The organism is Burkholderia sp. SJZ089 (genome assembly GCF_007828315.1).
GTDB lineage: Bacteria > Pseudomonadota > Gammaproteobacteria > Burkholderiales > Burkholderiaceae > Burkholderia > Burkholderia gladioli.
The window spans coordinates 285,510-341,462 of record NZ_VIUM01000007.1 but is presented as its reverse complement, the minus strand read 5'-3'; the positions used below and the strand labels follow the sequence as shown (position 1 = coordinate 341,462).

The 55,953-nt window shown below is 69.2% G+C and carries 52 protein-coding genes and 1 pseudogene (2 of these 53 running past the window's edge); 34 read left to right on the top strand and 19 right to left on the bottom strand.

All coding sequences use genetic code 11. The features are described 5' to 3' along the window. From FB600_RS15910 to FB600_RS15880, 7 genes are all read left to right on the top strand, one after another. Positions 1–248, top strand: the 3' end of a protein-coding gene (locus FB600_RS15910; RefSeq protein WP_145756973.1) for an ABC transporter substrate-binding protein. The gene continues 961 nt to the left of window position 1, outside the view; 248 of the gene's 1,209 nt are visible here — the last part of the coding sequence; its start codon lies off the left edge, out of view; the stop codon is at positions 246–248. A gap of 79 nt (positions 249–327) precedes the next feature. Next, positions 328–1,188 (top strand): branched-chain amino acid ABC transporter permease, encoded by an 861-nt coding sequence (locus FB600_RS15905; RefSeq protein ID WP_013691685.1) that lies wholly within the window; start codon positions 328–330, stop codon positions 1,186–1,188. Continuing rightward, on the top strand, positions 1,185–2,246 hold the full coding sequence (locus tag FB600_RS15900) for a branched-chain amino acid ABC transporter permease (protein WP_145756974.1): 1,062 nt from the start codon (positions 1,185–1,187) through the stop codon (positions 2,244–2,246). Before FB600_RS15905 ends, FB600_RS15900 begins: the two co-directional genes overlap by 4 nt. After that, positions 2,243–3,010: an ABC transporter ATP-binding protein gene (locus tag FB600_RS15895; RefSeq protein ID WP_036055210.1), complete on the top strand. Its 768-nt coding sequence runs from the start codon at positions 2,243–2,245 to the stop codon at positions 3,008–3,010. Before FB600_RS15900 ends, FB600_RS15895 begins: the two co-directional genes overlap by 4 nt. Next, the gene (locus tag FB600_RS15890) at positions 3,007–3,708 is read left to right on the top strand and encodes an ABC transporter ATP-binding protein (RefSeq protein WP_096752115.1); all 702 of its coding nucleotides are present in this window, start codon (positions 3,007–3,009) and stop codon (positions 3,706–3,708) included. Before FB600_RS15895 ends, FB600_RS15890 begins: the two co-directional genes overlap by 4 nt. A 32-nt stretch (positions 3,709–3,740) precedes the next feature. Beyond that, the gene (locus FB600_RS15885; RefSeq protein WP_145756975.1) at positions 3,741–5,048 is read left to right on the top strand and encodes a Zn-dependent hydrolase; all 1,308 of its coding nucleotides are present in this window, start codon (positions 3,741–3,743) and stop codon (positions 5,046–5,048) included. Further along, complete coding sequence (locus FB600_RS15880) at positions 5,048–6,535, top strand: M81 family metallopeptidase (protein ID WP_145756976.1); 1,488 nt, start codon at positions 5,048–5,050, stop codon at positions 6,533–6,535. Before FB600_RS15885 ends, FB600_RS15880 begins: the two co-directional genes overlap by 1 nt. 52 nt (positions 6,536–6,587) lie before the next feature. Here FB600_RS15880 and FB600_RS15875 read toward each other — a convergent pair whose 3' ends face one another. Continuing rightward, positions 6,588–7,499 carry a DMT family transporter gene (locus tag FB600_RS15875; protein WP_096752112.1) on the bottom strand — a complete coding sequence of 304 codons (912 nt, stop codon included), beginning with the start codon at positions 7,497–7,499 and terminating at the stop codon, positions 6,588–6,590. A 331-nt stretch (positions 7,500–7,830) separates the two neighbouring features. Here FB600_RS15875 and FB600_RS15870 point away from each other — a divergent pair, with 331 nt between their 5' ends. After that, entirely contained in the window at positions 7,831–8,535 is a 705-nt protein-coding gene (locus tag FB600_RS15870) for an SDR family NAD(P)-dependent oxidoreductase (RefSeq protein WP_244116161.1), read from the top strand. A gap of 125 nt (positions 8,536–8,660) precedes the next feature. Here FB600_RS15870 and FB600_RS15865 read toward each other — a convergent pair whose 3' ends face one another. Next, a complete protein-coding gene (locus FB600_RS15865) occupies positions 8,661–9,245 on the bottom strand; it encodes a CGNR zinc finger domain-containing protein (protein WP_017919494.1) in 585 nt (194 codons plus the stop codon). A gap of 164 nt (positions 9,246–9,409) precedes the next feature. Between FB600_RS15865 and FB600_RS15860 the strand changes: the two genes are divergently transcribed. Both FB600_RS15860 and gcvA read left to right on the top strand, forming a co-directional pair. Beyond that, positions 9,410–10,399, top strand: a complete 990-nt coding sequence (locus FB600_RS15860; protein WP_145756977.1) for an alpha/beta fold hydrolase — start codon at positions 9,410–9,412, stop codon at positions 10,397–10,399. A 150-nt stretch (positions 10,400–10,549) separates the two neighbouring features. Next, positions 10,550–11,463 (top strand): annotated as a pseudogene (gene gcvA / locus FB600_RS15855) (transcriptional regulator GcvA). A gap of 90 nt (positions 11,464–11,553) precedes the next feature. Here the strand turns inward: gcvA and FB600_RS15850 are convergent. Beyond that, complete coding sequence (locus tag FB600_RS15850) at positions 11,554–12,252, bottom strand: type 1 glutamine amidotransferase domain-containing protein (protein ID WP_261383397.1); 699 nt, start codon at positions 12,250–12,252, stop codon at positions 11,554–11,556. A 175-nt stretch (positions 12,253–12,427) separates the two neighbouring features. On the opposite strand from FB600_RS15850, the gene FB600_RS15845 reads away from it, so the two are divergent. Beyond that, a complete protein-coding gene (locus tag FB600_RS15845; RefSeq protein ID WP_145756978.1) occupies positions 12,428–12,913 on the top strand; it encodes a LysR family transcriptional regulator in 486 nt (161 codons plus the stop codon). A 54-nt stretch (positions 12,914–12,967) separates the two neighbouring features. On the opposite strand, the gene FB600_RS15840 is transcribed toward FB600_RS15845, so the two are convergent. Then, entirely contained in the window at positions 12,968–13,243 is a 276-nt protein-coding gene (locus tag FB600_RS15840) for a DUF2164 domain-containing protein (protein ID WP_013691672.1), read from the bottom strand. Between the two features lie 70 nt (positions 13,244–13,313). Beyond that, positions 13,314–14,258, bottom strand: a complete 945-nt coding sequence (locus tag FB600_RS15835) for a LysR family transcriptional regulator (RefSeq protein ID WP_096752107.1) — start codon at positions 14,256–14,258, stop codon at positions 13,314–13,316. Between the two features lie 304 nt (positions 14,259–14,562). Between FB600_RS15835 and FB600_RS15830 the strand changes: the two genes are divergently transcribed. The 8 genes from FB600_RS15830 to FB600_RS15795 all read left to right on the top strand — a co-directional run bounded on the left by FB600_RS15830 (position 14,563) and on the right by FB600_RS15795 (position 22,646). Continuing rightward, on the top strand, positions 14,563–16,002 hold the full coding sequence (locus FB600_RS15830; RefSeq protein ID WP_096752944.1) for an NAD-dependent succinate-semialdehyde dehydrogenase: 1,440 nt from the start codon (positions 14,563–14,565) through the stop codon (positions 16,000–16,002). 44 nt (positions 16,003–16,046) lie between these two features. Continuing rightward, positions 16,047–17,057, top strand: a complete 1,011-nt coding sequence (locus FB600_RS15825) for an NAD(P)H-quinone oxidoreductase (protein ID WP_145756979.1) — start codon at positions 16,047–16,049, stop codon at positions 17,055–17,057. Between the two features lie 326 nt (positions 17,058–17,383). Beyond that, complete coding sequence (gene pqqA / locus FB600_RS38080; protein WP_013691668.1) at positions 17,384–17,461, top strand: pyrroloquinoline quinone precursor peptide PqqA; 78 nt, start codon at positions 17,384–17,386, stop codon at positions 17,459–17,461. A gap of 107 nt (positions 17,462–17,568) precedes the next feature. Beyond that, positions 17,569–18,480, top strand: a complete 912-nt coding sequence (pqqB, locus tag FB600_RS15815; RefSeq protein WP_145756980.1) for a pyrroloquinoline quinone biosynthesis protein PqqB — start codon at positions 17,569–17,571, stop codon at positions 18,478–18,480. Positions 18,481–18,588: 108 nt separating this feature from the next. Further along, positions 18,589–19,341, top strand: a complete 753-nt coding sequence (gene pqqC / locus FB600_RS15810; protein WP_145756981.1) for a pyrroloquinoline-quinone synthase PqqC — start codon at positions 18,589–18,591, stop codon at positions 19,339–19,341. Further along, positions 19,338–19,613, top strand: a complete 276-nt coding sequence (pqqD, locus tag FB600_RS15805) for a pyrroloquinoline quinone biosynthesis peptide chaperone PqqD (protein ID WP_013691665.1) — start codon at positions 19,338–19,340, stop codon at positions 19,611–19,613. Before pqqC ends, pqqD begins: the two co-directional genes overlap by 4 nt. Beyond that, positions 19,613–20,809 carry a pyrroloquinoline quinone biosynthesis protein PqqE gene (gene pqqE, locus FB600_RS15800; RefSeq protein ID WP_098151425.1) on the top strand — a complete coding sequence of 399 codons (1,197 nt, stop codon included), beginning with the start codon at positions 19,613–19,615 and terminating at the stop codon, positions 20,807–20,809. The genes pqqD and pqqE overlap by 1 nt, the downstream gene beginning before the upstream one ends. Beyond that, the gene (locus FB600_RS15795) at positions 20,778–22,646 is read left to right on the top strand and encodes a prolyl oligopeptidase family serine peptidase (protein WP_145756982.1); all 1,869 of its coding nucleotides are present in this window, start codon (positions 20,778–20,780) and stop codon (positions 22,644–22,646) included. Before pqqE ends, FB600_RS15795 begins: the two co-directional genes overlap by 32 nt. Before the next feature lie 97 nt (positions 22,647–22,743). Here FB600_RS15795 and FB600_RS15790 read toward each other — a convergent pair whose 3' ends face one another. Further along, positions 22,744–23,907 carry a porin gene (locus FB600_RS15790; RefSeq protein ID WP_096752104.1) on the bottom strand — a complete coding sequence of 388 codons (1,164 nt, stop codon included), beginning with the start codon at positions 23,905–23,907 and terminating at the stop codon, positions 22,744–22,746. Positions 23,908–24,645: 738 nt separating this feature from the next. On the opposite strand from FB600_RS15790, the gene FB600_RS15785 reads away from it, so the two are divergent. From FB600_RS15785 to FB600_RS15765, 5 genes are all read left to right on the top strand, one after another. After that, positions 24,646–25,284, top strand: coding sequence for a LysE family translocator (locus tag FB600_RS15785; protein WP_096752103.1), 639 nt, complete (start codon positions 24,646–24,648; stop codon positions 25,282–25,284). Between the two features lie 165 nt (positions 25,285–25,449). After that, complete coding sequence (locus FB600_RS15780) at positions 25,450–26,460, top strand: ABC transporter substrate-binding protein (RefSeq protein ID WP_096752102.1); 1,011 nt, start codon at positions 25,450–25,452, stop codon at positions 26,458–26,460. 263 nt (positions 26,461–26,723) lie between these two features. Further along, positions 26,724–28,802 carry a carbon starvation CstA family protein gene (locus FB600_RS15775; RefSeq protein ID WP_105819177.1) on the top strand — a complete coding sequence of 693 codons (2,079 nt, stop codon included), beginning with the start codon at positions 26,724–26,726 and terminating at the stop codon, positions 28,800–28,802. A 22-nt stretch (positions 28,803–28,824) separates the two neighbouring features. After that, entirely contained in the window at positions 28,825–29,031 is a 207-nt protein-coding gene (locus FB600_RS15770; RefSeq protein WP_036028571.1) for a YbdD/YjiX family protein, read from the top strand. A 553-nt stretch (positions 29,032–29,584) separates the two neighbouring features. Beyond that, a complete protein-coding gene (locus FB600_RS15765) occupies positions 29,585–30,118 on the top strand; it encodes a PilZ domain-containing protein (RefSeq protein WP_127837726.1) in 534 nt (177 codons plus the stop codon). A gap of 122 nt (positions 30,119–30,240) precedes the next feature. On the opposite strand, the gene FB600_RS15760 is transcribed toward FB600_RS15765, so the two are convergent. The 4 genes from FB600_RS15760 to FB600_RS15745 form a co-directional block, all read right to left on the bottom strand. Beyond that, positions 30,241–30,525 (bottom strand): hypothetical protein, encoded by a 285-nt coding sequence (locus FB600_RS15760; RefSeq protein ID WP_098151421.1) that lies wholly within the window; start codon positions 30,523–30,525, stop codon positions 30,241–30,243. 418 nt (positions 30,526–30,943) lie between these two features. Then, the gene (locus FB600_RS15755) at positions 30,944–31,480 is read right to left on the bottom strand and encodes a chromate transporter (RefSeq protein WP_098151420.1); all 537 of its coding nucleotides are present in this window, start codon (positions 31,478–31,480) and stop codon (positions 30,944–30,946) included. A 10-nt stretch (positions 31,481–31,490) separates the two neighbouring features. Continuing rightward, a complete protein-coding gene (locus tag FB600_RS15750) occupies positions 31,491–32,060 on the bottom strand; it encodes a chromate transporter (protein WP_098151419.1) in 570 nt (189 codons plus the stop codon). Positions 32,061–32,220: 160 nt separating this feature from the next. Continuing rightward, entirely contained in the window at positions 32,221–33,261 is a 1,041-nt protein-coding gene (locus FB600_RS15745; protein WP_098153129.1) for a LysR substrate-binding domain-containing protein, read from the bottom strand. A gap of 112 nt (positions 33,262–33,373) precedes the next feature. Here FB600_RS15745 and FB600_RS15740 point away from each other — a divergent pair, with 112 nt between their 5' ends. From FB600_RS15740 to FB600_RS15725, 4 genes are all read left to right on the top strand, one after another. Next, complete coding sequence (locus tag FB600_RS15740) at positions 33,374–34,459, top strand: tartrate dehydrogenase (protein WP_096752098.1); 1,086 nt, start codon at positions 33,374–33,376, stop codon at positions 34,457–34,459. 148 nt (positions 34,460–34,607) lie between these two features. Then, a complete protein-coding gene (locus tag FB600_RS15735; RefSeq protein ID WP_098182306.1) occupies positions 34,608–35,936 on the top strand; it encodes an MFS transporter in 1,329 nt (442 codons plus the stop codon). A 542-nt stretch (positions 35,937–36,478) separates the two neighbouring features. Beyond that, positions 36,479–38,128 carry a tyrosinase family protein gene (locus tag FB600_RS15730; RefSeq protein ID WP_096752096.1) on the top strand — a complete coding sequence of 550 codons (1,650 nt, stop codon included), beginning with the start codon at positions 36,479–36,481 and terminating at the stop codon, positions 38,126–38,128. A 1-nt stretch (position 38,129) separates the two neighbouring features. Further along, on the top strand, positions 38,130–38,549 hold the full coding sequence (locus tag FB600_RS15725) for a hypothetical protein (protein ID WP_200055649.1): 420 nt from the start codon (positions 38,130–38,132) through the stop codon (positions 38,547–38,549). Positions 38,550–38,692: 143 nt separating this feature from the next. Here the strand turns inward: FB600_RS15725 and hpnH are convergent, their stop codons facing one another. Together hpnH and ispH are read right to left on the bottom strand one after the other, a co-directional pair. After that, on the bottom strand, positions 38,693–39,853 hold the full coding sequence (gene hpnH / locus FB600_RS15720) for an adenosyl-hopene transferase HpnH (RefSeq protein ID WP_013691648.1): 1,161 nt from the start codon (positions 39,851–39,853) through the stop codon (positions 38,693–38,695). 10 nt (positions 39,854–39,863) lie between these two features. Then, positions 39,864–40,805: a 4-hydroxy-3-methylbut-2-enyl diphosphate reductase gene (ispH, locus tag FB600_RS15715; RefSeq protein WP_047839999.1), complete on the bottom strand. Its 942-nt coding sequence runs from the start codon at positions 40,803–40,805 to the stop codon at positions 39,864–39,866. 368 nt (positions 40,806–41,173) lie between these two features. On the opposite strand from ispH, the gene FB600_RS15710 reads away from it, so the two are divergent. Continuing rightward, positions 41,174–42,352: a glycosyltransferase gene (locus tag FB600_RS15710; protein ID WP_096752095.1), complete on the top strand. Its 1,179-nt coding sequence runs from the start codon at positions 41,174–41,176 to the stop codon at positions 42,350–42,352. Positions 42,353–42,448: 96 nt separating this feature from the next. On the opposite strand, the gene FB600_RS15705 is transcribed toward FB600_RS15710, so the two are convergent. Continuing rightward, positions 42,449–44,284 (bottom strand): hypothetical protein, encoded by a 1,836-nt coding sequence (locus tag FB600_RS15705; protein WP_145756983.1) that lies wholly within the window; start codon positions 44,282–44,284, stop codon positions 42,449–42,451. Between the two features lie 113 nt (positions 44,285–44,397). Further along, positions 44,398–45,408, bottom strand: a complete 1,011-nt coding sequence (gene hpnA / locus FB600_RS15700) for a hopanoid-associated sugar epimerase (RefSeq protein ID WP_096752939.1) — start codon at positions 45,406–45,408, stop codon at positions 44,398–44,400. 154 nt (positions 45,409–45,562) lie between these two features. Here hpnA and FB600_RS15695 point away from each other — a divergent pair, with 154 nt between their 5' ends. From FB600_RS15695 to FB600_RS15685, 3 genes are all read left to right on the top strand, one after another. Next, entirely contained in the window at positions 45,563–45,859 is a 297-nt protein-coding gene (locus FB600_RS15695; RefSeq protein ID WP_013691643.1) for an acylphosphatase, read from the top strand. Positions 45,860–45,887: 28 nt separating this feature from the next. Next, entirely contained in the window at positions 45,888–46,787 is a 900-nt protein-coding gene (gene rarD / locus FB600_RS15690) for an EamA family transporter RarD (protein ID WP_145756984.1), read from the top strand. A 385-nt stretch (positions 46,788–47,172) separates the two neighbouring features. Then, on the top strand, positions 47,173–48,294 hold the full coding sequence (locus FB600_RS15685; protein WP_145756985.1) for an OpgC domain-containing protein: 1,122 nt from the start codon (positions 47,173–47,175) through the stop codon (positions 48,292–48,294). A 106-nt stretch (positions 48,295–48,400) separates the two neighbouring features. Here the strand turns inward: FB600_RS15685 and FB600_RS15680 are convergent, their stop codons facing one another. Continuing rightward, positions 48,401–48,601, bottom strand: a complete 201-nt coding sequence (locus tag FB600_RS15680) for a hypothetical protein (RefSeq protein WP_013691640.1) — start codon at positions 48,599–48,601, stop codon at positions 48,401–48,403. Positions 48,602–48,703: 102 nt separating this feature from the next. Continuing rightward, positions 48,704–50,230 carry a peptide MFS transporter gene (locus FB600_RS15675; protein ID WP_036055231.1) on the bottom strand — a complete coding sequence of 509 codons (1,527 nt, stop codon included), beginning with the start codon at positions 50,228–50,230 and terminating at the stop codon, positions 48,704–48,706. 651 nt (positions 50,231–50,881) lie between these two features. Between FB600_RS15675 and FB600_RS15670 the strand changes: the two genes are divergently transcribed. Together FB600_RS15670 and FB600_RS15665 are read left to right on the top strand one after the other, a co-directional pair. Beyond that, positions 50,882–51,463: a helix-turn-helix domain-containing protein gene (locus FB600_RS15670; RefSeq protein WP_013691637.1), complete on the top strand. Its 582-nt coding sequence runs from the start codon at positions 50,882–50,884 to the stop codon at positions 51,461–51,463. A 320-nt stretch (positions 51,464–51,783) separates the two neighbouring features. Next, the gene (locus tag FB600_RS15665) at positions 51,784–53,250 is read left to right on the top strand and encodes an OprD family outer membrane porin (protein ID WP_098182301.1); all 1,467 of its coding nucleotides are present in this window, start codon (positions 51,784–51,786) and stop codon (positions 53,248–53,250) included. A gap of 40 nt (positions 53,251–53,290) precedes the next feature. Here the strand turns inward: FB600_RS15665 and FB600_RS15660 are convergent, their stop codons facing one another. The 3 genes from FB600_RS15660 to FB600_RS15650 form a co-directional block, all read right to left on the bottom strand. Beyond that, on the bottom strand, positions 53,291–54,280 hold the full coding sequence (locus tag FB600_RS15660) for a DedA family protein/thiosulfate sulfurtransferase GlpE (RefSeq protein ID WP_096752090.1): 990 nt from the start codon (positions 54,278–54,280) through the stop codon (positions 53,291–53,293). 179 nt (positions 54,281–54,459) lie between these two features. After that, on the bottom strand, positions 54,460–54,729 hold the full coding sequence (locus tag FB600_RS15655; RefSeq protein WP_013691634.1) for a hypothetical protein: 270 nt from the start codon (positions 54,727–54,729) through the stop codon (positions 54,460–54,462). Between the two features lie 329 nt (positions 54,730–55,058). Further along, positions 55,059–55,953 carry the 3' portion of a GntP family permease gene (locus FB600_RS15650; RefSeq protein ID WP_025098460.1) on the bottom strand. It continues 509 nt past the right edge of the window, so 895 of the gene's 1,404 nt are visible here — the last part of the coding sequence; the start codon falls outside the window, past its right edge; its stop codon occupies positions 55,059–55,061.

The following is a 55,953-nucleotide window of genomic DNA, read 5'->3' as shown; positions in this document are numbered from 1 at the left end:
TCGACGGCATGCTCAAGGCCGGCAGCACCGATCCGAAGAAGGTGATCGCCACGCTGGAGGGCATGAAGTACGACGGCCTCACCGGCCCCGAGGAAGTGCGCCGCGCCGATCACCAGGTGCTGAAGAACTACTACCTGCTCAAGGGCAAGGCGAAGAACCGCATGAAGAACGCCGACGACTACGCCGACATCGTCAGCTCCGGCCAGTCCTTCCTGGCCGCCGACAAGACCGGCTGCAAGCTCGGCTGACGCCGCCCGCGAGACGATACGACGACACGACGAAGGCGGCGCCCGGTGCCGCCTTCCCTTCCTGCGGATCCTCCCTGCCATGAATGTCTATCTGCTGCAGATCGTCAACGGCATCGGCGTCGGGATGCTGTACTTCCTGCTCGCCGTCGGCCTGTCGATCGTGTTCGGCCTGCTGCGCTTCGTGAATTTCGCGCACGGCGCCTTCTACCTGCTGGGCGCCTACTTCTGCTACCAGGCGCTGCAATGGGAAGCGAACTTCTGGGTCGCGCTGCTGCTGGTGCCGCTCGCGGTGGGCGCCTTCGCCTGGCTGGTCGAGAAGCTGGTGCTGCGCCACGTCTACGCGCAGGCCCATGAATTCCACATCCTCGTCACGGTCGGCCTCGCGCTGGTGCTGCAGGAATGCGCGATCCTCGTCTGGGGCCCGCTCGGCGACAACGTGGCGGTGCCGGCCTCGCTCGACGGCGTGGTGATCTGGGGCAGCTTCGTCTATCCGAAGTACCGGCTGTTCGTGATCGGCTTCACCGCGGTGCTGGCCGCGCTGCTCTGGTGGCTGCTGGAAGGCACGCGGCTGGGCAGCACGGTGCGCGCCGGCAGCGAGGCGGCCGAGATGGTGTCCCTGCTCGGCATCAACGTGTCGCGCGTGTTCAGCCTGGTGTTCGCGCTGGGCGCCGCCACCGCCGCGCTGGCCGGGGTGCTGGCCGCGCCGATCCGCGGCGTCGATCCCTTCATGGGCATCGAGGCGCTCGGCGTCGCCTTCGTGGTGGTGGTGGTCGGCGGCATGGGCAACTTCCTCGGCGCGCTGGTGGGCGGCCTGCTGGTCGGCATCGTGCAGAGCGTGATGAGCACGCTGTGGCCCGAGGGCGCGCGGCTGATGATCTACGTGGCGATGGCGGCCGTGCTGCTGCTGCGTCCCAACGGCTTGCTCGGGAGGGCCGCATGATCGACGGTTCGAAACCGCTGGTGGCCGCGCCGCGCCAGGACGAGGCGGCAGAGATGCCCGACATGGCCGTCGACGGCGCCGCTCCGCGCGGCATCTGGCGCCGCCATGACGAGACCTGGCTGGCGATCGCGGTGGCCTGCGCGCTGCCGCTGGCGCTCAATTCCGGCTCGCTGGCCACCGAGGTGCTGGTCTATGCGCTGGCCGCCCTCGGCTGCAACCTGCTGCTCGGCTACACGGGCCTGCTCTCGTTCGGCCAGGGCATCTTCTTCGGCCTGGGCAGCTACACCGCCGGCATCGTGCTGACGCGCTTCGCGCTGCCCCTGCCGCTCGCGCTGGCGGCCGCCGTCGCGATCGGGGCGCTGGCCGCCGCCGTGGTGGGCTGGTTCTCGATCCGCCAGCGCGGCACCTACTTCGTGATGCTGACGCTGGCCTTCGGGCAGTTGTTCTACTTCCTCGCCTACACCACGCCGGAGCTCACCGGCGGCGACAACGGCCTGCTCGACATCCCGCGCCCGGCGCTGTCGATCGCCGGCCACACGCTGCTGCCGCTGGCCACGCCCTGGCAGTTCTACGGCTTCGTGGCGGTGCTGTTCGTGGCGGCGTTCTGGCTGCTGCGGCGCGTGACGCTGTCGGTGTTCGGCCGCACCTTGCTGGCGATTCGCGACAACGAGGCACGCGCCGCCGCGGTCGGCTACGACGTGCCGCGCTTCAAGCTGCTGGCCTTCGTGCTGTCGGGTGCGGTGACGGGCCTGGCCGGCGCGCTGCATGCGCTGATGACGGGCATCGCGCCGCTGTCCAACATCGACTACCACACCAGCGAGATGATCCTGGTGACCACCGTGATCGGCGGCACCGGCAAGCTGTTCGCCTCGGTGCTGGGCGCGGTGTTCTACGTGCTGTTCTCGGACTGGCTCTCGACGCTGTGGCCGCGCTGGCTGCTGCTGCTCGGCCTGGTGCTGATCGCCGTGAGCCTGTTCATGCAGCGCGGCCTGTGGGGGCTGGGCGAGCGCATCGTGGCCGCGCTGCGCGGCCGCAAGGATCAAGGGAGGCAGGCATGAGCGAGGCGATTCTCGAGGCGAGCGGCATCGTCAAGCGCTACGGCAAGTTCACCGCGCTGGGCGGCGTGGACCTGCGCATCGCGCCGCGCACCGTGCATTCGGTGATCGGCCCGAACGGCGCCGGCAAGACCACCCTGTTCCATGTGCTGACCGGCACCGTGCCGATCAGCGCGGGCCGCATCCTGTTCGACGGCGCCGACGTCACGCGCGAGCCCGATCACCGCCGCGTGCGGCGTGGCATCGCGCGCTCGTTCCAGGTCACCAGCCTGTTTCCGAACCTGTCGGTGCGCGAGAACCTGCGCATCGCCGCGCAGGGCGTCGAGGCGCGCCGCGCCTTCAACCCCTGGACGCCGCCGCGCGGCGCGCTCGCGCAACGCGAGACGATCGACGCGGTGATCGAGCGGCTGGCGCTGCAGCGCTTCGCCGGCAGCGCCGCCAGCGCGCTCTCGCACGGCCAGCAGCGGCGGCTGGAGGTCGGCATGGCGCTGGCCGCGAAGCCGCGCGCGATCTTCCTCGACGAGCCCACCTCGGGGATGGGCATCGACGACCTGGACGACATGAAGACGCTGATCCGCGGCCTGCGCGACGACTACACGGTGGTGCTGATCGAGCACAACATGGGGATCGTGATGGACATCTCGGACACCATCACGGTGATGCAGCAGGGCCGCGTGCTGGTGGAGGGCAAGCCCGACGCGATCCGCGCCGACGAGCGGGTGCGCCGCGCCTATCTCGGCAACATGATCACGGGAGGCCGCGCATGATGCTCGAACTCGACGCGGTGCACGGCTACTACGGCAAGAGCCACGTGCTGCAGGGCGTGTCGATGACGATCGGCGAGGGCGAGACGGTCACCCTGCTGGGCCGCAACGGCGCCGGCAAGTCCACCACGCTGAAGGCGATCGCCGGGGTGGTGGCGCCGCGCCAGGGCCGGGTGAGCTTCGATGGCGCCGCGCTGGCGGGCCTCGCGCCGCATCGGATCGCCGCGCGCGGCGTGTGCTTCGTGCCCGAGCATCGCGGCATCTTCCGGCTGCTGACGGTGGAGGAGAACCTGCGGCTCGGCGCGCGGCGCGATTCGCCGTGGCAACTGGAGGACATCTACCGGATCTTCCCGCGCCTGAAGGAACGGCGCCGCAACGGCGGCGCGCAGCTCTCGGGCGGCGAGCAGCAGATGCTGGCGATCGGCCGCGCGCTGATGAACCGGCCGCGCCTGTTGATGCTCGACGAGCCGGTCGAGGGCCTGGCGCCGGTGATCGTCGAGGAGATCGTGGCCCAGCTCAAGCTGATCAAGGCGGCCGGCGTGGCGATCCTGCTGGTCGAGCAGAACCTGGAGGTCTGCACCCAGCTCGCCGATCGCCATTACGTGATCGAGCAGGGCGCGATCGTCTACCAGGGCGGCAACGCGGCCTTTCTCGCGGACCAGTCGGTGCGCGACCGTTACCTGGGCGTCGGCGTCGCCTGAGCGACGCCGCCCCGCCAACCGAGGACACATCGATGCAAGTTCTGGATACCCCCCGCGGCGCGCGCGAGGACGCCGCGCCGGCCCTGCGCGTGAACGGCGCGCGGCTGTGGGACAGCCTGATGCAGCTCGCGCGGATCGGCGCGACCGACAAGGGCGGCGTGTGCCGCCTCGCGCTGACCGAGCTCGACCGGCTCGCGCGCGACCGCTTCTCGGCCTGGGCGCGAGAGATCGGCTGCACGGTGCGCGTGGATGCGATCGGCAATGTGTTCGCGCGCCGCGCCGGCCTGCGCGAGGACCTGCCGCCCGTGATGACGGGCAGCCATATCGACACCCAGCCCACCGGCGGCAAGTTCGACGGCAACTACGGCGTGCTGGCCGGGCTGGAGGTGCTGCGCACCCTGGCCGACGCGGGCCTGCGCACGCTCGCGCCGCTCGAGGTGGCGGTCTGGACCAACGAGGAGGGCTCGCGTTTCGTGCCGGTGATGATGGGCTCGGGCGTGTTCGCCGGCGCCTTCACGCTCGATCACGCGCTCGACCAGCGCGACCGCGAGGGCGTGTCGGTGCGCGAGGCGCTGGCCGCGATCGGTTATGCCGGCGAGGCCGCCGGCCCGCATCCGGTGGGCGCCTATTTCGAGGCGCATATCGAGCAGGGGCCGGTGCTGGAGGCCAACCAGACCACCATCGGCGTGGTGCGGGCCGCGCTCGGCCAGCGCTGGTACGACGTGACGATCCACGGCATGGAGGCGCATGCCGGCCCGACGCCGATGGAGCTGCGCCGCGACGCGCTGCTGCCGGCCGCCGCGTTGATCGCCGCGGTCAACCGCATCGCGCGTTCGCACGCGCCGCATGCGCGCGGCACGGTGGGCTGGGTCGACGTTCATCCGAATTCGCGCAACGTGATCCCGGGCCGCGTGACGCTCACCGTCGACCTGCGCGCGCCCGACGACGCCACCCTGGGCGCGATGGACGCCGCGCTGCGCGAAGCCTGCGCGCAGGCCGGCACCGAGGCGGCGATGACGATCGATGTCGAGCAGGTGGTGTATTTCCCGCCGCAGCCCTTCGACGCCAAGCTGGTGGGCGCGGTGCGCGAGGGCGCGGCGCGGCTGGGGTTGTCGGCGATGGACATCGTCAGCGGCGCCGGCCACGACGCGGTGTACCTGGCGCGCGTGGCGCCGGCCGCGATGATCTTCGTGCCCTGCAAGGACGGCATCAGCCACAACGAGATCGAGGACGCGAGCCCCGAGCACCTGGAAGCCGGCTGCAACGTGCTGCTGCACGCGATGCTCGAGGCCGCGGGCCTGGCCCCGGCCGGGGCGGCCGCCGGCGTGGAGGGCGCGTGATGCGGATCCTGATCGCGCGGATGAACCACGAGACCAATACCTTTTCGCCGGTGCCCACGCCGCTGGCCGCGTTCGGCGCGAACGGGCCGAGCTACGGCGCCGAGGCCTATCGCGACAACAAGGGCATGCGCACCGCGATGGCGGCCTTCATCGACGCGGCCGAGGCGGCCGGCGCCGAGGTGGTCACGCCGATCTCGGCCGGCGCGAACCCGAGCGGGCCGGTGGCGGCCGAGGCCTATGCCGCGATCTGCGAGGCGATCGTGGCCGCCGCGCCGGGCTGCGACGCGGTGATGCTCGACCTGCACGGCGCGATGGTGGCCGAGAGCACGCCCGACGGCGAGGGCGAACTGCTGGCGCGCGTGCGCGCCGCGTTGCCGGGCGTGCCGATCGCCGTCGCGCTGGACCTGCACGGCAACGTCACGCAGGCGATGATCGACCACGCCGACATCATCGTCAGCTTCAAGACCTATCCGCACGTCGACATGTACGAGACCGGCGAGCACGCGGCGCGGCTGCTGTTCCACACGCTCAACGGCCGAGCCCGGCCGGTGCTGGCCTGGCGGCGGCCGCCGCTGCTCAGCTCGACGCTGCGCAGCGCCACCGCCGAGGGCGCGATGCAGCGCGCGGTGGCGGCGGCGCGCGCGGCCGAGGCCGAGGGCATGCTGGCGGTGTCGATCCTGGCCGGCTTCTCGCTGGCCGATATCGCGGCGCCCTGCATCAGCGTGGTGGTGGTCGGCGACGGCGACGCGGCGCAGGCCGAGGCGGTGGCCGCGCGGATCGCCGCCGCGATCTGGGACGAGCGCGACGCCTTCGTCTACCGCAGCCCGCCGCTGGCCGAGTCGGTGGCCGAGGCGCTGGCGCTCGCGCGGGGCGCCGAGAAGCCGGTGCTGCTGCTCGACCACGGCGACAACTGCATGTCGGGCGGCACCTGCGACACCATGGACCTGCTCGAGGCCGCGCTGGCGCAGGGGCTCGACGGCCTCGTCAGCGGGCCGCTCTGTGATCCCGAGGCGGTGGCGGTGCTCAACGAGGCCGGCGTCGGCGCGAGCGTCACGCTGCCGGTCGGCAACAAGCGGCCGGCGCGCGACGGCTCGCAACGCGCGCCCTTAATGGCGCGCGGCACGGTGCTGGCGCTCACCGACGGCGAATACACCATCACCGGGCCGACCTATACCGGCCAGCGCGCGCACATGGGCCGCGCGGCCGTGCTCGACATCGGCGCGGCGGTGCTGGTGATCACCGAGCGCACCCACGAACCCTGGGATCTGGGCGTGTTCGAGAGCGTCGGCGTCGATCCGCGCCGCGCGCGTTTCCTGTTGCTGAAGTCGCGCATGTACTGCCGGCCGGTGTTCGTGCCGATCTCGGCGGGCCTGGTCGAATGCGACAGCCGCGGCGTGACTGGTTCGGATTACGGATTGTTCGACTACCGGCATCTGGTGCGGCCCGTTTATCCGCTCGACGCGGACACCAGCTGGGCGGCGCGCTGAGCGTCGCCTGCCGGGCCGGTGCCGTTTCGCGGCCGGCCCGGCAAGCCCTCCCTCACGACGACGTCGCGCCGCCGCGCGCGACATTCTCCTTGCCCTTCAGCGTCTGCGCGGCCAGCACGCCCGCCAGCGCGATGCCCCCGCCCACCAGGTGATAGGCCTGCAGCGATTCGCCGAGCCAGCCGATCGCGAGCAGCGCCGTGGCCACCGGCAGCAGGTTCATGAACATCGCGCAGCGGCTCGGCCCGAGCCGGCGCACGCCTTCCAGCCAGAGCGCCGGCAGCACCACCGAGGCCAGCCCGCCCGCGTAGAGGATCAGCGGCAGGCTGGCGCGCGTCGGCACGGCCGCGCCGTGCGGCAGCCGCAGCATCATCGGCACCATGCAGACTGCCGCGGCGCAGGCCTGCACCAGGGTCGACTGCCAGACCGGCAGGGCGATCCGCCAGCGCTTGAGCAGCACGCCGTAAAGCGCGTAGGCCGCCGCCGCGCCGATCATCAGCAGGTCGCCCGGCTGCACGCCGCGCGCCAGCAGGCTTTGCGGCGCGCCGCGCGTGATCAGCCAGACCACCCCCGCCAGCGAGACCAGCCCGCCCGCCACCATGCCCGGCGCCGGCGTCTCGCCGAGCAGGGCCGAGCCGAGCGCCATCGTCATCAGCGGCACCAGGGCGGTGATGATCGCCATGTTGGTGGCGCTGGTGGTCTTGGCGGCCTCGTAGGACAGGCTCTGGAACAGCGCCATCGCCAGGAAGCCGAGCAGGGCCAGCTTCGGCCATTGCGCGACGATCGCCGCGCGATTGCGCCAGGCCGGGCGCAGCGTGAAGCTGCACATCAGCGCGATCGCGAGCAGCAGGCGATAGAAGGTGATCGCGGACGGATCGATGGCGCTGGCCGAGAGCTTGGAGACGGCGACATTGCCGGCCCACAGCAGGATCGCGCCGAGCGGGAAGAGGAAGGCGGGTGGTTTCATCGAGGCACTCCGGCATGACGGAAAACGGATCGTCATCGTGCGTCGTGCCCGGCGCGGCTGTCTGACGCCACCTGGGCAGATGTTGTCGCGAAACGGCCAGGCGATGCTCGAAGGCGCGCTTCGCGGTGGCGCGGGCCTGTTTGAAAACCCATGCCCGGCAAGGCTTCTCGCCGCCCCGAATAGTTTTTCTTGCCGGCCTCGCCAGATCTTCTCGTTCGACGCGCCCGGGCCCCGGCGATGATAGTTGAGCCAACGGGAAGCGCCCGAGCCCCGCCGAAACAAGCCCTCTCGACCGACTCAAAGGAGCATCATCACGAAGCTGGCGAACAAGGTGGCAGTGATCACGGGCGGCACTTCGGGCATCGGACTGGAAGGCGCGAAGGTCGTGGTGTTCTGCACCAACGAGGCGCGCCTGAAGGACGCTGAGCGCGAACTGGGCGCCCAGGCCACCGCGCTGCGCGTCGACCTGCGCGACCCGGCGCAGATCGACCGTGCGATCGCCGAAGTGGTCGAGACGCATGGCCGGATCGACGTGGTCTATGCCAACGCCGGCGCGGGCAAGGCCGCGCCGCTCGAAGCGGTCACGCCGGAGCAGATCGAGGCGCAGTTCTCGCTGAACGTGACGGGCCTGTTCTTCACGATCCGTAAGGCGGCGCCGCATCTGGTGGACGGCGCCAGCGTGGTGGTCACCACCTCGTTCCTCAACGAGGTCGGCACGCCGGGCCTGTCGATCCTGTCGGCGACCAAGGCCGCGGTGCGCTCGCTGGTGCGTGCGCTCGGCGCCGAACTCGCGCCGCGCGGCATCCGCGTCAATGCGGTGAGCCCCGGCCCGATCGACACGCCCTTCGCCACCAAGATGGGCATCCCCGAAGCCGACCTGAAGAAGTCGGGCGAGGCGCTGGCTGCCGCCGTGCCGCTCAAGCGGATCGGCTCGGCTGCGGAAGTCGCGAAGGCGGCGCTGTTCCTCGCCAGCGACGACGCGTCCTACGTGACGGGCGCCGAACTGGTGGTCGACGGCGGGCTGTCGCAGATCTGAGGTCGGTGGCGATCCGGCGAGCGCAAGGCGCGCGCCGATCGGCCCGCGCCTCGAACGAGAAAAGCCGGTCCACCTGGACCGGCTTTTCCACATCCGATGTATCGCCGGGCAACGGCTTCGACGCCTCAGGCCTTCTGCCGCGCCCGATACGCGGCCACCTTCATGCGGTTGCCGCACAAGGCCATGCTGCACCAGCGGCGCCGATGCGACTTGGTGCGGTCATGGAACATCAGCGTGCAGTCCTCGCACTCGCACTTGCGCACCAGCCCGAAGTCGGCCTCGGCCAGCAGCTTCGCCAGCGCCTCGGCCACCGGCAGCAGCGCGGCCGTCGCGTTCAGGTCGGTGCGGCGCGACACCAGCTCGGGTTCGCCGCCCTTTTTCCATTGCAGCTCCAGGTGATGGCTACCCGAGGCGAGCACGCGGTTCAGCGCGGCCGGGTCGCCCCATTTGCCTTCCTGGCGCTTCTCCACCAACTGCCGCGCCGCGTCGCGCAGCGCCAGCGCCGCCTCGCGCAGGCCGGCCGGGGCCGGGCCTGCATGGCCGGCCGGTAGCGCGCCGGCTTGCCTGAGCCAGTCGATCACGCTGGCGTCGCTGGCCAGCACGTCGGTGCGCGCCTCGCCGATGCCGTAGCGCGTGTTGATGAAATCGAGGGCGAGATCGTCGCCTATGAACAGGGCCGTCGAGCCGCCGGCCGGGCTTGCGGTGCTCATCCTGAACTCCCGGAAAGTCGATGGACGGATTGTAACTCATAAAAAATCTGTTGACAGGTTACTCATGCGCTACGTAACCTTTAAAAACGATGTTGACGGTTACAGAGGGTGCGAGGGCACCCGCTGGCCGGCACGCGGATCTTTCGACCAACGGAGGTTTTGCCATGAAGATCAAGCAGGTATTGATGGGGGCGCTGATGACGTTCGGCGTGGTGGAAGGGCTGGCGGGCGGCGCGACGGCCCAGGCCGCGACGGCGGCGACGGCGGCGGCGGGCGCGGCGGCCGCGCCGGTGGTGAGCCACCACTACGTTCAGGTCGACGACGTGAGGGTGTTCTACCGCGAGGCCGGCAACCCGTCGGCGCCCACTATCCTGCTGCTGCACGGCTTCCCGACCTCGTCCTTCATGTATCGCGAGCTGATTCCGCGCCTGGCCGACCGCTATCACGTGATCGCGCCGGACCTGCCGGGCTTCGGCTTCACGCAGAGCCCCGATCGCGCGCATTACGCCTACACCTTCGATCATCTCGCGCAGACCATCGACCACTTCACCGAAACCCTGCATCTCGACAAGTACGTGCTGCAGGTGTTCGACTACGGCGCGCCGGTGGGCTGGCGCCTGGCGGTGGCGCATCCGGAGCGCGTGACGGCGATCGTCACGCAGAACGGCAATGCCTATGTCGAGGGCCTGAGCGACGGCTGGAACCCGATCCAGAAGTACTGGAAGGATCCCACCCAGGAAAACCGCGATGCGCTGCGCGAGTTCCTCAAGCCCGAGGCGATCAAGTGGCAATACACGCATGGCGTGAAGGACCCGGACCAGGTCGCGCCCGAGGCTTATACGCTGGACGCCGCCTTCGTCGCGCGCCCCGGCAACGACGAGATCCAGCTCGACCTGTTCGGCGACTACGCGAGCAACGTGGCGCGCTACCCGGAATTCCAGGCCTATTTCCGCAAGTACCAGCCGCCGGTGCTGGCCGTGTGGGGCAAGAACGATCCGTTCTTCCTGCCGCCGGGCGCGGAAGCCTTCAAGCGCGACTTGCCGAAGGCCGAGGTGCATTTCTACGATACCGGCCACTTCGCGCTGGAAACCAACATTGCCGACATCGCGCCGGTGATCCACCACTTCCTCGACCGCAACGTGCCGCGCCGTTGAACGCGTGAGGCGATGACGAAGCAATGAAGCGGGACGCGGCAGGTCGAGCGATCGGCGTGCCGCGTCTTGTCGTACCTGCGCGCCGATTGACCGGCCCGGAAGCCGCTGCGAGAATCCATCGCACCATCGGTACCCGGTCACGAGCGGATCATGCGAGCCCCGAACAACCTGAATACCCTGCGCGCCTTCGAAGCGGTGGCTCGGCACCTGAGCTACCCGGCCGCGGCGGCCGAGCTGAATGTGACGCCGGCCGCGGTCGGGCAGTTGATTCGCGGGCTGGAGAGCTATCTCGACGTGGAGCTGTTCCATCGCGCCTCGTCAGGCCCGTCGCGGCTGACGCTGACCGATGCCGCGCGCGCGCGGCGCTGCCGGAACTGCAGGGCGGCTTCGACCTGCTGTCCACGGCGGTCGAGCGGCTGCGCGCGAGCAAGTCGCGGATCGTGTTCACCGTGACGGTGCCGCCGGCCTTCGCCGACCGCTGGCTGCTTTGGCGCGTCGAGTCGCTCCAGGTCCAGCATCCCTATTACGACCTGCGTATCGACATGAGCCGGCACCTGGTCGACCTGACGGCCGAACGCGTCGACGTGGCGATCCGCTACGGCGCCGGCAACTGGCCCGACCTGGTGTCCACCTACCTGCTGCGCGACGATTTCTTCCCGGTCTGCAGCCCCGCGCTGCTCGAGGGCGAGCATGCGCTGACCAGCCCCGCCGAGCTGCGCCATCACCGGCTGATCCACGACACCTCGATGAGCGACTTCGGCGTGTTCCCGACCTGGCGCTCATGGCTGCGCAAGGCCGGCTACGCGAACCAGGTCGACTGCGATCGCGGCCTGCAGCTCAACGATTCCTCGTCGGCCTACCAGGCCGCGATCTCGGGCAACGGCGTGGCGCTCGGCCGGACCTCGCTGGTCGAGCGAGACCTGGCCGAGGGGCGGCTGGTGAAGCCGTTCGAGACCGAGCAGACCTGCGAGCTGGCCTACTACCTCGTGCATCGCAAGGGGCGCGAGAACGAGGCGCCGGTGGTGGCGTTCCGCGAGTGGCTGCTCGCCGAGGTGGGCGCCTAGCGAGCGGCGGCCGTCTCTCGTGCCGGCTCCCACGCCGCCTGCGGCGAGGCGCTTTACGTCATCCGGCGCGGCTGTCAGCCCGCGTTGCGCTCATCCAGCCAGGCCAGTACCGCACGCGCCGTGGCGCCCGCCGAGGCCGGGTTCTGCCCGGTGACGAGATTGCCGTCCACCACCACGAATTCGCTCCATGGCGCGCCGGCCTCGAACGCGGCGCTGGCCGCGCGCAGCCGGTCCTCCAGCAGCCAGGGCGTTCGCGGCGAGTCCCGTCTGGGTTTCCTCGACGTTCGAGAAGCCGGTCAGCCGGCGGCCGCGGAACGCCCAGGCGGTGGCGTCGCCGGCCGCGAGCAGGGCGGCCTGGCCATGGCAGACGGCAGCCACCAGCTTGCCGGGATCGGCGATCGCGGCGGCCAGCAGGCGGCCCGTGTCGGCGTCGACGGCCAGGTCCTGCATCGGCCCGTGGCCGCCCGGCACGAACACCGCGTCGAAGCCGCCCAGCTCGATCTTCGCCAGCGGGCGCGGCGCGCGCAGCGTGTCGGCCTGCGTGTCGAGGTAGGCCGTGAGTTCGGCGACCTTGGCCGCATCGCCGTGATTGACCTCGATCGACAGGCTCAGCGCATCGACCACGGCCGGCTTGCCGCCCGGCGTGGCGACCGTGATCGCGCAGCCGGCCGCCGTCAGCGCCTGGTGCGGCGCGACGAATTCCTCGGCCCAGAAGCCGGTCGGGCGCTGGCTGCCGTCCTTTTGTGTCCAGGCCTTGGCGGCCGATAGAATCATCAGAATGTTGCGCATGGTGTGTCCTGTGCTGGCGCCTCGCGAGGTGGCGAGGCGCCGTTGATGGGCGGACGGCCCGTGGCCGGGCCGTCGTCGATCGAGACGCGCATTCGATGGCCCGCACTTTGCGCGCCGGCCGGCCGGTGCGTAAATGAAGCGAACACGATTTCTCAATTCCGGTCGACGGAATGGCATGCTGCCGTCGCCGCGATCCTTCCAGGGAGCAGGCAATGAATCGGCTCGAAGCGCTGCGCGTGTCTCGCCGCAGGTGATCACGCGCGTGATCGGGCAGCTCGAGGCCGAGCTGGGCGAGCCGCTGTTCCATCGCAGCACGCGCGGCGTGCGCCTGAGCGCGTTCGGCGCGAGCCTCGCCGAGCAAGCGGCGGAGGCGATCGCCGGTATCGACCGGATCTTCGAGACGCGCGAGGCCGGCGAGCCCGAGGCGATCGAGGGCGTGGTGCGGATCGCGGCGCCCGGCGTGCTGGGCCGGCGCTGGGTGGTGCGCGCGCTGGCGCCGCTGCTCGCGGCGCATGCGGGGCTGGCGATCGACGTGCGGCTTTCGGAGGTGGTCGCCGACGTGGTCGACGAGCAGATCGACGTGGGCGTGCGGATCGTGTACGACGCGCTCTGCGAGGCGCTCGACGCCTGCGAGGGGCCGGTGCCGCTTCCGGTGGGCTAGCGCGGCGCGCGGCGGCGAGGGTTTGGGGGCTTTAGGGGCGTCGCGCCGCGCGGCCTACTTGCGCGGTTTGCCCTTCGAGGCCTGCTTCGACCAATAAGGGAACTCGTCCTCGTGCACCTCGAAGTCGAGCTCGGAGACGCGCCGCTGCATGTGCTCCTGCGCGTCGGCCACGGCGCGGTTGTAGATCGCCGGGCCGACCTCGTCCAGGAAGAAGGCCAGCAGCGCGCCGGCCGTGACGTTGCCGATCGGCTCCTCCATGTTCTGCTCGAAATAGCGCTGGAGGGAGGCGATCGCCTGGGCGCGGTCTTCCTTGGTCAGTTCGATGCTCATGCGGGCTCGCGACGGTGAGAGGCGGGAGCGGACGATCTTAGCGCATGCCGCGCGCGGGCCGGTTCGTCGCTCAGGCCGCCGCCGCCGACGCGATGCCGAGCTCTTGCGCGCAGGCTTCCAGCGGCTCGCCCACATGCTGCCGCACGAACTCGACGAAGCGCTTGATGCGCGCGTCGACGAACTGCCGCGACGAATACATCACGAATACATTGCGCCGCCAGGTGTGATAACCGGGCAGCACGCGCTGCAGGCGGCCCGCGCGCAGCGCGTCGAGCGCCGCGTAGCCGGCCAGCAGGCCGATCCCCGCGCCGGCCTCCAGCGCGGTGCCCATCGCCTCCATGTCGTTGACGCTGAAGTGCGGGCCGGTTGGGCGGAACACCGTCTCGCCGCCCGCGCCCTCCAGCTGCCAGACGTCGGGCGCGTAGTCGACCGTGCCGAGCAGCACGCAGCGATGGTCGACCAGGTCCTCGGGCCGCTCGGGCGCCGGATGCGCGGCGAGATAGGCGGGCGAGGCGGCCAGCACGCAGTGGCTGGTGCCGACCTGCTGGCTCACGTAGGCCGAATCGGGTAACGCGCGCGCGATCACGATCGAGATGTCGAGCTGGTCCTCGAGCAGGTTCGGCATGCGTTGCGACAGCCGCAGGTCGACGGTGACCTGCGGGAAGGCCTCGCGATAGGCCAGCACCGCGCGCGTCACCAGATCGCGCCCCAGCCCCGGCACGCAATGCACGCGCAGCAGGCCGCGCGGCTCCAGCAGCGCGTCCCGCGCCTCGGCCTCGGCATGTTCGAGATCGGCGAGGATCGCCGCGCTGCGTTCGTAGAATCGCCGGCCGGCATCGGTGATGGTCAGGCGCCGCGTCGAGCGATGCAGCAGGCGCGTGTTCAGCGCCTCCTCCAGCGTCGAGACGGCGCGCGAGATGTTGCCGACCGTGGTGTCGAGGTGGTTCGCCACGGCGGTGAAGCTGCCCATCTCGACCACCTTGGCGAATACCGACATGTTGTGGAACTTGTCCATCGACGCTCCCGCTTGCGGTTGTGGAACACGCGGGCCCGGCCGCCGGGCACGGGGCCGGCCCGCGAGCCAGCATGATGGATTCGGCTCGGAGTTCCGGCAAGCCGTTTGCCCGACTTTATTCTGCTGTGCCAGACAAGACTGTTTCCCTTTCGAACGGCTAACCCACGGCGGCCGGCCTCCCTAGACTTGGCTCCATGGTTCGGCGCTGCCGCGTGACGGCGGCACCGGACCGACGATGTTTTCGCGAACCGCGCGCCGATCGATCGCCAGACGAATCGATCCGGACAACTGAATGGAGCCTGTGATGACGCATCCCGCCTACGAACCGCTGTACCTGTTCATCGACGGCCAATGGCTGCCGGCCGAGGGCCGCGATACCGCGACCGTGATCAATCCCGCCGACGGCGGCGAGATCGGCCGCGTGCCGCTGGCCACCGCGGCCGATCTCGATCGCGCCCTCGCCGCGGCCGAGACGGCCTTCACGGTCTGGCGCCGCGCGGTGCCGGCCGAGCGGGCGCGTGTGCTCAAGCGCGCGGCCGAATTGATCCGCGAGCGCGCCGAACGGATCTCGACCCTGCTCACGCTGGAGGAAGGCAAGCCGCTGGCCGAGGCGCGCGACGAGGTGCTGCGCGCGGCCGAGTATTTCGAATGGTTCGCCGAGGAGGCGCGCCGCATCGACGGCCGCGTGGTGCCGTCCAACCGTCCCGGCGTGCAGCAGCTCGTCAAGCGCCAGCCGATCGGGCCGGTGGCGGCCTTCACGCCCTGGAACTTCCCGGCGATTACCCCCTCGCGCAAGCTGTCGGCGGCGCTGGCCGCGGGCTGCAGCGTGATCCTCAAGCCCGGCGAGGAAAGCCCCGCCACCGCGCTGGCCCTGGCGCGCGCGCTGGACGACGCGGGCCTGCCCAAGGGCGTGCTGCAGGTGGTGTTCGGCGTGCCCGACGAGGTGTCGCGCCGGCTGATCGCCTCGCCCGTGATCCGCAAGGTGACCTTCACCGGCTCGGGGCCGATCGGGCGCCTGCTGTCGGCGCGCGCGGCCGAGGGCGTCAAGCCGATCACGCTGGAGCTGGGCGGCCACGGCCCGGTGCTGGTGTTCGACGACGCCGATGTCGAGCGCGCGGCCGTGGAGGGTGCCGCGAACCGCTTTCGCGGCACCGGCCAGGTCTGCATCTCGTCGACACGCTTCCTGGTCCAGCGCGGCGCGTATGCCGCGTTCGCCGAGCGCTTCGCGCAGGCGGCGCGCGCGCTGAAGGTGGGCGACGGCCTCGCGCCCGGCACCCAGGTCGGGCCGCTCGCCAATGCGCGGCAGCTCGCCAAGATCGAGGCGCTGGTGGCCGACGCGCTGGAACGCGGCGCCACGCTGCTGGCGGGCGGCCGCCGCATCGAGGGCGAGGGTTTCTTCTTCGAGCCGACCGTGCTGGCCGACGTGCCGCCCGAGGCGCGCGTGATGCACGAGGAGCCGTTCGGCCCGATCGCGGTGCTGATGCCCTTCGACACGCTGGAAGACGGCCTGGCCGAGGCCAACCGCCTGCCTTACGGCTTGTCCGCCTATGCATTCACCGCCAGCGCGCGCACCGCGCTCGACGTCGGCGACGGGCTGGAGGCGGGGATGATCGGCATCAACCAGTACCGGATCGTCGCGACCGAGCTGCCGTTCGGCGGGCTCAAGGAAAGCGGGCACGGCTCGGAAGGCGGCGCCGAGGGCATCGAGCCCTACCTGACCCGCAAGTTCATCAGCCAGGCCTGAGCGGCCCGCGAAACCCTTCAACCATCGAACCGGGAAACCCGATCATGAAAGCGATTGTCTTCAAGGAATTCGGCGACGCCGAGGTGCTGCGACTCGACGAGGTGCCGGCGCCCGAACTGCGCGCGACCGACCTGCTGGTGCGCGTGCGCGCGGCCGGCGTCAACCGCGCCGATCTCACCCATCGGCGCGGCGGCTACGGCCGGCCCGACTTCGGCGATTCGACGCTGATGGGGCTGGAGATCGCCGGCGAGGTGATCGCCATCGGCGATCAAACGAGCGGCTATCGCGTCGGCGATCGCGTGATGGGCGTGGTGGGCGGCGGCGCCTACGCCGAGATCGCGCGCATCGACTACCGGATGGCGATGCCGGTGCCGGCCGCGCTCGACGACGTGCACGCGGCCGCGATCCCCGAGGTGTTCGTCACCGCGCACGAGGCGCTGATCCACCTGGGCCGGCTGCAACGCGGCGATTCGGTGCTGATCCACGCGGCGGCGGGCGGCGTGGGCTCGGCGGCCGTGCAACTGGCCTACGCGAGCGGCGCGAGGATTTTCGCGACGGCCGACGCGCCGAAGCTCGAACGCGTCGTGCAGCTCGGTGCCGATCACGCGATCGACTACCGCGCCGAGGATTTCGGCGAGGTGATCGCGCGGACCACCGAGGGGCGCGGCGTCGACGTGGTGATCGACTTCATCGGCGCGCCGTATTTCGAGCGCAACCTCGGCGCGCTCGGCCATGGCGGCCGGCTGGTGCAGGTCGGCATCCTCGGCGGCGGCGGCAAGGTCGGCGTCGAGCTGGAGCGGATCCTGTACCGCCATCTGCAGATCCTCGGCACGGTGATGAAATCGCGGCCGCAGGTCGAGAAGCATGCGATGGTGCGGCGCTTTCGCGAGCACTGGCTCGAACGTTTCTCGGGCGGCGCGAGCCTGGAGCCGGTGGTCGACAGCACCTTCCCGCTGGCGCGCGCGGCCGACGCGCATCGCCGGATGGAAAGCGCGGCCAACGTCGGCAAGATCATCCTGACGATGGGCGACGGGGATCTCGTGCCGGCGGCTTAATCACAGGCATGGTTTCGATATCGATGTGCAACTAACGGTCTATCCGGCCGGCGCCCGCCTCGTTGCCGGCGTCGTCCCGGACGTGATGGGCTCCGGTTCGCCACCGCGAGCCGAAGCCGCGCGCGACATGGCCGACAGCGGGGCCGGATCGCGCACCGGGCGCCGGAATTCGTCAGACCGTACAAAGTGGTAGGATTGCCCTCGGACCTTTCCGGGATAAAAACGCGACCGCGCGGTCTTCGCCGCGAGCGCGTTTTTTGTTCCTCGGTCTTCCCGTGCCCGGCCTCGCGCCGGGCTGCCCATATCGCCCGAATGGAGAATCTGCCATGTCCAAGTGGATCAAGCCTGCCTACACCGACCTGCGCCTCGGTTTCGAAATCACGATGTACATCTCGAATCGTTGATTCGAAGCCTCTCCCAAGGCCATATCTAGCCTCGGTTCGCCGGGGCTATTTTTCTTGTGGCCGGCCGTCGCCCGCTCGCGGTGGCCGGCTCCTCACCGAATTCAGGCATGCACATACAGATCCTCGGCTCCGCGGCCGGCGGCGGCTTTCCGCAATGGAACTGCAACTGCGCGAACTGCGCCGGCTTCCGTGACGGCAGCGTCGAGGCCAGGGCGCGCACCCAATCGTCGATCGCGATTTCCGACGACGGCGTCTCCTGGGTGCTCTGCAATGCCTCGCCCGACATCCGCGCCCAGCTCCAGCAGTTCGCGCCGTTCCAGCCGGGCCGCGCGCTGCGCGACACCGGCATCGCCGCGATCGTGCTGATGGACAGCCAGATCGATCACACCACGGGCCTGCTGAGCCTGCGCGAGGGCTGCCCGCTCGACGTCTGGTGCACCGACATGGTCCACGAGGACCTCAGCACCGGCTTTCCGCTGTTCACCATGCTCTCGCACTGGAACGGCGGGCTGCGCTGGAACCCGGTCGAGCCGGATCGCGCCTTCACGATCGCCGCCTGCCCGAACCTGCGCTTCACGCCCTTCGTGCTGCAAAGCGCGGCGCCGCCGTATTCGCCGCATCGTCACGATCCGCATCCCGGCGACAACATCGGGCTGGTGATCGAGGACGCGCGCAGCGGCGGCAAGCTGTTCTACGCGCCGGGCCTGGGCGCCGTCGACGAGGCGCTGGCCGCGCGCATGGCGCAGGCCGATTGCCTGCTGGTGGACGGCACGCTCTGGCACGACGACGAGATGCAGCGGCGCGGCGTGGGCACGCGCACCGGCCGCCAGATGGGCCATCTGGCGCAGAGCGGCCCCGGCGGCATGCTCGAGGTGCTCGAGCGCTTCCCCGCGCAGCGCAAGATCCTCACCCACATCAACAACACCAACCCGATCCTCGACGAGCGGTCGCCCGAGCGCGCGGAACTCGCGCGCCGGCAGGTCGAGGTCGCGTTCGACGGCATGCGCATCGATCTCTGAACGCCGTCGCGGCGGCGCGCGGCGCGGGTTTGCCGCCCGCCGCCGCGCCGCGTTTTGCTGCGCCACTCCCGCGGGCCCGCCCGTATCGAAACCGGAATGCAAGCCATCATGAGCCAGACCGCCCTGAGTCCTGAGCAGTTCGAGCAGGCATTGCGCGCCAAAGGCGCCTACTACCATATCCATCACCCGTATCACGTCGCGATGTACGAAGGCCGCGCCACGCGCGAGCAGATCCAGGGCTGGGTGGCCAACCGCTTCTACTACCAGGTCAACATCCCGATGAAGGACGCGGCGATCCTCGCCAACTGTCCCGATCGCGAAGTGCGCCGCCAGTGGATCCAGCGCCTGCTCGACCACGACGGCGCGCCCGGCGAGGACGGCGGCATCGAGGCCTGGCTGCGCCTGGGGCAGGCCGTCGGGCTCGATCCCGAGCAGTTGCGCTCGCAGGAGCTGGTGCTGCCGGGCGTGCGTTTTGCTGTCGACGCCTATGTCAACTTCGCGCGCCGCGCGAGCTGGCAGGAAGCGGCCAGCAGCTCGCTGACCGAGCTGTTCGCGCCGCAGATCCATCAATCGCGGCTCGATACCTGGCCGCGCCACTATCCGTGGATCGATCCGAGCGGCTACGAATACTTCCGCTCGCGGCTGGGCCAGGCCCGCCGCGACGTCGAGCACGGCCTGCAGATCACGCTCCAGCACTACACGACGTTCGAATCGCAGCAGCGTATGCTGGAGATCCTGCAGTTCAAGCTCGACATCCTGTGGACCATGCTCGATGCCATGTCGATGGCCTACGAGCTGAATCGTCCGCCCTATCACACCGTCACCGCCGACCGCGTCTGGCACAAGGGAATCGCGCCATGAGTTTCGACCGACAACGCACGCCGGCCTGGCGCCGCGGTTATCGCTTCCAGTTCGAGCCGGCGCAGGACGCGCACGTGCTGCTCTATCCCGAAGGCATGATCAAGCTGAATGAAAGCGCGGCCGCGATCGGCGCGCTGATCGACGGCCAGCGCAGCGTGGCGGCCATCGTCGCCGAACTCGACGCGCGGTTCCCGGGCGTGCCCGAGCTCGGCGAGGATGTCGAGCAGTTCATGCTGGTCGCGCTCGACAAGCACTGGATCGAGCTGGCCTGATGAACGAGGTCATCGACAGCGCGACGGCCGTCGCGGCCGGCACGCAGGCCAGCCCGGCGGCATCGCCGGCCCCGGCCGCGCCCGTCGGGCTGCCGCTGTGGCTGCTCGCGGAAGTGACCTATCGCTGCCCGCTGCAGTGCCCGTATTGCTCCAACCCGCTCGACTTCGCGCGGCAGGGCGAGGAGCTGGGCACCGCCGACTGGGTGCGTGTGATGGGCGAGGCGCGCGCGATGGGCGCCGCGCAGATCGGCTTCTCGGGCGGCGAACCGCTGGTGCGCCCCGACCTGCCCGAGCTGATCGCCGAGGCGCGCCGGCTCGGCTACTACACCAACCTGATCACCTCCGGGATCGGCCTGGACGAAGCCAAGCTCGACGCCTTCGAGCGCGCCGGGCTCGACCACATCCAGATCAGCTTCCAATCCAGCGACGAGCAGGTCAACAACATGCTGGCGGGCTCGGACAAGGCCTTCGCGCACAAGCTGGCGATGGCGCGCGCGGTGAAGGCGCATGGTTATCCGATGGTGCTGAACTTCGTCACGCACCGCTACAACATCGACCACATCGACCGCATCATCGAGCTGTGCATCGCGCTCGAGGCGGATTTCGTCGAGCTGGCGACCTGCCAGTTCTACGGCTGGGCCTACCTGAACCGCGAGGCGCTGCTGCCCACCCGCGAGCAGCTCGCGCGGGCCGAGCGCATCACCAACGACTACCGCGAGAAGCTGGCCGCGCAGAACCATCCCTGCAAGCTGATCTTCGTCACGCCCGATTACTACGAGGAACGGCCCAAGGCCTGCATGAGCGGCTGGGGCAGCATCTTCCTGACCGTCACGCCCGACGGCACGGCGCTGCCCTGCCACGGCGCGCGGCAGTTGCCGATCGCGTTCCCGAACGTGCGCGAGCACGACCTGCGCCACATCTGGTACGACTCGTTCGGCTTCAACCGCTTCCGCGGCGAGGACTGGATGCCCGAGCCCTGCCGCTCCTGCGACGAGAAGCAGAAGGATTTCGGCGGCTGCCGCTGCCAGGCCTACATGCTGACCGGCGATGCCGCGAACGCGGACCCGGTTTGCGGCAAGTCGCCCTATCACCCGGTGATCCTGCGCGCGCGCGACGAAGCCGTGCAGCCCCGGCCGACCACCTCCCATCCGCTGATCTTCCGCAATGCCAAGGAATCCCGCCGACTCAAGCCATGACGCGCCGCGTGCGCGCCTCACCGCCGCCGAGGCCGTGGCCGCCGGCCGCGACTTCGTCGAACTGCAGGCCGGCCCGGCCGGCGTGTTCTGGACCGAGTACGATCCGGCCGACGCGATGTGCCGGATCTGGCGCGCGCGCGACGGCGTGATCGAGGCCGTCAGCCCCGACGGCTTCAGCGCGCGCGGCCGCGTCTATGAATACGGCGGCGGCGCGTTCTGCCTGGCCGGCGAGCAGGTGGTGTTCGTCAACGAGCGCGACCAGCGCATCTACCGCTTCGCGCCCGGCAGCCTGGCCGCGCCCGAGCCGCTCACGGCGGAAGGCTTGCGCTACGGCGCGCTGCGTCACGCGCGCGGGCGGATCCTGGCCGTCGAGGAGGAGGGCGACACGCATCGGCTGGTCTCGATCGGCCTGTACGACGGCTCGCGCGAGCTGCTGGCGGAGGGCGCCGATTTCTACGCCGCGCCGGTGCTGAGCGCCGACGGCCGGCAACTGGCCTGGATCGAGTGGCAGCATCCGCATCAGCCCTGGACCGCCACACGCCTCAAGCTGCGTCGCTACGCGGCCGACGGCGGCGTGCTCGACGAACGGACCCTCGCGGGCGAGGGCGACGACGAAGCCCTGCAGCAGCCCGGCTTCGACGCCGAGGGCCGGCTGGTCTGCCTGAGCGATCGCGCCGGCTTCTGGCAGCCGTGGCGGCTGGAGGGCGAGCGCCTGGTGGCGCTGCCGGCCGAGGCCGGCGATCACGCGGGCGCACCCTGGCAGCTCGGTGCGTCGAGCTGGCTGCCGCTGGCGGGCGGCGAACTGTTCACGACCTGGTTCGACGAGGGCTGGGGCCGCCTCGGCCTGCGCGCGGCCGACGGCACGCTGACGCGGATCGCGCCGGAATACAGCCTGTTCCAGCAACTGGCCGCCGACGAGACGCATTGCTACTGCCTCGCCGCCTCGCCCGAATGCCCGGCCGCGATCCTCGCGATCGACCGGCGCGAGCGTCGTGTCGAGGTATTGCGCGAGGTCGCGCCGCTGGTGCCGGTCGAGCGGATCACGCGGCCGCTGCCGCTGCGCTTTCGCAGCGGCGATCGCGATGCCCATGGCTACCTGTACCTGCCCGCCGCTGAGCAGGTGGCGAGCGACGGCGCGTCCGCCGAGCCGCCGCCGGTGGTGGTGTTCGTGCACGGCGGCCCGACCTCGGTCAGCCATCCCGTGTTCAGCCCGCGCTTCGAATACTGGGTGCAGCGCGGCTTCGCGATCGCGCTGCTCAACTACCGCGGCAGCAGCGGCTACGGCCGTGCGTTCCGCCAGGCGCTGCACCTGACCTGGGGCGTGGCCGATGTCGACGATGCCTGCGCGCTGGTCGAGCACCTGGCGGCGCAGGGCCTGGTGGACCCGCGGCGCGCCTTCATCCGCGGCGGCAGCGCGGGCGGCTACACGGCGCTCTGCGCGCTGGCGTTCCGCGACGTGTTCCGCGGCGGCGCGAGCCTGTATGGCGTGAGCGATCCCCTGCAGCTCGACGCGCACACGCACAAGTTCGAGGCGCGCTACCTGCGCTGGCTGATCGGCGATCCGGTGGCCGATCGCGAGCGCTACCTGGCGCGCACGCCGCTGGTCCATGCCGACCAGATCCGCGCGCCGGTGGTGTTCTTCCAGGGCGAGCTCGACGCGGTGGTCACGCCCGACCAGACGCGCAGCATGGCCGAGGCGCTCGACGCGAACCGCGTGCCGAACGAGGTGCATTACTACGCCGACGAGCGCCACGGCTTCCGGCGCGCGGTGAACCAGGCGCATTCGCTCGAGGCCGAGCACGCGTTCTACCGGCGCATCCTCGACGGCGAGATCTGAGCGCGGAAGAATGTCGCCGCAATGAACAAAGGCCGCCCGAGGGCGGCCTTTGCACTGTGCGCGGAGCGATTCCGGGGAATCGCTCCGGCGGGGCTGCTTAGAAGCGGTGACGCAGGCCGAGGTTGACCATCGTCTGCGAGTTCGTGCCGGCATAGCCGTACGAGCCGATCGACGCCTGGGCCGCGACCACGTTGCCCGTCACGCTGTCGCGCGTGGTGCCGCTGGCGTGCTGGTAGGCGGCCGTCATGTAGATGTCGGTGCGCTTGGACAGCGTGTAGTCGGCGCCCAGCGAGGCCTGGTGGTAGGTGGCCGAGGTGTCGCCGCTGGCCTTGGTGTAGCTGTAGCCGACGCCGAGCAGCAGGGCCGCGGTGGCCTGGTAGTTCAGGAAGCCCTGGCCGGTGTTGTAGCGCTCGTTCTGGCCGAACAGCGAGGAGCCGTCGCGACGGTACTGCGCATTGCTGTAGCCGCCGCCGAAGGTGAAGGCGCCCCACACGTACTGGCCGGCGATGCGGGCGATGCCGATCGAGTGCGCGGTCTGGTAGCCGAGGTTGATCGGGCCGTCGAAGGTGCCGTCCGAGGTGCTCGACCAGGTCGAGCGCGGGCCGAGGTCGGCCGCCGTGTTGGTGGCGTAGTAGTAGCCGCCGGCGACGCTGAGCGGGCCGCCGTTGTACGACAGCGCGGCTGCGTACGACTGCTTCGAGCCGGTCGAGCCGGCCACGCCGCCGAACGAGTACATCGCCTCGAACTGCACGCCGGCGAACAGCGGCGAGGTGTACTTGACCGCGTTGTCGACCCGGAAGCTGTTGTCGTAGTTGTCGACGTCGCCGGCCGTCGCGAAGGCGCTGCCGAAGTAGTTGTCGGCCGTGATCGGCTGCACCAGGTCGATCAGCGGATCGTACTGGCGGCCCAGCGTGAGCGTGCCGAGGCGGTCGCTGGCGAGGCCCACGAAGGCCTGGCGGCCGAACTCGCGGCCGCCCTGGCCGAGGCCGCCGGTGCTCGGGTTGAAGCCGTTCTCCAACTGGAAGATGGCCTTCAGGCCGCTGCCGAGGTCCTCGCTGCCCTTGATGCCCCAGCGCGATCCGGACAGGTTGCCGGCGCTGCTGTTGCCGAGCAGCCAGGAGTTCTTGGCACCGTCCGCGTGATTGATATAGGTGAGCGACGTGTCGATCAGGCCGTACAGCGTCACGCTCGATTGCGCGTGGGCCGAGCCCATCGCCGCCAGCGAGGCGAGCGACACCATCGTCAATGCGGTGCGTTTCATGTCGGTCAATCTCCTGTAGTGGATGCTGTTGCGTGTGGTGGTTTTGGAGTGACGTGAGACTAACCAGACAGATTTAATTGGCAAAAACGAAATTCAGTCTTGTATCGAAAACAATACAAGCCGATTGCGGTGAAAGATTTGTTAACTTATTTGAATTATTATCGATTTTTGTATTAATTGAGCGATGGAGATCGTTTGGGTCGCCGTGCTTCGCATGGAATTGGAAACAATCCTGCCCAAGGATTGAGCAGGAAGGACCTGCGCCGGGATTGATTTTTTTCCTGCAATGATTAATTAACCAAATCGGTTCAATAGGCGACTGGGAAAGATGATAGTGTGCGTCCACTCGTCCTTACTCTGGTGGGTAGACAGACGAGTCCACGCTTGAGCGGCTTCGGCCGCTCTTTTTTATGCGCGCGTCCCCAGTTTTGGCAATACTGCATTTCGATTTTTAATCGGAATTCGTATTGCCGATGGAATCGGCTTAAAGCCGGCATGATTCGTTCGCCGCGCTTGTCGGTCCGCGCCGCGCCGCGCCGATCCCGGTTTCCTTTGCGCGCGCTTGCACCGGCACGACGCCGAAGTGTCAGCCGGAAACGGCATGACAGTTCCTGCCCGGCGCGATCGAACCGTCCCTGTTGCTGCCTGCCGGCTGCGCGATAATCGTCCGCGCGGGTTGCCCGCCCGCTTGGCCCCTCCCATTCCGGCAACGTGCCCCCAGGACCCAGGATCGTCACCATGTCCGTCGAAGTGCTCTCGAATCTCGGCGTCGCGTTCGCCGTCTATCTGGTCGGCACGGTGTCGCCAGGCCCCGCCAACCTGTCGATCGCCAATACCTCGCTGCATGACGGCCGCAAGCCCGGCTTCGCGATGGCGGCCGGCGTGATCAGCGGCTCGCTGTGCTGGGGCGTGACGGCGGCGGCCGGCATGTCGGCGCTGCTGATGTCGTACCGGCAATGCCTGATCGCGCTGAAGGTGCTGGGCGCGGTCTACCTGCTGTGGCTCGCCTTCAAGGCGGTGCGCGGAGCGTATTCCAAGCAGGATCCGCTCGCCGCGGCCGCGCCGGCTCGCGGCGATCGCCTGATGCGCTTCTACCTGCAGGGGCTCGGCATCCACCTGACCAATCCCAAGGCGATCCTGACCTGGCTGACCGTCACCTCGCTGGGGCTGTCGCCGCACGCGCCGGCCTGGACCAGCTTCGTGCTGGTCGCCTGCTGCGCGCTGCTGGGCGCGGCGATCTTCGCCGGTTACGCGCTGGTGTTTTCGGCCCGCGCGGCCGGACCCTTGTTCGCGCGCACGCGCAAGGCCTTCGGTTTGTTCTGCGGGGGTTTTTATTGCGTGCTGGCGGCGGGGTTCATCCGCTCGATCCGCTCGTGAGGGAAGGGGCGCGGGACTCGCCCTGTTCTCTTGCGTCACGGCATTCGCATTCCGTCGCCCCCTCATAAGCATTGCCGATTTCAATGGTTGGTGCCGGCCGCACCCTTCCTTAATCTTGGCGACCAGCCTTGCCGCCCGGCTCGGCATCCTCCGAGGTCGCCATCGATGTCGCATCGTTCCTTCCCGCCATCCTCGCCTGCGCGCCGTCGCGCGCTGCGCTCGCTCACGGGCCTGGCCGGCACGGCGCTGGCGAGCCTGGCCGCGCCCACGCTGACGCGGGCCGCGCCGGCCGAGGCGGATCTCTCTAACGTCACGCTGGTGCTCGGCGACCAGGCGGGCGGCCTGCGCGCGCTGGCCGAGGCCGCGCGCGTGCTCGACGGCACGCGCTACCGCTTCCGTTGGGCCAACTTCCAGGGCGCCGCGCCCCTGTTCGAGGCGCAGCGCGCCGGTGCCATCGATCTCGCTCCGGCCGGCGACCTGCCGGTGCTGACGGCGGCGCTGGGCGATCCCGACCTGCGCATCGTCGCGACACGCGCCGGTTCGCCGGCCTCGCTCGGCATCGTGGTGCAGCCCGATTCGCCGGTGCGCAACGTCGCCGACCTGAAGGGCAGGACGGTGGTGGTCTCGTCCGCGCGGGGCAGCATTTCGCAGTACCAACTGTACGGCGCGCTCGAGGAGCGTGGTCTGTCGCGCACCGACGTGGAGGTTCGCTTCGTGCTGCCGGTGGATGCCTTCGCGGCCTTCGAGTCGAAGCGCATCGATATCTGGGCGACCTTCGATCCTTATTACGGCCACGTGGTGCGACGCGGCGCGCGCGTGCTGCGCGACGGCAGCGGCATCAATTCGGGGCTCGGCTTCCTGACCTCGCCTGCGCCGACCCTGGCCGATCGCGCCAAGCGCGCCGCGCTCGCCGACGTGCTCGCCAGGCTCGAGCAGGCGGGCCGCTGGGCGCTCGCGCATCCGGCCGACTACGCGAAGGTTTATGCCTCGCTGACGCGCCTGCCGCTCGACGCGGCCAGCGACATCACCGGGCGCGCCTCGGTCGCGCAGCGCGCCGTGACGCCCGACGACATCGCGACGCTGCAGCGCGTTGCCGATCGCGCCCAACACGACGCGATCCTGCCGGCGCGCGTCGACGTCGCCGCGATCTCGGTACGCGACGTGTCGCGCGGCTGAGGCCTTCCGCGTCGCCGCCTCGCGCGCGACGCGCATCCATTCCCCCGCCGCCGCGACACGCTTCGCGGCGCCTTCCCCCGCCCCTCATCGCTTTCCCCTACGCGTTGCTACGTAGCGTGGATACGTAGTTGTGCGCTTGTCCGCGCGGTGCCGAACGCGAACAATACGCGGCAGTGCCGAGCCCCTTGCCGGGCGCGCGCCACCCCCGCCGGTTCGCGTGCAAGATCGCACGCGACGACGTCGAACAATAGCCAGGAGACACCATGAATCGGGCTTCCGGAACCCTGCTCTGGAGCGCGATCGCGCTGCTGGGCGCCTTTGCCTTCGGCACCATCGCGCTCGCGCACGGCGAGCGCATCAGCGCGCTGTGGATCGTGATCGCCGCGGTCTGCGTCTATCTGATCGCCTACCGCTTCTACAGCCGCTTCATCGCCAGCCGCGTGGTGCAACTCGACGGCCTGCGCATGACGCCGGCGGTCAAGTACAACGACGGCCTCGACTACGTGCCGACCAACAAGTACGTGCTGTTCGGCCATCACTTCGCTGCGATCGCAGGGGCCGGGCCGCTGGTCGGCCCGGTGCTGGCCGCGCAGATGGGCTACACGCCCGGCATGCTGTGGATCCTGGCCGGCGTGGTGTTCGCCGGCGCGGTGCAGGACTTCATCGTGCTGTTCATCTCGACGCGCCGCAACGGCCGCTCGCTCGGCGACCTGGTCAAGATGGAGCTCGGCACGGTGCCGGGCGTGATCGCGTTGTTCGGCGCCTTCCTGATCATGGTGATCATCCTGGCGGTGCTCGCGCTGATCGTGGTGAAGGCGCTGACCAACTCGCCCTGGGGCACCTTCACGGTCGCGGCGACGATTCCGATCGCGATCTTCATGGGCATCTACACGCGCTACATCCGCCCGGGCCGCATCGGCGAGGTGTCGATCATCGGCTTCGTGCTGCTGATGGCCTCGATCGTCTACGGCCAGCATGTGCACGACACGCCGGCGCTGGCCGCCTGGTTCACCTTCACGGGCACCCAGCTGACCTGGATCCTGATCGGCTACGGCTTCGTGGCCTCGGTGCTGCCGGTCTGGCTGCTGCTCGCGCCGCGCGACTATCTCTCCACCTTCCTCAAGATCGGCACCATCCTGGGCCTGGCGATCGGCATCCTGGTGGTGGCGCCCGAGCTGAAGATGCCGGCCTTCACCAAGTTCGTCGACGGCAGCGGCCCGGTCTGGTCCGGCAACCTGTTCCCGTTCCTGTTCATCACGATCGCCTGCGGCGCGGTATCGGGCTTCCACGCGCTGATCTCGTCGGGCACCACGCCCAAGCTGCTCGACAACGAGAAGAACGCGCGCCTGATCGGCTATGGCGCGATGCTGATGGAATCCTTCGTCGCGATCATGGCGCTGGTGGCCGCGAGCGTGATCGAGCCTGGCATCTACTTCGCGATGAACGCGCCGGCCGCGGTGCTCGGCACCACGCCCGAGGCGGTCGCGCAGACGGTGACGCAATGGGGCTTCATGCTGACGCCCGACATGCTCACGCAGACCGCCCAGGCGGTGGGCGAGACCACCATCATCGCGCGCGCCGGCGGCGCGCCGACGCTGGCGGTCGGCATGGCGCAGATCCTGCACCAGGTGATCGGCGGCCAGGCGATGATGGCCTTCTGGTATCACTTCGCGATCCTGTTCGAGGCGCTGTTCATCCTGACTGCCGTCGACGCGGGCACGCGCGCGGGCCGCTTCATGCTGCAGGACCTGCTGGGCACCTTCCACCCGGCGCTCAAGCGCACCGAATCGCTGCCGGCCAACCTGGTCGCCACCGCGCTGTGCGTGGCCGCCTGGGGCTACTTCCTCTACCAGGGTGTGGTCGATCCGCTGGGCGGCATCAACACGCTGTGGCCGCTGTTCGGCATCTCGAACCAGATGCTGGCCGCCATCGCGCTGATGCTCGGCACCGTGGTGCTGTTCAAGATGAAGCGCGAGCGTTACGCCTGGGTCACCATCCTGCCGACCGCCTGGCTCCTGATCTGCACGCTGACGGCCGGCTGGCAGAAGATCTTCGACGCGAACCCGAAGGTCGGCTTCCTGGCCCACGCGGCCAAGCTGCAATCGGCCGTCGACGCGGGCAAGGTGATGGCGCCGGCCAAGTCGCTCGAGCAGATGCAGCGCATCATCCTAAATGACCGCATCGACGCGGCGCTGGCGGGCCTGTTCATGTTCGTGGTGATCAGCGTGGCGGCCTATGGCGTGCTGGCGGTGCTGCGCGCGCGTCGCGAGGCGCGGCCGACCACCAAGGAAACGCCGTTCGAACCGCTGCCGTCCGCGCAGGCGCTCGGCAGCGGCCGCTGAACCACCGGCGCGGGAGGCCGTCATGTTTACCGATCTCGGCGACGAACTGCGCTCGGCGGGGCGCTACCTCGGGCAGGCCTTCCGCCTGATGGTGGGCGTGCCCGACTACGACACCTATGTCGCCCACGTGCGCGAGACGCATCCCGACCGCGCGCCGATGAGCTACGAGGAGTTTTTTCGCGAGCGGCAGAACGCGCGCTACGGCAGCGGCGCGGGCAAGTGCTGCTGATGATCCTTTGCGCGCGCGGGTAGCCGCCGCGCCGCCATCGCAGATCGCTCGATCGACTACACGGCCGCGTTCCTCACGCGGCCATTTTTTTGCCGGCGAGCTCTCGCCGGCTTCTCTACTCGGGCTGTCGTTGCGTCGCATATCGATGCGGGCGCAACGGCTCGCTTCGCGTCGCCAACTCCACCCGCCTCAGGTTTTCCCTTGTCGTGCCGTCATACGATTCGAATCCATTTCGTCCGGAGTGCCGTCCCGATGTCCGAAAACCGTTTCGTCCTGCGGCTCGCCGAATCCGACCTGACAGCCGGCGAACCCCTGCCGTGGCCGCTGTTCGATGCCGGCGGGCGCGAGTCTCGATGCCGAGGAGATCGCTTTCCTGTTCGCGCGTTTCGCGCCGGCGCGCCGCGCTGATGGCGACGCGCCGCGAGCAGCACCGCGAGCGGGCGAGGCGCCGGAGGCAGCCGCGCCGTCCGAAGCGGCGTTCGCCGCGCCACGCCTGAGCCTGCCCGCCGACGCGACGCTCGGCCTGCGCCGGCGCGCTGGCTCGACGCGCCAAATGAGCCGTTTCCGGCTGCTTGGTGTGCATCCGGCCGGGCCGCTGTTCGTGCGGCCTCTGCAGCCGCGCGCGGTGGACCTGACGCCGGGCGAGGCGATCGAGGCGATGGCGATCGGGCAGTCGGCGGTCTACTGGTTCACGGCCTTCGTCGAGGCGGTGGCATTCGAGCCGGCGCCGTACCTGATCCTGTCGGCGCCCGGCAAGCTCAAGCGCGTGCGCGAGCGGCGCGCCGCGCGCTATGTGCTGTCCGGCGTGCAAGGTATGGGTCTGGTGCCCGACTTGAGCGCGAGCGGCCTGTCGATCGCCGCTGATCGGGAACTGGGCAAGGCAGGGGAGAGCGTGCGGGTCACGCTGCCGGTGGCGGCCGGCGATGGCGAAGTGGAGGCGCTTGCGTTGGCCGGCACCCTGCGCGGGCTGACGCATCAGCCCGAGGCCGCGCCGGCCTGGCTGCATCATGTCGCGCTCGACGCGATGGCCGAGGCGGATCTCATGCGCCTGAAGGCGGCGCTGTTCGACTGGTCCCTGTCCGCCTGAGCGGTTCGCCTGTTGTGCTGTCCGCCTGGATTCTCGATCCGGGCTCCGGCCGCGAGGCGGATGCCGAAGCCCGGTGATGCGCGATGGCGGCGCTGCCGCGCCATCGTCGTCCTTGTCGTGTGTCAGTGTGCCCGGCGCGTGCTGCGCGTCGCGGCCTCGAGGCGGCCTTCCTGCCAGACATCGGCGAGCCGGCTGCCGAGGCGATACGGATTCGGTCGGCGCGCGAAGTAGTCGGCCACGCCCTGACGATAGGCGCCGTAGAGCGTGAGCGGCGGCATGTCGACGCCAGGCAGTGCCTCGGCGCGAACCGGTGCGGCGCGGCGCGATTCCATGATCAGCGTATCGCCGTCGATCACGTCGAAGTCGTTGATATCCAGCAGCGGGTGGGCGACGCCTGCGATGTCCATGTGAAGCTCCACATACGTGGTGATTGGCCGTGTTGCAGGCTTTTACGCAATAAAGATGCCAATCGAAAAAAACGTGTGGAATCAAGGCCTGGCTTTAACAAATGGGCTGGCGCGCGGCGGCGGTGTTACGTCCGCGTAACGTGACGCGGACTCGCCGAGGGCGACGTCGCGGGAGGGCCAAGGAAGGGCGCGGCGGGGATGCGGGCGGCGGGAGGTTGTGCCGCCTGCGGACAAAAAGAGGCCGCTCGCGAGGAGCGGCCTGCTAATCGTCTCAACTCTGCAGGTTGGGCACCTAGGGGCAGCGCCCAACGAATCCATTGTGTCCCATGACAGGCGGTTTGGATATGCGCTGGCGCTTATTTCCACGGCAATGTCTGTCGCATGTCGTGTTTTGGCGCTTGCGCGCCGTGCCGCTGTTTCAGAGCACGCCCAGCGCATGCAGCGTCGCGAACAGCGCCGCGCCGCCGGCGATCAGCACCAGCGCGTTGACGCGGGTGCGCATCACCAGCGTGGTGGACACCAGCGCCGTGGCGATCGCGATCCAGCCGCCGTCGAGCCCCTGCACCAGCGTATAGACGGCCGCCAGGATCAGGCCCGCCGCCACCGGCCGCAGGCCCGCCTGCAGCGCGAGCTGCCAGGGCGCGTCGTGGTGTCGCGAGGTCATGTGGGCCACCGCGATCATCAGGAAGGCGGTCGGGCCGAACAGCGCGAGCGTGGCCACCAGCGCGCCGGCCACGCCGCCCACCTGGAAGCCCACCAGGGTGGCGAGCAGCGAGCCGGGGCCTGGCGCCAGGCGCGCGATCGCGAAATCGTTGACGAATTGCGCGTGCGTCATCCAGTGGTGGACGTCGACCACCTGCCGCTGCATGTCGGCGATGATGGTCTGGCCGCCGCCGACGGTGGCCACCGACAGCGGCGCGAACATGGCGAACAGCGCGTAGAGGGTACGGGACATGGTGCCGGCCTCAGTCGCCGCCGCGTCGCAGACGCCGGTACTCGTAGCCGACGTTGAGCACGCCGGCCGTCAGCACGGTCCACAGCACCGGCACCTTGAATACCGCCACCGCCACGAAGGTGGCCGCGAACACCGCGTAGGGCACCACGCGGCGCGGCAGGCGACGCGCGGCCGTGAGCGCCATCGACAGCGACAGGCCGATCGCGGCGGCGGCCGCGCCGGCCAGCGCGATGTGCGCGATCGGGTAGCGCGTGATCTCGGCGAACAGCAGGCCGAGCAGCACGATCACCACGGCGGGCGGGAAGATGATGCCGCAGAAGCCGGCGATCGCGCCGGGCCAGCCGCGCAGCCGGTAGCCGATCCAGATCGCCAGGTTCTTCACGTTGACGCCGGGCAGCGCCTGCGACAGCGCCAGGCCGTCGAGGAATTCCTGCTCGCTGAGCCAGCCGCGATCCTGGACGAACTCGCGCATGAACCAGCCGCTCAGGCCGCCGCCGAAGCTGGTCAGGCCGATGCGGGAAAAGATCAGGAACAGGCCGAGGGTGGTCGGCCGCTGCGGGTCGGGCGTGCTGGCTGTCATCGGGAACCGGGCGGGCGGTGGCGGGCGGGGCGAAGTGCGGCTGCCTGCGCGCCGCACCGGCCGACGATAGCATCGCGGCGCGCCGGGCGGCAATCCGGGATGGTCGCGGGCAGGCGCGGCGCGGGATGCGGCGGCCCGCGTCTTGCCGCCTCGCCGGGCCTTATCGTGCCGGGCGATGGCGCTTGGGCGGCCGATCCGGTGTTGCGGCGTCGCGCGCGGCGGCCGGCGTGTCGCCTGCCGTTCTCGCCCTCGCCCTCGCCCCCGGCGCGGCTTCCGGCGCCGACAGCACGCGCGGCTGGGCGAACTCCCCCGCGATGAAATCCACGAAGCTGCGCACCCGCGCCGACATCTGCAGGCGCCGCGGATAGACGGCATAGATATCGGCGGCCGGCGTTTCGTAGCCCGGCAGCACCAGCACCAGGCGCCCGTCGGCCAGGTAGTCGTGGATATCCCATTCGGCGCGCATCAGGATGCCGTGCCCGTCGAGCGCCCACTTGACGGCGATCTCGCCGTCGTTGGTGGTGAGGCTGCCGCCGATGCGCACCGCCTCGGTGGCGCGCGCGGCGCCGCGTGCCTGGTTCAGCCGCCAGACGCCGTAGGCCTCGTCGCCCTGGCGGATGCCGATGCAGTTGTGGCGCGCCAGGTCGGCCGGCTTGCGCGGCATGCCGCGCTCGGCCAGATAGGCGGGCGAGGCGCACAGCAGCCGCCGGTTCGGCGCGAGGCGCCGCGCCACCACGCGCGTGTCGGGCGGCTCGCCGAAGCGGATGCAGACGTCGAAGCTGTCGTCGGTGAGCGGCGGCGGCGTGACCGACAACTGCAGCTGCACCTCCACCTCGGGATAGCGCCGCGCGTAGCGCGAGATGGCGGGGCCCACCGCGCTGCGTCCGAAGCCGAGCGTGGCGTTCACGCGCAGCAGGCCGCGCGGCCGGTCGTTCGAGCGCGACAGCAGCTCGCCCAGTTGCTCGATCTCGTCGAGGATGCGCCGCGCGCGTTCCAGGTAGACCTCGCCCTCGGGCGTGAGCGCCATGCGCCGGGTGGTGCGGTTGACCAGCGCGACGCCGGCGCGCTGCTCCATCTGCGCCAGCCGCTTGCTGACCGCGGCCGGCGTCAGGCCCAGTTCGCGCGCGGCGGCGCTGAGGCTGCCGGAGGCGGCCAGGGTCGAGAAGAAGGCGAGATCAGCGGGCTGGACGGCATCGCTCACGGCGCTCACTTGTGAATGGAAGTTAAAGATGCTTTGAGTCTAGCACCGGTTTTCGCGGCGGCCGGCGCGTTACCGTGTGTCCACCAACAGACAGTCAATCGGAGACACCCGCATGAAGACCTACCGGATCGCCACCATTCCCGGCGACGGCATCGGCAAGGAAGTGATTCCCGCCGGCCGCCGCGTGCTCGAGGCGCTGGCCGCCGCCGACGCCGGCTTTCGCTTCGACTTCGAGGATTTCGACTGGGGCGCCGACTACTACCGCCAGCACGGCGTGATGATGCCGGCCGACGGCCTCGACGCGCTGCGCGACAAGGACGCGATCCTGTTCGGCTCGGCCGGCGACCCCGACGTGCCCGACCACATCACGCTGTGGGGCCTGCGCCTGAAGATCTGCCAGGGCTTCGACCAATACGCCAACGTGCGGCCGACGCGGATCCTGCCCGGCATCGACGCGCCGCTCAAGCGCTGCGGCCCGGGCGACCTCGACTGGGTGATCGTGCGCGAGAACTCGGAAGGCGAATACGCGGGCGTGGGCGGGCGCGTGCACCAGGGCCACCCGATCGAGGCGGCCACCGACGTGTCGATGATGACGCGCGCCGGCGTCGAGCGGATCATGCGCTTCGCGTTCCGGCTGGCGCAGTCGCGGCCGCGCAAGCTGCTGACGGTGATCACCAAGAGCAATGCGCAGCGCCACGCGATGGTGATGTGGGACGAGATCGCCGCCCAGGTCGCCAGGGAATTCCCGGACGTGAAGTGGGACAAGGAGCTGGTCGACGCCTCCACGGCGCGCATGATCAACCGCCCGGCCTCGCTCGACACCATCGTCGCCACCAACCTGCACGCCGACATCCTCAGCGACCTGGCCGCGGCGCTGGCCGGCAGCCTGGGCATCGCGCCGACCGGCAACATCGATCCCGAGCGCCGTTATCCCTCGATGTTCGAGCCGATCCACGGCTCGGCCTTCGACATCATGGGCAAGGGCATCGCCAACCCGATCGGCACCTTCTGGTCGGTGGTGATGCTGCTCGAGCACCTGGGCGAACCCGAGGCGGCCGCGCGCGTGATGCGCGCCGTCGAGGCGGTGACCGCGAACCCGGCGCTGCATACCGGCGATCTCGGCGGCCAGGCCCGCACCGAGCAGGTGACCGAGGCGGTCTGCGCGCTGGTGACGCACGGCGCGGCGGTGGCCGCCTGAGCAAGCCGCAGGCGGCGCGCCCCGGCTGCACGGCGGCGGGGACGCGCCGCCATCGCGATCAGGGCCGAGCAGGATCGACGAGAGCCCGACGCACCCGAACATCCGGCCCGCGGCGCGATGCCGTGCCGCGCGGCCGCAGGAGACATGCATGCAAACCGATATCGAGCGCCGCGTCACCCGCAAGCTCATGTGGCGGATCATTCCGTTCGTGATGCTGCTCTACTTCGTCAGCTTCCTGGACCGCGTCAACGTCGGCTTCGCCGCGCTGACCATGAATGCCGCGCTGGGCCTCACGCCCACCGCCTTCGGCCTGGGCGGCGGGCTGTTCTTCATCGGCTACTTCCTGTTCGAGGTGCCGTCCAACCTGATCCTCAGCAAGGTCGGCGCGCGCGTCTGGATCGCGCGCGTGATGATCTCGTGGGGCATCGTCTCGGCGGCCTCGGCGCTGGTCACCGGGCCGGCCAGCTTCTACTCGGTGCGTTTCCTGCTCGGCGTGGCCGAGGCGGGCTTCTTCCCCGGCATCATCTACTACCTCGCGCAGTGGTTCCCGACGCGCCAGCGCGCGGTCGCGGCGGCCTGGTTCATGGCGGCCGCGCCGATCTCGACGGCGCTCGGCTCGCCGCTGTCGGGCGCGATCATGCAGTTGCCGCCGATGTTCGGCCTGGCCGACTGGCAACTGCTCTACGTGATCGAGGCGGTGCCGGCGGTGATCCTCGGCTTCGTGGTGCTGCGCGCGCTGACCGACCGGCCCGCCGACGCGCGCTGGCTGGCCGACGAGGAACGCGCCTGGCTGATCGACAAGCTGCGCAGCGAATCCGATGCGCGCCAGGCGCGCGTGGGCCACACCATCGGCCCGATCGCCGCGCTGCGCGACCCGCGCGTGCTGGCGCTCGCGCTGATCTACTTCGGCACCTCGGCGGGGCTCTACACGCTCGGGCTGTGGGCGCCGCTGATCATCCGCCAATACGGCTTCGGCAGCCTGCAGACCGGCTTGCTGAACGCGATCCCGAGCGTGCTCGCGGTGGTGGCGATGATCCTCTGGGCGCGCCATTCGGATCGCAGCGGCGAGCGCACCTGGCACGTGGTGATTCCCTGCGCGCTGGCCTGCGTCGGCTTCGTGTTCGCGGGCGGCTCGAGCACCATCGTCGGCGTGATTGCCGCGCTGGTGGTCGTCAATGTCGGCATCAGCGCCGCCAAGGCGCCGCTGTGGGCAATGCCGAGCCTGTTCCTGTCGGGCTCGGGCGCGGCGGCCGGGATCGCGATGATCAACTCGATCGGCAACCTCGGCGGTTTCGTCGGGCCATTCGCGATCGGCTGGCTCAAGGGCGTGACGGGTGGTTACGCGGCCGGCCTCTACGTGGTGGGCGCGAGCCTCGCGCTGTCGGCGGTGCTCACCCTGGTGCTGGCCCGGCAATCGCGGCAGGCGGCGCCGGCGGCTGCCGCGGCTGCGCTCGCGGCGGGGCGGCGCGAGCGCTGAGCCGCCGACTCGCCGGATCGAAAGCGGGCGGCGCCGGAAGCGGTGCCGCCCGTTGCGCATGCAGGCCCATGAATGGTGGCGAGCGGGTCGCGATTTCACTTGTTTTCGATTCCGTTCGCGAATCGGAAAACATAGGTAGTTGTTAATCGGGGATTTTTCGTCCTGAGTGACGGCGATTATCTCGATCTTCGTTTCCAAAATAAAAACGACCGGAACCGGCATTGAGTAAATCGCACGAAGCCAGTGCCTGCAAGGCTTTCGTCCAAATAGAGATTGCCGTTCGTGTGATTGTTTTCGTTGATTTCCGTCGCTCCCGCTCCTACTATCCATTCAAACAAAATCCTGAATCCGTCCACCGGCGAATCGCTCGACGATTTACCGGATCTCGAATCCGGACGATTCCTGTCGATCAGGCATTCGCATTTCCCGTTTGATGTCGAAGGACGCGCGCCGCGCATCTTGCCGCGTCGCGCATGCAGACGGCCGTGCCCGCGCTCTGCCGCGGGCCACGGATTTCGTGAAAAGCCAGGAGGGACCACAGGATGTCGAACACCACACGCCGCGATTTTCTGATGACGGCCGGGGCAGCCGTCGGTGCATCGATGCTCATGCTGAACGGCAAGCGCGTGTTTGCCGAGGAGGCCGCGAACGCGGCGGCGGCGCGCTACCGCCGCTACAACGTGACCAGCGCCGACGGCCAGCGCATGCTGCGCAGCTATGCGCGCGGCATCGCCGCGATGCTCGCGCTGCCGGCCACGCATCCGCAGAACTGGTTTCGCAACGCCTTCATCCACATGATGGATTGCCCGCACGGCAACTGGTGGTTCTATGTCTGGCACCGCGGCTACATCGGCTATTTCGAGCAGACCATCCGCAACCTGAGCGGCGACGCCTCGTTCGCGCTGCCCTATTGGGACTGGACGCAATTGCCCGAGATCCCGGCCGCGATGTTCGACGGCGTGCTGACGCCGACCGACGCCGCCTACGTGCCCTACACGGGCAACCTGGCGCGCTTCACGAGCTTCATCCAGCCGGCCCTGCAGGACTACTGGAATAACCGGCTCACCGGCTTCCAGCGCGCCCAGCAGCGCGCGCGGGGCTATGCCGTGTTCAACCAGCTCTGGGACGACGTGACGGGCTTCAGTGCCTCGATGAACGCCGGCATTTCGGGCAACATGGCCTATGCGATCACCTGCGGCGCTCGCTACCTGTCGCGCGACAATCCGAAACTCGACCCGAAGACGGCCTACGACGTGTCGCCCGGCGTGATCCGCTCCGGGCTGCAGCCGACGCTGTTCTACAGCCCCGACATCGGCAACAGCTTCACCAGCTCGCGCACCAGCTCGCATGTGATCCAGCCCGACGGCACCACCCAGTTCTCGATCCTCGAGGGCCTGCCGCACAACAAGGTGCATAACTACATCGGCGGCGTCGGGCCGGTGTCGCCGGGGCCGTTCGGCAACATGACCAACTTCCTCTCGCCGGTCGACCCGATCTTCTTCCTGCATCACGCCAACATGGATCGGCTGTGGGACGTCTGGACCCGCAAGCAGCTCGCCTACGGCCGGCCGACGCTGCCCACCGGGGCCGACTGGAATTCGTTCGCCTCGGACCCGTTCCTGTTCTACGTGAATGGCGCGGGCCAGTACGTATCGGGCTCGGCGGGCGACTACGTGAACATGTCGAAGTTCGACTACGACTACCAGCCGGGCTTCGGCCTCGATGCCGGCGAGCAGCGCGAGCGGGCGGCGCGCAAGGCGCTGGGCCTGAAGGGCGTGCTCAGCGCCTCGGGCGCGTCGGTGGCCGTGCCGACCGAGCTGATCCGCTCGTATCTCGGCGACGAGCAGCAGCCGGCGCCGATCGCGAGCATCACGCTGCGGCGTCCGGAAGGCGATTCGATCGATCGCGAGTTCGACGTGCTGGTCAATGCCCCCGCCGACGTCACCCGGGTCGAGGCCGACAGCCCGTATTACGCGGGCACGGTCGCGTTCTTCGGGCCGACCATGCACGGCATGAAGATGGCGCACGACGCGACCTTCGCGTTGCCGCTGCCGAGGGCGCTCGGCGCGTTCGCCAACCTGAGCGGCGCCGCCGCGAGCGCGAGGCTGGACGTCAGGGTGGTCCCGTCGGGGGCGGCGGGCGGCAAGCCGCTGCCCTTGCGCGGGCTGTCGGTGCAGACGCAGGAGCAGTAGCGTGCGGCGCGGCGCGGCCGGCTGGCTCGCGCTGGCCGTGACGATCGGGCTGGCGCCGCCGGCCGGCGCGCAGCCCGGCGGGGCCGGCGTGTTGACGAGCGACGGCAGCGTGGTGCTGCGACTGCCGCGGCCGCCGCGAGCGGACGCCGCGGGCCGGGCGTGGGTGCTCGAGATCGAGCTCGGTGTGCTGGGCGCCGGCGCGCAGGTGGAGGTGAATGCCGCCTCGGGCGAGACGCTCGGCACGATCTCGCCGCACGGCCCGAGGGCGGGCCGCGCCGTCGGCAGCTACAGCCTGCCGGTGCCGGCCGATGCCGTGCGCGGCGGCCGGCTCGCGCTGCGCATCACGGTGCTCGACGCGGCCGGCCGCGCTCGGGCGCCAGCGGCGGGCGAGGTGATCTCGGTCCGGCTGCTCGCGCCCTGATCCGCCTGGCGCGGGCGCCTGTCGCGTGCCCCGCGAAAACACAAGGGCGCCCCGGATGGCTCCGGGGCGCCCTTGTTTCATGGCTGCTCGGGTCGTCGCCCGGCGGCTCGCCTACGCGAACCGCCGGGGCGGGAAACCGAAGCTCAGGCCGCGCTGGCGGCCTTCGCCGACTTCTGCAGCTTGCCCTTGCCGGCGATCTTGATCTCCTCGAGCTTGATCTCGACGTGGCGCGAGAACACGTACTCGGCCGGGCGCTGCTTGTCGATGGGGATGTCCGGGGCGAACGCGCCTTCCGTCTTGATGCCCTTGCGGCTCAGCGCGAAGGCCTTCAGCGGATGCGTGATGGTGTCGACCACGGCGGTGGCCTCGAAGCCGCAGTGGACCATGCAGTCCGCGCACTTCTCGTAGTTGCCCACGCCGTAGTTGTCCCACTCGGTGGTTTCCATCAGTTCCTTGAAGGTCTTCACGTAACCTTCGCCGACCAGGTAGCACGGCTTCTGCCAGCCGAACACGGTGCGCGCCGGGTTGCCCCAGGGCGTGCACTTGTAGGTCTGGTTGCCGGCCAGGAAGTCCAGGAACAGCGAGGACTGGCTGAACGACCAGCGCTTGCCGCCGTCGCCGCGCTTGAAGATCTCGCGGAACAGGTTCTTGGTCTTGTCGCGGTTCAGGAAGTGCTGCTGGTCCGGCGCGCGCTCGTAGGCGTAGCCCGGCGAGACGGTGATGCCGTCCACGCCGATCGGCTTGAGCGTGTCGAAGAACTTGGCGACGCGCTCGGGGATCGCGTCGTTGAACAGCGTGCAGTTGATGTTGACGCGGAAGCCGCGGCGCTTGGCTTCCTTGATGGCCGCCACGGCCTTGTCGTACACGCCTTCCTGCGACACCGCGTGATCGTGCATCTCGCGATCGCCGTCGAGGTGGACCGACCAGACGAAGTACGGGCTCGGCTCGTATTCGTCCATCTTCTTTTCCATCAGCAGCGCGTTCGTGCAGAGATACACGAACTTCTTGCGCTTCATGATGCCCTTGACGATTTCCGGCATGTCACGGTGCAGCAGCGGCTCGCCGCCGGCGATCGAGACGATCGGCGCATTCGCTTCGTCGACGGCTTCCAGGCATTCCTGCACCGACAGGCGCTGGTTCAGGATGGGATCCGGATAGTCGATCTTGCCGCAGCCGTTGCAGGCCAGGTTGCAGCGGAACAGCGGCTCGAGCATCAGCGCGAGCGGGTAGCGTTTGTTGCCGGACAGATGGTTGCGCATGATGTATGCGCCGACACGGACTTGCTGGAGCAGCGGAATAGACAAGATGTCCTCCTTAAACTTCGCGGGCTACGGCTTGCATGAGCTTCGCCGGCAGCTTGAATTCGACTTTTTCCTCGCGGCCCGCCATCGTCACGACCTCGACAGGGCCTAGCGCGCGCAGCGCGGCGATGACGTCCTCGACCATTTCCTCGGGTGCGGACGCGCCGGCCGTCAGGCCGACCGTCTGCGCATTCGCGAACCACTCGGCGCGGATTTCCGAACCGTCGGCCACCAGGTAGCTCGGCACGCCGCTTTCGGTGCCGATCTCGCGCAGGCGGTTCGAGTTCGAGCTGTTGGTCGCGCCGACCACCACCAGCACGTCCACCTGGCTGCTGAGCTCGCGCACGGCGGCCTGGCGGTTCTGGGTGGCATAACAGATGTCGCGCGTGTCCGGGCCGACGATGTCGGTGAACTTGCGCGTGAGTGCCTCGATGATGCCGCGCGTGTCGTCGACCGACAGCGTGGTCTGCGTCACGTAGGCCACCGGCGTGTCGATCGGCAACTCGAGCCGGGCCACCTCGGCCTCGCTCTGCACCAGGATCACCTCGCCCGGGATCTGCCCGACCGTGCCCTCGACTTCCGGATGGCCGGCATGGCCGATCAGGATCAGGCGGCGGCCGGCCGACACGTACTGGCGGCCCTGCACATGGACCTTGGTGACCAGCGGGCAGGTGGCGTCGAGCACGTCGAGGCCGCGGGCCTCGGCATCCTTCTCCACCGCCTGCGCGACGCCGTGCGCGCTGAAGATCGCGACGGCGCCATGCGGCACCTCGTCGAGCTCCTCGACGAATTTCGCCCCCTTGTTGCGCAGGTTGTCCACGACATGGCGATTGTGAACAATCTCGTGCCTGACGTAGACGGGCGCGCCGTGCTGCAGCAGCGCGCGGTCGACAATCTCGATCGCTCGCACCACGCCCGCACAGAAGCCCCGGGGTTGGGCAAGAATAACTCGCATAAAGGGCGAACTCCGACGACAACGCGGGGTTCGAGAAGGCCGGCTAGCCGGCCCGATCGCCCCAACTTGATGATTATCAATGCCGGTTCGAATTTACCGGCATCCAAAATTAATCGCGCATTTTAACGCTATCGGCCATCTCGTGCTTTCCTCGGCCCGTAAGGTGTTGCAATGCGCCCAAATCCGGCCGCGCCGCCCCCTGTGCCGGAACCCGGCTACACTACGCGGTTTTGAACGCGCCCGGCGGCGGAAGGCGGCTGCGCGGGCCTCACAGGCGGACCGATGGAAGTCGAATTCAAGAATATGTCCCCGTATTGCACGCCATGCCGCGGCAGGTTCGGGCGCGGGCAGTCGGCCGGGGAGCGGGCATGACGCTGCAGATCGTATTTGGCCTTTCGTGCCTGTCCCTGATTATCTGGTGCGTGTTGCTGTTCGCGCGTGGCGGTTTCTGGCGCGCCACGCCGGCCGGTTCGCTGCCCGTCTCGGCGCGCGGTGAGGGCGACTGGCCGGCGGTGGCGGTGGTGGTGCCGGCGCGCAACGAGGTCGACGTGGTCGGCGAGGCGGTGAGCTCGCTGGTTGGGCAGGATTACGCGGGTGCATTCCATGTGATCGTGGTCGACGACCACAGCACCGATGGCACGGCGGACGCCGCGCGCGCGGCAGCGCTGGCCGCGCAGCGGGCCGACCGGCTCACGGTGCTGGGCGCGCAGCCGCTGCCGCCGGGCTGGTCGGGCAAGGTCTGGGCGCAGTCGCAGGGGATCGCGGCGGTGCGTACGCTGGGCTTGCCGGCCGACTACCTGCTGCTGACCGACGCCGACATCGGCCATCCCGCCGACGCGGTGGCCCAACTGGTCACGCGCGCCCAGGCCGAAGGCCGCGACCTGGTCTCGCTGATGGTGCGGCTGCGCTGCGACTCGTTCTGGGAAAAGGCGCTGATCCCGGCCTTCGTGTTCTTCTTCGCCAAGCTCTATCCGTTCTCGTGGATCAACAACACGCGCCGCAAGACCGCCGGCGCGGCGGGCGGCTGCATGCTGGTGCGGCGCGCGGCGCTGGAGGAGGCGGGCGGCATCGAGTCGATCCGCGGCGCGTTGATCGACGACTGCAGCCTGGCCGCGCAGATCAAGCATCGCGGCGGCCGGCATCACCCGATCCGCCTGGACCTGGCCGATCGCAGCGTGTCGCTGCGGCCCTACGATAGCTGGCGCGATATCTGGAACATGATCGCGCGCACCGCCTTCACGCAGCTGCGCTACTCGCCGCTGCTGCTGGCCGGCACGCTGCTGGGCATGTCGATCATCTACCTGCTGCCGCCGCTGGCCGCGCTCGCCTACGGCGCGCGGGCCTGGCCGGCGTGGCTGGCCTGGGCGGCGATGAGCGCGGCCTACGCGCCGATGCTGGCCTACTACCGGCGCTCGCTGCTATGGGCGCCGGCGCTGCCGCTGGTGGCGCTGTTCTACAACGGCGCGACATTCGCCTCGGCCTGGCGCTACTGGCGCGGCAAGGGCGGCCAGTGGAAGGCGCGGGTGCAGGCGCCGGTGGAGCGCTGAACGCCTGCGCCGCGCCCGAGGCGCGGCGCAAGGCAGGATAAAAAACGGCACACGATCGCGAGATCGTGTGCCGTTTGGCTTTCCGGCGCGCGGCGACTATTGCGTCAGCAGCATGTACATCTGGATCACCGTGTCCGGCGAGAAGGTGAACGGCACCCAGCCGTAGCCGGTATGCCGCGCCACCAGCAGGCGGTCGCCGTTGGCCTGCTTTTGCACCGCCATCATCGGATTGCGCGTCGACACGAAGCGCCAGCCGGTCGGCAGGCCGCTCGGCTGCTCGGGCGTCATCGAGGCGCGCGCGTGCGCGAGTTCCTCGATCAGCTGGCTCAGCTGCACCGGCGTCAAGGGGATTTCGCGTCCGCCGATCGCCAGCGTCAGCGCATCCTGCGCGGGGCGGGCCACCACCAGCTTCGTATCGGCTGCCGTGGCTTCGCCTGCCGGCTTTTCGGCGGGAGCCTGGGCGGCTGCCTGCTCGAGCGCGGCCTCCTTCTGCTCGGCCTCGCGCAAGGCCTGTTCCGCGGCGGCCTTGTCGGAGGCGGCCTGGGCGGCGAGCCGCTCGGCCGCGGCCTTGTCCGCCGCGGCGAGCGTGGCGGCCGATTGCGCGGCCGCCAGTTGTTCGCTCGCGTCGGCCAGCGCGGCGCGTTCGGTCTTCAGTTGGGCGGCCTGCAGCTCGACCGCCTCGTGGGCGCGCGCGGCCTGCTCGGCGGCTTCGGTGGCGGCCTCGCGGTCCGCGCTGGCCTGGCGACGCGCCGTTTCGGCCGCGTCGAGGTCGGCGGCGGCCTGTTGCATCAGCGCCTCGGCTGCTTCGCGGTCGGCCGCGGCCTGCTTGAGGGCCTGCTGCACGGCTTCCGTCGATTGACCGGCGATGGCCGTGTGCTGCGCGAGCGCCGCCGGCGCATTGGCCTGAGCCGGCTGGCGCGATGCGTGTTCGGCGGCTGCCGCGCGATCCGCTGCCGCTTGCCTGGCGGCGGCTTCGCTCGCCTCGCGTTCGGCGGTGGCTTGCTTGAGCGTGGCCTCGGCGGCTTCGCGATCGGTGGCTACTTGCTTGGCGGCGGCTTCGCTCGCCTCGCGTTCGGCGGCGGCCTGCTTGAGCGCGGCTTCGGCGGCTTCGCGGTCAGCGGCTGCCTGCTTGGCAGCGGCTTCACTCGCCTCGCGCTCGGCGGCGGCCTGCTTGAGCGCGGCTTCGGCTGCCTCGCGATCAGCGGCGGCTTGCCTGGCGGCAACTTCACTCGCTTCACGCTCGGCAGCGGCTTGTTTCAGCGCTGCCTCGCCGGCCTCGCGCTCGGCGGCAGCCTGCCTTGCCGCTGCCTCGGCGGCGGCATCGTGCTGGACGGCGGTTTGCTTCGCAGCCGCGTCGGCCGCTTCGCGTGCCTCGTCGGCCTGCGTGGCAGCCGCTTGCGCGGCTTCGCGCTCGGCCGTGGCCTGGCGAATGGCGGCCTCGGCGGCTTCGCGTTCCGCGGTCGCCTGCTGCGTCGCGGCTTGCGCGGCCGCGCGTGCCTCGTCGGCCTGGCGGATCTGGGCTTGCGCTGCCTCGCGTTCGCTCGCGGCCTGCCTGACGGCCGCGTCGGCCGCTTCGCGCGCCTCGGCGGCCTGCCGGCCAGCCAGCTCGGCCGCCTCGCGATCGCGGGCCAGTTCGGCGGCCAGCGCCTCGGCGGCGGTCTTGTCGATCACCGCCTGCGCGGCGGCCGACTCGGCGGCAGCCTGCACCGCGCGCATCTGTTCATGGAGGGCTTCGGTGGCCGCGCGATCGGCGGCGGCCTGGGCCGCGGCGGTGTCGATGGCCACGCGTTCTGCGGAAATCTGGTCTGCGGCGGCGCGTGCGGCGCTCGCTTCCTCGCCGGCGGTCCGGGCGGCGTCTGCCGTCGTCCGCGCGGTCTGGATGAGCTGATCGATGCCCGCACCGAGCGCGTCGATCTGGTCGTTCAGGTTCATGCGTGCCTTCTCTACGTAGGACCCGCGATTTTACCCGTTGCATCGTGCGCGTTTCGAGCCGCACGTGTAACAAAGTGCGCGCGGGGCCGCGCGGCACGCCGCTTCGGCGCGTGTCAGCGCTTCAGGTAGCCTGCCTCGCGGAACCAGTCGAGCGCATCGCGCAGCCCCTCGCGATACGGGCGAGCGCGGTAACCGAGTTCGCGTTCGGCCTTCGCCGACGTGAAGTACATCTTGTTCCTCGACATCTTCAGACCGTCCACCGTCACGAAGGGTTCGCGCCCGGTGAACTTGGCGATGGCCTCGGCCGCGTAGGCGATCGGGTAGAGCGGCCCGCGCGGCAGCGCGATGGTGGGCGGCTTGCGGTTGGTCATCCCGGCGATGTCGGCCAGCATCTGCTGCAGCGGCAGGTTCTCGCCGCCGAAGATGTAGCGCTCGCCGACGCGGCCTTTCTCCAGCGCGAGGAAATGGCCCTGGGCGACGTCGTCGACATGGACCAGGTTCAGGCCGGTATCGACGAAGGCGGGGATCTTGCCGGTGGCGGCCTCGACGATGATGCGCCCGGTCGGCGTCGGCTTGACGTCGCGCGGGCCGATCGGCGTGGACGGATTGACGATCACGGCCGGCAGCCCGTGCTCGGCGATCATCCGCTCCACCGCGCGCTCGGCCAGCACCTTGCTGCGCTTGTAGACGCCGATCGCCTGCTCGGCGGTGAGCGGCGAGGTTTCGTCGGTCGAGGCGCCCGAGCCGGTCACCTTGAGCGTGGCGACGCTGCTGGTATACACGATGCGTTCGACGCCCTCGGCCAGCGCGGCGCGCATGGTGGCCACCGCGCCCTCGAGGTTGGCGCGCTCGATCTCGAGCGGGTCGGGTGCCCACAGCCGGTAGTCGGCGGCCACGTGCAGCAGGTAGCGCACCCCGCGCAGCGCGGCGCGCATCGAGGCCTCGTCGCGCATGTCGCCGGTGACGATCTCGGCGTCGAGTTCGGCGAGGTTGGTGCGCGGGCTCGAGGCGCGCACCAGCACGCGCACGGCATAACCCTTGGCCTGCGCGATGCGCGCGACGGCGGAGCCGACGAAGCCGGACGCGCCGGTGACGAGTACGAGATCGCGTTGTGTGTCTGTCATGCCAGTCCTCTGGGCCGCGCGGCCGGCAGGCGGCGCGCGGCGGTTGTGCGTGTGATGCGCGATTGTACGTGCTGCGCGGCCGCGCCGGCCCGCGGCGGATGCCATGCGGGACGACTACAATGCGGGGCTTCGATGCGATTGGATGGGGAGCGACATGAGCGGCAAGGATCTCGACGAACGGGTGGAAACGATCTACGTGCGGGTGCGTGGCGTCGTGCAGGGCGTCGGTTTTCGCCATGCGACCGTGCGCGAGGCCCACGCGCTGAAGCTGCGCGGCTGGGTCGCCAATCTCGAGGACGGCTCGGTGGAAGCGATGATCCAGGGTCCCGCCGCGCAGATCGACCGGATGCTGGCCTGGCTGCGGCACGGGCCGCCGGCGGCGCGCGTGAGCGAGGTCGAGTTCGAGGAGCGGCGGACCGACAAGCGTTTCGAGCGTTTCCAGCAGAACTGACTGCGCTGTTTTCGATTCGGCAGGACCCATGATCCAGGATTTCCCGGAAGCCCGGCGCGGCCTCACGCTGTCGGTGGCGGCTTCCGCCTTGTTCGCCTTGATGTCGGTGTACGCCAAGCTGCTGGCGCCGCTCACCGGCCTCGACATCTTCGCCTGGCGCATCGTCTGGACCTTGCCCGGCGCGCTCGCGCTGGTGGCCATGCGCGGCCGTTTCGGCGAGCTGCTCGGCTTCGTGCGGCGCCTGTTCGGCGAGCGCCGCATCGCGCTCATGGTGCTGGGCGGCACCGCGATGCTCGGCGTGCAGCTGTGGCTGTTCCTGTGGGCGCCGCTGCACGGGCGCATGCTCGAGGTCTCGCTCGGCTACTTCCTCCTGCCGCTGACCATGGTGCTGGTCGGACGCTTCGTCTATCGCGAATCGCTGAGCCTCCTGCAATGGTGCGCGATCGTCTTCGCGGTGCTGGGCGTGCTGCACGAAGTGTGGGCCACGCGCGCCTTCGCCTGGCCGACGCTGCTGGTCGCGCTCGGCTATCCGCCCTATTTCATGCTGCGCCGGCGCATCGACATCGAACCGCTCACGCTGTTCGCGGTCGAGATGATCGCGCTGCTGCCGGTGGCGCTGCTCACGCTGGCCACGGTCGGCACGCCGCTGGTCGGCCACACGGTGCTGGCCGCCGTGCTGCTGCCCGGCCTCGGCGTGCTCTCGACGCTCGCGCTGGGCTGCTACCTGAAGGCGAGCCGGATGCTGCCGATGGCGCTGTTCGGCATCCTCGGCTACGTCGAGCCGGTGCTGATCGTGGCGGTGGCCGTGCTGCTGCTCGGCGAATCGCTGAGCGCGCAACAGCTCGGCACCTACGGGCCGATCTGGGTGGCGGTGGCGCTCACGGCCTGGCACAGCTACCTGGTGATGCGCCGCGTGCGGGCCCATTGAAGCGGTGCCGTCGTCGCGATTCGCGTAGCGATTTCCGTGCGCGCCGTGTCGATTGATTCGTTATCCAACGCAACTTCGCGACGGAAATACGATGACGGATCGCTGACGCTTGTCTGGCAAGGCCGACAGTCATCGATCGGAAGAATTCGTTGCACTTTGTTACTTAGGGTATGCCCTAGCGGCGATTAGACTTTCTGGACCGTCGAACTCTCGTATGCGGTCTTCCGATGAACGGTCCAGTCTTCGACCCGGCGCGCCTGCGCACGCGATACAGGCATACGTGTATCGCCGCGTATTCGCTCGCGCCGTCCCCGCAGTCTTTCGTTTTCCTTTCTTCCGGGCTGTCGGCTGCTTCGAGGGCGACGGTCCTACCCGGCGGGCGATCATGGCGCTGAGCGATGCGTGCCCGCCGGTGCCGCCCGCGCGCTCCGGCCGCCTGATCGAAATCGATTTCTTCCGCGGCATCGTGCTGCTGATGATCGTGGTCGACCACATCGGCGGCAGCATGATCTCGAAGATCACGCTGCATTCCTACGCGCTCTGCGACGCGGCCGAGGTGTTCGTGTTCCTCGGTGGTTTCGCGGCGGCCAGCGCCTTCGTGGCGATGTCGGAGCGGCACGGCACCGACGTGGCGCGGCGCCGTTTCCTGCGGCGCGCGGTGCAGATCTATCGCGCCTTTCTCGCCACCACCACGCTGATGCTGGTGGTCTCGGCGGTGCTCGACCACTTCGGCATCGAGTCGCCGAACCTCGCGCTCGACGACGTCAGCGTGATGCTGGCCACGCCCCTTACCGGCCTGATCGAGGTGCTGACCTTCCAGCGCCAGCCCTATCTGGCCTCGGTGCTGCCGATGTACGTGCTGTTCGCGCTGGCCACGCCGGCCATCGTGCCGCTCGCGCGGCGCTGGCCGGCCTGGCTGTTCGCCGGCAGCCTCGCGTCCTGGCTGGCCTCGCGCTGGCTCGGCGCCGAGCTGCTCGACACGCCCTCGTTCAAGTGGAGCTTCAATCCCTTCGCCTGGCAACTGATGTTCGTGCTCGGCGCGCTGGTGCGCTGCCAGCCGGTCTATCGCAGCCTGGCCGCGCGGCCGGGCGGCGCGGTGCTGACCGGCATCGCGCTCGGCGTGGTGGCCGTGTGCGCCTATTACAAGCTGTTCTCCGGGCTGCCGCTGCCCGAGGGCCTGCTCAAGCGCGACCTCGCCTGGTCGCGGGTGGTCAGCTTCCTGGCGATCGCCTGGCTGATGGCCGACCTGATGCGCCTGGGCTGGGTCGGCAAGCTCGCGCGCGTGGTGCAGCCGGTGGTGGCGGTCGGGCAGCGCGGCCTGGTCTGCTACGTGGTGGGCACGGCGATCTCGCTGACGCTCGATTCGCTGCTGCATCGCGCGGCGCTGAGCCCGCACTTCTCGCCGATCGGCATCGGCTTGGCGGCCGACGCGATCGCGCTCGGCTGCCTGCTGACGCTGGCGAGTTCGGGAGGATGGTGGCAGCGGTTGCGGCGCGTGCCGGCCTGAACGGCGCCGCGCCGCGGCATGTGGCACGCGGCAGGCGTGGCCCGCCGTGGCGCGGGGCGTGCGCCGGCAGCTGATGTGCCGCCGGCATGATGCGCTCGCCGTATCGCTACGAAGGTGAGCGGATACGGGAGGGCGTGTCGGGGGAGTCGTCGTCGCGGGAAGCCTCGTCCTCGGGCTCCGGATCGGCGGCGCGCGCGAGTTCGGCGTCCACCTCGGCCGCCGCGCGCGCCGCGCGTAGCGCGGTGCAATGCTGCGCGCGGCGGATGTCGGCGAGCAGGCGCACGATCCGCGTGGTCCTCTTGTTCATCTCACTCTCCAGCAAGGCCCATCAGCGGGCTGCTTCCAGTGTAGGACGCACGCGGCCGGCCTGCCGGCCGACTGTGGCGCGCCAGCCGCGCGCCGAGGGATATTACTGAGCCGCGGCGCCGCTCGCCTGCAGCGCGTCGTTGCCGTTCTTGCGCTCGGTCGATGCGTTGTGATGCGCGAGCGAGAGCTTGGCCATCAGCGGCAGCAGCAGGCAGGACACCAGGGTGCCGCCCACCGCCACCCAGCCCAGCGTCGTGAACAGGTGCACGTAGAGCGGCAGCGAGGCCGTGGCGGGCAGGTCGTGCGAAGGCATCTTGGCGAGGTTCGCCACCACGCTGCCGAGGTACTGCGAGATGCCGGTGGCCACGAAGTAGGCGCCCATCATGAAGCCGCCCATGCGGGCCGGCACGTAGCGCGCGATCATCGCCAGGCCCAGGCCGCTGACCAGCAGCTCGCCGAGCGAGTAGAGGCCGTAGCCGCCCACCATGAACCACGAGGACACGCGGCCGTCCACCGCGAAGCTGCCGCTCGCGGCGAACACGAAGAAGCCCGCTGCCACCACCGCGAAGCCGAGCATGTACTTGACCGCCACCGGCACGTTGACGCCGCGATTGGCCAGCGAGTTGTAGATCCACACCAGCACCGGGCTCAGCAGCATGATCCAGATCGGGTTGAGCGCCTGGAACTGGCCGGCGCTCCAGCTGAACAGCGTGGTGCCGAACAGCGTGAAGCGCGGATCGACGTTACGGAATGCGAACAAGGTCAGCGAGGTCGACATCTGCTGGTAGAAGATGAAGAACAGGATGACCTGGGCGATCAGCACCAGCGCCGCGATCAGGCCCGAGCGCTCCGAGCGGTTCACCTTGACGATCATGTACAGGAAGATGCCCAGCACCACCACCGCGGCGGTCCACACCGCGGCCACCGCCAGCGCCTTGTGGCCGAGCAGGAAGGTGGTGACCAGCGCCAGCGCGATGCCGCCCAGCGCGACCGCTCCCGCCCGGCCCCAGCGCACCGGCTGGTCGTCGGGCTTGGAGCCGACGCGCGCCAGCGTGCGATGCATCAGCAGGTAGTTGATCACGCCAACCGCCATGCCCGCGCAGCAGACCGCGAAGGCCGGGTGCCAGCCCCAGCGATCCTTGATCCACGGCGTGACCAGCATCGACACCGTCGAGCCGATGTTGACGGCCATGTAGTAGATGGTGAACGCGCTGTCGAGGCGCGCGTCGTCGCCTTCGTAGATGCGGCGCACCAGGTTCGCGGCATTGGCCTTGAACAGGCCGTTGCCGACCACCATCACGCCCAGCGATGCGTAGAGGAACTGAAGATTGTCGGTGGGCATGGCGAGCATCAGGTAGCCCACGCCGAGCACCACCGCGCCGATCACCATCGAGCGGCGCGAGCCGAGCACGTGATCGCCGATCCAGCCGCCGATCGAGGGCGAGGCGTAGATCAACGCGACGAACGCGCCCCAGATCAGGTTGGCGCTGCTGTCGTCGAAGCCGAGCTTCTCGACCATGAACAGCACCATCAGCGCGACCATGCCGTAATAGCCGAAGCGCTCCCACATTTCGATCAGAAAGACTGTTGCGAATGAGCGGGTTTTTGATACGGGTGTTGAGACTGACATCGTTATCCTCGAATATCGTTTTTTGTGCCGCATCGCGCGCGAGGCCGGCGGCAAGCTCGGAATGACGGGGCGCCGGAAGGCGGCCGGTCGGCATGAGGGGATCGGTCAGGTGGGCGGCGCGGTGCTCGCGTGATGGCGGCGGCACCTGCGTGGCGGCCGCGCGAGGCAGGCGGCGGCGCATGCGCGATTCGAGCGCGTAAGGGCAATGATAGCTTTCATTTCGAATACGACTACCAGGGCGACCGGATAGGGACGCATGAACAAGGTGGCGGGCAATCGGTGGACTGCGCGCGAGGACCATTACAACGGTGTAAGCACGAGGTCGTCGCGCTTTGCCGAGCGGCCGCGATTTTTCACGAGCCGCTCGCCATCCGTCACTTCGGGTATTCCCGCAGCCGCGGGATGGATGATCCGTTTTCAACGACGTGAAACCGACGTCGGCAGGGCTTCGAGGCGGGGTAAGCCACGAATCGTGCACAAATTTCCGTGTCGAGTCTGGCAAGATTACGCGTCGCAGCAGCGTTGCGCGGGGTGCGCCAGGGCGCAGGCCGTGTCGTTGATACCCGGTCACGAAGACGAAGATTAAGCTATATCAATCAAACTTCGTTACTTTCCATCAAACTTTTTTTGACGATAAGATTTCGGCCTGTTATGGTTGCTTCCACTGAAAACACGCAGGCCCAGAATGCGGCCGTCGAATTGGGCGGAAAGATTCGGGCGCTCAGGCAGCGCTTGAAGCGCACGCTCGACGAAACCGCCGGAGCCGCGGGTATTTCCAAGCCGTTTTTGTCCCAGGTCGAGCGCGGTCTCGCTTCGCCGTCGATCACCTCGCTGGCCGGCATCGCGCATGCGCTGGGCGTGAACGTGCAGTATTTCGTCGAGACCCCGAGCGAGGAACGCTCGGTGTGCCGCGGCGATCAATTGCGATTCTTCAGTTTCGCCGATTCGGCGAATCTGTTCGCACGGCTGACCAATGTCTCGGCCGGCCGGCAGCTCGAGGCGATTCTCGTGCGCATGCCGCCGGGACAGAAGCGCTCGGAAGTCACGACTCACGCGGGAGAGGAATTCGTCTACGTGATCGAGGGCGAAGTATCGCTGACGCTGGAAGGCAAGACGTTTGTCGTGCAAGCCGGTGACAGCGCGCATTACCTGTCGACCGTGCCGCATAGCTGGGTCAACACCGCGAAGCACGAATCGGTGGTGGTCTGGGTGGGGACACCTCGATTGTTTTAGTTATACGCAGGCCGGGTAATCCGTCGTCGCTCCGCACGGCTTACCCATTTGGAGACAAATCAGGATCACTAACATGCACGGCAAACCCGACGACGGATCGATTCCGTTTTCCTGGCCGTAACGAATAGAACGCAGCAACCCGGTTCGCTGCGCCGTCTTCTTCCCCGTTCCGTTTCATCACGTTCGCCGCGTTTCTTCCGAGGCCGCGCGGACGTCGTTCGCGCGCGCGTTCTCCACGTGGTTCCCACGTGCTATCGCGCGATGCGGTGGCGCGGGTGCGCGGCGGCGCACGCCAGACATATCTGAGAGAGAACGAGTCGATGAATCAGACCACCTCGACGACGTCGCGCACGTCGTCCACCCGCCGTTTCGCCCTTGCCCTGCCCGTGCTTGCCGGTATTGCCGGCACCTCCGCCGCGCCCGCCTTCGCGGACGAGCCGCCCGAGGTGCCGGCCGGGATTTCCCGCGACGCCGCGCAGCCGGCCACCACGCCCAACGCGGTGATCAATGCCGAGGCGAACCAGGCGCCCTCGCCGACGCCGAACGTCGATCTCTCGGCGCAGGCCAAGTCGCAGGGTTTCATCAAGGACAGCCACCTCGAACTGATGTTCCGCAATTACTCGGACGTGCTCGACGCCAAGGAAGGCCCGCATCGCCACGCCTGGATCCAGGCGCTGATGGCCAACTACGAGTCGGGCTACACGCAGGGGCCGATCGGCTTCGGCGTGGACGCCTCGGTGTATGCCGCGTTCAAGCTCGACGGCGGCGCGGGCGCCGGCAACATGGTGCACGTCGCCAAGGGCGGTGGCGGTTCGAACCAGCTCGCCTGGGCCTATCCCGGCATCTACGACGTGAAGGCGCGGATCTCGAACACGGTGGTGAAGTATGGTCTGCAGATCGTCGACAACCCGTTCATGGAGCCGCACGACAATCGCGCGCTGCCGCCGACCTTCCTCGGCGCCACCATCGTCAGCAACGAATTCAAGAACGTGATGCTGGAGGGCGGCAGCTTCACCAAGACCGACGCGCGCGGCCGCTCGACCCTGATCAACCTGACCTCGCAATACGGCGGCACCCGCATCGACCGCCTCAGCTACGTGGGCGGCACCTGGGACTACCTGCCGACCGGCAGCGTCGCGCTCTACGCGAACCAGGCCGAGAACGTCTGGAACCAGTATTACGCGTCGGTGCGGCAGAGCTTCGGCTCGCCGAGCAGCGTGAAGTGGACCGGCTTCGGCAACGTCTACTCGACGCACGACACGGGCGATGCGCGCCAGGGCTACATCAACAACAACGCCTACAGCCTGTCGCTGGCCGCGCAGCATGGCCCGCACGAACTGCTGCTGGGCTTCCAGCAGGTGCTCGGCGACCAGTTCTTCGACTACCTGAACGAAACCAACGGCATCTTCCTGACCAACTCGATGGACGTGGACTACAACGCGCCGCACGAAAAATCGCTGCAGCTGCGCTACACGTTCTACGGCAAGGACGGTGGCCTGCCCGGCTTCAAGGCGATGCTCTGGGGGCTGACGGGCTGGGGTGCCGACGGCTCGGTGGGCGCCGCCAACGATCCCTCGCATTCGGGCATCTACTGGAAGGACGGCCAGCCGGTGCAGGGCCGCCATCACGAGTTCGGCTTCATTCCGTCCTATACGATCCAGAGCGGCCGCTTCAAGGACACGAAGATCACCTTCATCGCGATGTGGCACGTCGGCTCGGCGCACTATTCCGACAGCACCAACCAGGAATATCGCCTGGTCGTGAACCTGCCGGTGACGGTGTTCTGAGGACGGGAAGGGACAGCAGGGAAAGCGAAGGCGGCGCGGCTCAGGCCGCCTTCGGCGCCGGCGTGACGGGCGAGGGCTCGACGGGCGTGGCGCCCTCCACCTGGCGGCCGGTATCGCGCCAGGCGTCGAGCCCGCCGCGCAGCGCCAGCGCGTCGGTGAAGCCGAAGTCGGCGAGGCGCTTGGCCATCAGCGCGGCCGACACTTCGTTCGGGCAGGAGCAGTAGATCACGAACTTCTGCGACAGCGGATAACGCTGCGAGAGCTCGCGCACATGGCGCTCGTCGAAGAACAGCGCGCCGGGGATCGAGAACGGATCGAGGCGGCGATGCTCGACGGTGCGCACGTCGATGATCACCGGCAGGCGCGCCGGGTCGGCATGCAGCAGCCGGTCGAGTTCGTCGACGTCGATGCGTGCGCTGGCGAGCTGGCGCAGCAGCGCGCGGCGGCGGTTCCAGCGCATGCTCATATAGAGCACCAGCAGGGCGCCGATCAGCACCAGGGCCACCTGGCCGAACTGGCTCGCACTGGAGAACAGCCAGTCGATCTGGGCGGCGAACAGCAGGCCGATCAGCAGGCCGACGGCGGCCCACAGCAGCGCGCCGAGCGCGTCATAGCCGATGAAGGTGCGGTAGTTGGTGCCCAGCGCGCCGGCCATCGGCACCGAGACCAGCGACAGGCCCGGCACGAAGCGCGCGATCGCCAGCACGCGCACGCCCCAGCGACCGAAGAACTGCTCGGTTTTCTTCACGCAACTGTCGCGCGACAGCGACAGCCGGCAGATCGTCTTCAGGGTGCGCCCGCCGAAGCGGCGCCCGGCCAGGTACCAGGCCGAATCGCCGAGCACCGCCGCCAGCACCGACAGCAGCAGCACCGGCACCAGCTGGATGCCGATCATGTCGGGATGCATGGTCGCCATCGCGCCGAACAGCACGAGCGTCGGCATCGCGGGCACGGGCAGGCCGAGCGCGGCAGCCAGCACATTGACGAACACGATCAGCGGTCCGTACTGGGCGACGAGGTCATGCAGCATGGCGAATGGGACGCGGCGACGAGGGATGGGACTGACTGGATGCGCCGATTATCGACCATTTTCAAGTCAATGGAGAGTCGAATTCTCGACTGTCGTGAAGCGGTGAGCAGGGCGCGCGGCGCTTGCTCACCGTTGGATGCGGGAAATCGGGGGAAGGGCGGGGGAAAAACCGGGAGAATTCAGGAGGGGCTGCGCGCGAAGTTGCCCGCGCCGTGGGATTCGCCGGGCAACTCGGCGCCGTGCGAGCGGATCGCGGCGATCAGTTCGGCCGGCGTGATTTCGTAGCGCACTTCACGATGGATGCCGGGCTTGCGCTCGTCGACCTCGATCAGCAGCACGCTTTTACCGTCCTCGGTGGCCTCGAGACGCAGCGAGCGCAGCTCGCGGCCGTCGGCCAAATCCAGTTCGGTCAGGAGGGTCATCGCCCCGGAAGCACCGGTAGTGCGCATCGAACAGGTCCTCGTATCGTGTCAATGGAAGATGTCGTGCTGCGAACTGCTTGAACGCAGTGTAACGCGAACCGGCCATTCGCAACCAGAATTTCAAGCCGTGCAACGGCGTGAAAGCGCCGGCTGGTATGACATATCGGCTTCACACGGGCCGCTTTCGACGAGGCGCGGCGCGCGAGCCGGCGCGACGGAAAATCGATGCGGATCCGGCGCTGCCCGAGGCGCGGTCCGCGCGGGATCGGGCCGCGCTCGCGGCCCCCATCCTTGCGACGAATGCACCAGGATGTCGCCCGGCGGCGGTCGTCGCCGAGCTTGCGCCGGCGCCGTGCTCAGACCAGCCCGGTGGCGTAGTAGACGCCGATCACGAAGAACACCGCGAGCGTCTTGATCACCGTGACGGCGAAGATGTCGCGATACGACTCGCGGTGCGTCAGGCCGGTGACCGCCAGCAGCGTGATCACCGCGCCGTTGTGCGGCAGCGTATCCATGCCGCCGCTGGCCATCGCCACCACGCGATGCAGCACTTCCATCGGGATCTGCGCGGCTTGCGCGCCCTTGATGAACAGGTCCGACATGGCCGCCAGCGCGATGCTCATGCCGCCCGAGGCGGAGCCGGTGATGCCCGCCAGCGAGCTGACCGACACGGCCGCGTTGACCAGCGGATTCGGGATGCTCTTGAGCGCGTCGCTCACCACCAGGAAGCCGGGCAGCGCCGCGATCACGCCGCCGAAGCCGTATTCGGAGGCGGTGTTCATGGCTGCCAGCAGGGCGCCGCCGACCGCCACCTTGGTGCCGCTCGCGAACTTCGCGCTGACGCGCTTGAAGGCGGTGATCACCACCAGCAGGATGCCGAGCAGCAGCGCGGCCTCCACCGACCAGATCGCCACCAGCGACTTGATCGGCGTGGCGATCGGCGCATGCAGGCCGGGCAGCACCTCGGGCGGCACCGTGTAGCTGGCGTCGCCATACCATTGCGGAATCCACTTGGTGAGCGCGAAGTTCGCCACGCCCACCAGCACCAGCGGCGCGATCGCCAGCACCGGGTTGGGCAGCGAGCTGGTCTCGACGCGCTCCGGCTCGTTGACCAGCGAGGTGCCGTAGCCCTCGCCCTTGGCCATCGCCGAGCGGCGGCGCCATTCCAGGTAGCTCAGGCCGACGATGATGATGAACACCGAGCCGATCGTGCCGAGCGCCGGCGCGGCCCAGGCGGTGGTCTTGAAGAAG

Excerpts from the sequence above, each read along its gene's own strand:
- FB600_RS15905 (WP_013691685.1), top strand. The coding sequence starts at position 328 with ATGAATGTCTATCTGCTGCAGATCGTCAACGGCATCGGCGTCGGGATG.
- FB600_RS15900 (WP_145756974.1), top strand. The coding sequence starts at position 1,185 with ATGATCGACGGTTCGAAACCGCTGGTGGCCGCGCCGCGCCAGGACGAG.
- FB600_RS15895 (WP_036055210.1), top strand. The coding sequence starts at position 2,243 with ATGAGCGAGGCGATTCTCGAGGCGAGCGGCATCGTCAAGCGCTACGGC.
- FB600_RS15890 (WP_096752115.1), top strand. The coding sequence starts at position 3,007 with ATGATGCTCGAACTCGACGCGGTGCACGGCTACTACGGCAAGAGCCAC.
- FB600_RS15885 (WP_145756975.1), top strand. The coding sequence starts at position 3,741 with ATGCAAGTTCTGGATACCCCCCGCGGCGCGCGCGAGGACGCCGCGCCG.
- FB600_RS15880 (WP_145756976.1), top strand. The coding sequence starts at position 5,048 with ATGCGGATCCTGATCGCGCGGATGAACCACGAGACCAATACCTTTTCG.
- FB600_RS15875 (WP_096752112.1), bottom strand. The coding sequence starts at position 7,499 with ATGAAACCACCCGCCTTCCTCTTCCCGCTCGGCGCGATCCTGCTGTGG.
- FB600_RS15865 (WP_017919494.1), bottom strand. The coding sequence starts at position 9,245 with ATGAGCACCGCAAGCCCGGCCGGCGGCTCGACGGCCCTGTTCATAGGC.
- FB600_RS15860 (WP_145756977.1), top strand. The coding sequence starts at position 9,410 with ATGAAGATCAAGCAGGTATTGATGGGGGCGCTGATGACGTTCGGCGTG.
- FB600_RS15850 (WP_261383397.1), bottom strand. The coding sequence starts at position 12,252 with ATGCGCAACATTCTGATGATTCTATCGGCCGCCAAGGCCTGGACACAA.
- FB600_RS15845 (WP_145756978.1), top strand. The coding sequence starts at position 12,428 with ATGCTGCCGTCGCCGCGATCCTTCCAGGGAGCAGGCAATGAATCGGCT.
- FB600_RS15840 (WP_013691672.1), bottom strand. The coding sequence starts at position 13,243 with ATGAGCATCGAACTGACCAAGGAAGACCGCGCCCAGGCGATCGCCTCC.
- FB600_RS15835 (WP_096752107.1), bottom strand. The coding sequence starts at position 14,258 with ATGGACAAGTTCCACAACATGTCGGTATTCGCCAAGGTGGTCGAGATG.
- FB600_RS15830 (WP_096752944.1), top strand. The coding sequence starts at position 14,563 with ATGACGCATCCCGCCTACGAACCGCTGTACCTGTTCATCGACGGCCAA.
- FB600_RS15825 (WP_145756979.1), top strand. The coding sequence starts at position 16,047 with ATGAAAGCGATTGTCTTCAAGGAATTCGGCGACGCCGAGGTGCTGCGA.
- pqqA (WP_013691668.1), top strand. The coding sequence starts at position 17,384 with ATGTCCAAGTGGATCAAGCCTGCCTACACCGACCTGCGCCTCGGTTTC.
- pqqB (WP_145756980.1), top strand. The coding sequence starts at position 17,569 with ATGCACATACAGATCCTCGGCTCCGCGGCCGGCGGCGGCTTTCCGCAA.
- pqqC (WP_145756981.1), top strand. The coding sequence starts at position 18,589 with ATGAGCCAGACCGCCCTGAGTCCTGAGCAGTTCGAGCAGGCATTGCGC.
- pqqD (WP_013691665.1), top strand. The coding sequence starts at position 19,338 with ATGAGTTTCGACCGACAACGCACGCCGGCCTGGCGCCGCGGTTATCGC.
- pqqE (WP_098151425.1), top strand. The coding sequence starts at position 19,613 with ATGAACGAGGTCATCGACAGCGCGACGGCCGTCGCGGCCGGCACGCAG.
- FB600_RS15795 (WP_145756982.1), top strand. The coding sequence starts at position 20,778 with ATGCCAAGGAATCCCGCCGACTCAAGCCATGACGCGCCGCGTGCGCGC.
- FB600_RS15790 (WP_096752104.1), bottom strand. The coding sequence starts at position 23,907 with ATGAAACGCACCGCATTGACGATGGTGTCGCTCGCCTCGCTGGCGGCG.
- FB600_RS15785 (WP_096752103.1), top strand. The coding sequence starts at position 24,646 with ATGTCCGTCGAAGTGCTCTCGAATCTCGGCGTCGCGTTCGCCGTCTAT.
- FB600_RS15780 (WP_096752102.1), top strand. The coding sequence starts at position 25,450 with ATGTCGCATCGTTCCTTCCCGCCATCCTCGCCTGCGCGCCGTCGCGCG.
- FB600_RS15775 (WP_105819177.1), top strand. The coding sequence starts at position 26,724 with ATGAATCGGGCTTCCGGAACCCTGCTCTGGAGCGCGATCGCGCTGCTG.
- FB600_RS15770 (WP_036028571.1), top strand. The coding sequence starts at position 28,825 with ATGTTTACCGATCTCGGCGACGAACTGCGCTCGGCGGGGCGCTACCTC.
- FB600_RS15765 (WP_127837726.1), top strand. The coding sequence starts at position 29,585 with ATGAGCCGTTTCCGGCTGCTTGGTGTGCATCCGGCCGGGCCGCTGTTC.
- FB600_RS15760 (WP_098151421.1), bottom strand. The coding sequence starts at position 30,525 with ATGGACATCGCAGGCGTCGCCCACCCGCTGCTGGATATCAACGACTTC.
- FB600_RS15755 (WP_098151420.1), bottom strand. The coding sequence starts at position 31,480 with ATGTCCCGTACCCTCTACGCGCTGTTCGCCATGTTCGCGCCGCTGTCG.
- FB600_RS15750 (WP_098151419.1), bottom strand. The coding sequence starts at position 32,060 with ATGACAGCCAGCACGCCCGACCCGCAGCGGCCGACCACCCTCGGCCTG.
- FB600_RS15740 (WP_096752098.1), top strand. The coding sequence starts at position 33,374 with ATGAAGACCTACCGGATCGCCACCATTCCCGGCGACGGCATCGGCAAG.
- FB600_RS15735 (WP_098182306.1), top strand. The coding sequence starts at position 34,608 with ATGCAAACCGATATCGAGCGCCGCGTCACCCGCAAGCTCATGTGGCGG.
- FB600_RS15730 (WP_096752096.1), top strand. The coding sequence starts at position 36,479 with ATGTCGAACACCACACGCCGCGATTTTCTGATGACGGCCGGGGCAGCC.
- ispH (WP_047839999.1), bottom strand. The coding sequence starts at position 40,805 with ATGCGAGTTATTCTTGCCCAACCCCGGGGCTTCTGTGCGGGCGTGGTG.
- FB600_RS15710 (WP_096752095.1), top strand. The coding sequence starts at position 41,174 with ATGACGCTGCAGATCGTATTTGGCCTTTCGTGCCTGTCCCTGATTATC.
- FB600_RS15705 (WP_145756983.1), bottom strand. The coding sequence starts at position 44,284 with ATGAACCTGAACGACCAGATCGACGCGCTCGGTGCGGGCATCGATCAG.
- hpnA (WP_096752939.1), bottom strand. The coding sequence starts at position 45,408 with ATGACAGACACACAACGCGATCTCGTACTCGTCACCGGCGCGTCCGGC.
- FB600_RS15695 (WP_013691643.1), top strand. The coding sequence starts at position 45,563 with ATGAGCGGCAAGGATCTCGACGAACGGGTGGAAACGATCTACGTGCGG.
- rarD (WP_145756984.1), top strand. The coding sequence starts at position 45,888 with ATGATCCAGGATTTCCCGGAAGCCCGGCGCGGCCTCACGCTGTCGGTG.
- FB600_RS15685 (WP_145756985.1), top strand. The coding sequence starts at position 47,173 with ATGGCGCTGAGCGATGCGTGCCCGCCGGTGCCGCCCGCGCGCTCCGGC.
- FB600_RS15680 (WP_013691640.1), bottom strand. The coding sequence starts at position 48,601 with ATGAACAAGAGGACCACGCGGATCGTGCGCCTGCTCGCCGACATCCGC.
- FB600_RS15675 (WP_036055231.1), bottom strand. The coding sequence starts at position 50,230 with ATGTCAGTCTCAACACCCGTATCAAAAACCCGCTCATTCGCAACAGTC.
- FB600_RS15670 (WP_013691637.1), top strand. The coding sequence starts at position 50,882 with ATGGTTGCTTCCACTGAAAACACGCAGGCCCAGAATGCGGCCGTCGAA.
- FB600_RS15665 (WP_098182301.1), top strand. The coding sequence starts at position 51,784 with ATGAATCAGACCACCTCGACGACGTCGCGCACGTCGTCCACCCGCCGT.
- FB600_RS15660 (WP_096752090.1), bottom strand. The coding sequence starts at position 54,280 with ATGCTGCATGACCTCGTCGCCCAGTACGGACCGCTGATCGTGTTCGTC.
- FB600_RS15655 (WP_013691634.1), bottom strand. The coding sequence starts at position 54,729 with ATGCGCACTACCGGTGCTTCCGGGGCGATGACCCTCCTGACCGAACTG.